The sequence below is a fragment of the Croceifilum oryzae genome, assembly GCF_030814315.1.
Classification (GTDB): Bacteria; Bacillota; Bacilli; order Thermoactinomycetales; family Thermoactinomycetaceae; genus Baia; species Baia oryzae.
The window spans coordinates 288,356-346,026 of sequence record NZ_JAUSUV010000001.1 but is presented as its reverse complement, the minus strand read 5'-3'; the positions used below and the strand labels follow the sequence as shown (position 1 = coordinate 346,026).

Annotated in this window: 58 protein-coding genes and 1 tRNA gene (2 of these 59 running past the window's edge); 19 read left to right on the top strand and 40 right to left on the bottom strand. The window is 42.2% G+C overall.

What is annotated here, in order from left to right:
- The 3 genes from J2Z48_RS01690 to J2Z48_RS01680 all read right to left on the bottom strand — a co-directional run.
- Positions 1-810, bottom strand: the beginning of a protein-coding gene (locus J2Z48_RS01690) for a non-ribosomal peptide synthetase (RefSeq protein ID WP_307250427.1). 3,660 nt of this gene lie to the left of the window's left edge; only the first 810 of its 4,470 coding nucleotides appear in the window; it begins with the start codon at positions 808-810; its stop codon lies off the left edge, out of view.
- 17 nt (positions 811-827) lie between these two features.
- A complete protein-coding gene (locus J2Z48_RS01685; protein WP_307250366.1) occupies positions 828-1,334 on the bottom strand; it encodes a sterol desaturase family protein in 507 nt (168 codons plus the stop codon).
- A gap of 553 nt (positions 1,335-1,887) precedes the next feature.
- Positions 1,888-2,790, bottom strand: a complete 903-nt coding sequence (locus J2Z48_RS01680) for a helix-turn-helix domain-containing protein (protein WP_307250364.1) — start codon at positions 2,788-2,790, stop codon at positions 1,888-1,890.
- Positions 2,791-3,278: 488 nt separating this feature from the next.
- On the opposite strand from J2Z48_RS01680, the gene J2Z48_RS01675 reads away from it, so the two are divergent.
- Complete coding sequence (locus J2Z48_RS01675) at positions 3,279-3,821, top strand: hypothetical protein (protein WP_307250363.1); 543 nt, start codon at positions 3,279-3,281, stop codon at positions 3,819-3,821.
- Here J2Z48_RS01675 and J2Z48_RS01670 read toward each other — a convergent pair whose 3' ends face one another.
- The 5 genes from J2Z48_RS01670 to J2Z48_RS01650 form a co-directional block, all read right to left on the bottom strand.
- Positions 3,822-3,962, bottom strand: a complete 141-nt coding sequence (locus J2Z48_RS01670; protein WP_307250361.1) for a hypothetical protein — start codon at positions 3,960-3,962, stop codon at positions 3,822-3,824.
- A 218-nt stretch (positions 3,963-4,180) separates the two neighbouring features.
- Positions 4,181-4,861: a hypothetical protein gene (locus J2Z48_RS01665; protein WP_307250359.1), complete on the bottom strand. Its 681-nt coding sequence runs from the start codon at positions 4,859-4,861 to the stop codon at positions 4,181-4,183.
- Between the two features lie 158 nt (positions 4,862-5,019).
- Positions 5,020-5,460, bottom strand: a complete 441-nt coding sequence (locus J2Z48_RS01660) for a BrxA/BrxB family bacilliredoxin (RefSeq protein ID WP_307250358.1) — start codon at positions 5,458-5,460, stop codon at positions 5,020-5,022.
- A 60-nt stretch (positions 5,461-5,520) separates the two neighbouring features.
- Positions 5,521-6,933, bottom strand: coding sequence for an RtcB family protein (locus J2Z48_RS01655; RefSeq protein ID WP_307250356.1), 1,413 nt, complete (start codon positions 6,931-6,933; stop codon positions 5,521-5,523).
- Positions 6,934-7,130: 197 nt separating this feature from the next.
- Positions 7,131-7,871: an IclR family transcriptional regulator gene (locus J2Z48_RS01650; protein WP_307250354.1), complete on the bottom strand. Its 741-nt coding sequence runs from the start codon at positions 7,869-7,871 to the stop codon at positions 7,131-7,133.
- Positions 7,872-8,148: 277 nt separating this feature from the next.
- Here J2Z48_RS01650 and acnA point away from each other — a divergent pair, with 277 nt between their 5' ends.
- Positions 8,149-10,863, top strand: coding sequence for an aconitate hydratase AcnA (gene acnA / locus J2Z48_RS01645; protein ID WP_307250352.1), 2,715 nt, complete (start codon positions 8,149-8,151; stop codon positions 10,861-10,863).
- A 345-nt stretch (positions 10,864-11,208) separates the two neighbouring features.
- The gene (locus J2Z48_RS01640; RefSeq protein ID WP_307250350.1) at positions 11,209-11,562 is read left to right on the top strand and encodes a nuclear transport factor 2 family protein; all 354 of its coding nucleotides are present in this window, start codon (positions 11,209-11,211) and stop codon (positions 11,560-11,562) included.
- Positions 11,563-11,611: 49 nt separating this feature from the next.
- Here the strand turns inward: J2Z48_RS01640 and J2Z48_RS01635 are convergent, their stop codons facing one another.
- Together J2Z48_RS01635 and tpx are read right to left on the bottom strand one after the other, a co-directional pair.
- Complete coding sequence (locus J2Z48_RS01635; RefSeq protein WP_307250348.1) at positions 11,612-12,130, bottom strand: hypothetical protein; 519 nt, start codon at positions 12,128-12,130, stop codon at positions 11,612-11,614.
- A 147-nt stretch (positions 12,131-12,277) separates the two neighbouring features.
- Complete coding sequence (gene tpx / locus J2Z48_RS01630; protein WP_307250346.1) at positions 12,278-12,793, bottom strand: thiol peroxidase; 516 nt, start codon at positions 12,791-12,793, stop codon at positions 12,278-12,280.
- A gap of 229 nt (positions 12,794-13,022) precedes the next feature.
- Between tpx and J2Z48_RS01625 the strand changes: the two genes are divergently transcribed.
- The 3 genes from J2Z48_RS01625 (at position 13,023) to J2Z48_RS01615 (ending at position 15,227) form a co-directional block, all read left to right on the top strand.
- Entirely contained in the window at positions 13,023-14,144 is a 1,122-nt protein-coding gene (locus tag J2Z48_RS01625) for an RNA-guided endonuclease InsQ/TnpB family protein (protein WP_307250345.1), read from the top strand.
- Between the two features lie 161 nt (positions 14,145-14,305).
- Positions 14,306-14,617 carry an iron-sulfur cluster biosynthesis family protein gene (locus J2Z48_RS01620; RefSeq protein WP_307250343.1) on the top strand — a complete coding sequence of 104 codons (312 nt, stop codon included), beginning with the start codon at positions 14,306-14,308 and terminating at the stop codon, positions 14,615-14,617.
- A 28-nt stretch (positions 14,618-14,645) separates the two neighbouring features.
- Positions 14,646-15,227 (top strand): YdcF family protein, encoded by a 582-nt coding sequence (locus tag J2Z48_RS01615; protein ID WP_307250341.1) that lies wholly within the window; start codon positions 14,646-14,648, stop codon positions 15,225-15,227.
- On the opposite strand, the gene J2Z48_RS01610 is transcribed toward J2Z48_RS01615, so the two are convergent.
- Complete coding sequence (locus tag J2Z48_RS01610; RefSeq protein ID WP_307250339.1) at positions 15,213-15,614, bottom strand: DUF309 domain-containing protein; 402 nt, start codon at positions 15,612-15,614, stop codon at positions 15,213-15,215. The two genes, J2Z48_RS01615 and J2Z48_RS01610, sit on opposite strands and share 15 nt — an antisense overlap.
- A gap of 68 nt (positions 15,615-15,682) precedes the next feature.
- On the opposite strand from J2Z48_RS01610, the gene J2Z48_RS01605 reads away from it, so the two are divergent.
- Positions 15,683-15,913, top strand: coding sequence for a DUF1128 family protein (locus J2Z48_RS01605; protein ID WP_307250336.1), 231 nt, complete (start codon positions 15,683-15,685; stop codon positions 15,911-15,913).
- A 46-nt stretch (positions 15,914-15,959) separates the two neighbouring features.
- Here the strand turns inward: J2Z48_RS01605 and J2Z48_RS01600 are convergent, their stop codons facing one another.
- On the bottom strand, positions 15,960-16,370 hold the full coding sequence (locus J2Z48_RS01600; RefSeq protein WP_307250335.1) for an acyl-CoA thioesterase: 411 nt from the start codon (positions 16,368-16,370) through the stop codon (positions 15,960-15,962).
- Between the two features lie 204 nt (positions 16,371-16,574).
- Between J2Z48_RS01600 and J2Z48_RS01595 the strand changes: the two genes are divergently transcribed.
- From J2Z48_RS01595 to J2Z48_RS01585, 3 genes are all read left to right on the top strand, one after another.
- Positions 16,575-16,651, top strand: a tRNA-Pro gene (locus tag J2Z48_RS01595).
- A gap of 119 nt (positions 16,652-16,770) precedes the next feature.
- The gene (locus J2Z48_RS01590) at positions 16,771-17,055 is read left to right on the top strand and encodes a YolD-like family protein (protein WP_307250333.1); all 285 of its coding nucleotides are present in this window, start codon (positions 16,771-16,773) and stop codon (positions 17,053-17,055) included.
- A 208-nt stretch (positions 17,056-17,263) separates the two neighbouring features.
- On the top strand, positions 17,264-17,536 hold the full coding sequence (locus J2Z48_RS01585) for a DUF2651 family protein (protein WP_307250331.1): 273 nt from the start codon (positions 17,264-17,266) through the stop codon (positions 17,534-17,536).
- An 81-nt stretch (positions 17,537-17,617) separates the two neighbouring features.
- Here the strand turns inward: J2Z48_RS01585 and J2Z48_RS01580 are convergent, their stop codons facing one another.
- From J2Z48_RS01580 to pdhA, 5 genes are all read right to left on the bottom strand, one after another.
- Positions 17,618-17,818, bottom strand: coding sequence for an N-acetyltransferase (locus tag J2Z48_RS01580; RefSeq protein WP_307250329.1), 201 nt, complete (start codon positions 17,816-17,818; stop codon positions 17,618-17,620).
- A gap of 39 nt (positions 17,819-17,857) precedes the next feature.
- A complete protein-coding gene (lpdA, locus tag J2Z48_RS01575) occupies positions 17,858-19,279 on the bottom strand; it encodes a dihydrolipoyl dehydrogenase (protein ID WP_307250327.1) in 1,422 nt (473 codons plus the stop codon).
- Positions 19,280-19,283: 4 nt separating this feature from the next.
- Positions 19,284-20,624, bottom strand: coding sequence for a dihydrolipoamide acetyltransferase family protein (locus J2Z48_RS01570; protein ID WP_307250324.1), 1,341 nt, complete (start codon positions 20,622-20,624; stop codon positions 19,284-19,286).
- An 84-nt stretch (positions 20,625-20,708) separates the two neighbouring features.
- The gene (locus J2Z48_RS01565) at positions 20,709-21,689 is read right to left on the bottom strand and encodes an alpha-ketoacid dehydrogenase subunit beta (RefSeq protein WP_307250323.1); all 981 of its coding nucleotides are present in this window, start codon (positions 21,687-21,689) and stop codon (positions 20,709-20,711) included.
- Positions 21,690-21,692: 3 nt separating this feature from the next.
- Positions 21,693-22,796, bottom strand: coding sequence for a pyruvate dehydrogenase (acetyl-transferring) E1 component subunit alpha (pdhA, locus tag J2Z48_RS01560; RefSeq protein ID WP_307250321.1), 1,104 nt, complete (start codon positions 22,794-22,796; stop codon positions 21,693-21,695).
- 449 nt (positions 22,797-23,245) lie between these two features.
- On the opposite strand from pdhA, the gene mnmL reads away from it, so the two are divergent.
- From mnmL to J2Z48_RS01545, 3 genes are all read left to right on the top strand, one after another.
- Positions 23,246-24,220: a tRNA modification radical SAM protein MnmL/YtqA gene (gene mnmL / locus J2Z48_RS01555; RefSeq protein ID WP_307250319.1), complete on the top strand. Its 975-nt coding sequence runs from the start codon at positions 23,246-23,248 to the stop codon at positions 24,218-24,220.
- Complete coding sequence (gene mnmM / locus J2Z48_RS01550; protein ID WP_307250317.1) at positions 24,217-24,798, top strand: tRNA 5-(aminomethyl)-2-thiouridylate-methyltransferase MnmM; 582 nt, start codon at positions 24,217-24,219, stop codon at positions 24,796-24,798. Before mnmL ends, mnmM begins: the two co-directional genes overlap by 4 nt.
- A gap of 427 nt (positions 24,799-25,225) precedes the next feature.
- Positions 25,226-25,657, top strand: coding sequence for a VOC family protein (locus J2Z48_RS01545; RefSeq protein ID WP_307250315.1), 432 nt, complete (start codon positions 25,226-25,228; stop codon positions 25,655-25,657).
- Between the two features lie 369 nt (positions 25,658-26,026).
- On the opposite strand, the gene J2Z48_RS01540 is transcribed toward J2Z48_RS01545, so the two are convergent.
- A complete protein-coding gene (locus J2Z48_RS01540; protein ID WP_307250313.1) occupies positions 26,027-26,836 on the bottom strand; it encodes an SDR family NAD(P)-dependent oxidoreductase in 810 nt (269 codons plus the stop codon).
- Positions 26,837-26,956: 120 nt separating this feature from the next.
- On the bottom strand, positions 26,957-27,352 hold the full coding sequence (locus J2Z48_RS01535; protein ID WP_072330995.1) for a S1 RNA-binding domain-containing protein: 396 nt from the start codon (positions 27,350-27,352) through the stop codon (positions 26,957-26,959).
- 255 nt (positions 27,353-27,607) lie between these two features.
- Between J2Z48_RS01535 and pckA the strand changes: the two genes are divergently transcribed.
- From pckA to J2Z48_RS01520, 3 genes are all read left to right on the top strand, one after another.
- The gene (pckA, locus tag J2Z48_RS01530) at positions 27,608-29,182 is read left to right on the top strand and encodes a phosphoenolpyruvate carboxykinase (ATP) (RefSeq protein ID WP_307250425.1); all 1,575 of its coding nucleotides are present in this window, start codon (positions 27,608-27,610) and stop codon (positions 29,180-29,182) included.
- 143 nt (positions 29,183-29,325) lie between these two features.
- Entirely contained in the window at positions 29,326-29,952 is a 627-nt protein-coding gene (gene udk, locus J2Z48_RS01525; protein ID WP_307250311.1) for a uridine kinase, read from the top strand.
- Positions 29,953-29,990: 38 nt separating this feature from the next.
- A complete protein-coding gene (locus J2Z48_RS01520) occupies positions 29,991-30,761 on the top strand; it encodes a DUF3050 domain-containing protein (protein ID WP_307250309.1) in 771 nt (256 codons plus the stop codon).
- 59 nt (positions 30,762-30,820) lie between these two features.
- Here J2Z48_RS01520 and J2Z48_RS01515 read toward each other — a convergent pair whose 3' ends face one another.
- From J2Z48_RS01515 to J2Z48_RS01470, 10 genes are all read right to left on the bottom strand, one after another.
- Positions 30,821-31,240, bottom strand: a complete 420-nt coding sequence (locus J2Z48_RS01515) for a hypothetical protein (protein ID WP_307250307.1) — start codon at positions 31,238-31,240, stop codon at positions 30,821-30,823.
- A 200-nt stretch (positions 31,241-31,440) separates the two neighbouring features.
- Positions 31,441-31,821 (bottom strand): glycine cleavage system protein GcvH, encoded by a 381-nt coding sequence (gene gcvH / locus J2Z48_RS01510; RefSeq protein WP_307250306.1) that lies wholly within the window; start codon positions 31,819-31,821, stop codon positions 31,441-31,443.
- 19 nt (positions 31,822-31,840) lie between these two features.
- The gene (locus J2Z48_RS01505) at positions 31,841-32,293 is read right to left on the bottom strand and encodes a TlpA family protein disulfide reductase (RefSeq protein WP_307250423.1); all 453 of its coding nucleotides are present in this window, start codon (positions 32,291-32,293) and stop codon (positions 31,841-31,843) included.
- Positions 32,294-32,413: 120 nt separating this feature from the next.
- Complete coding sequence (locus tag J2Z48_RS01500) at positions 32,414-32,953, bottom strand: peroxiredoxin (RefSeq protein WP_307250304.1); 540 nt, start codon at positions 32,951-32,953, stop codon at positions 32,414-32,416.
- A gap of 208 nt (positions 32,954-33,161) precedes the next feature.
- Positions 33,162-33,527 carry an arsenate reductase family protein gene (locus J2Z48_RS01495; protein WP_307250302.1) on the bottom strand — a complete coding sequence of 122 codons (366 nt, stop codon included), beginning with the start codon at positions 33,525-33,527 and terminating at the stop codon, positions 33,162-33,164.
- Between the two features lie 66 nt (positions 33,528-33,593).
- Positions 33,594-34,151, bottom strand: a complete 558-nt coding sequence (locus J2Z48_RS01490; RefSeq protein WP_307250300.1) for a cob(I)yrinic acid a,c-diamide adenosyltransferase — start codon at positions 34,149-34,151, stop codon at positions 33,594-33,596.
- Complete coding sequence (locus J2Z48_RS01485; protein WP_370872844.1) at positions 34,148-34,906, bottom strand: ABC transporter ATP-binding protein; 759 nt, start codon at positions 34,904-34,906, stop codon at positions 34,148-34,150. The genes J2Z48_RS01490 and J2Z48_RS01485 overlap by 4 nt, the downstream gene beginning before the upstream one ends.
- Before the next feature lie 69 nt (positions 34,907-34,975).
- Positions 34,976-36,001, bottom strand: a complete 1,026-nt coding sequence (locus J2Z48_RS01480) for a FecCD family ABC transporter permease (protein ID WP_307250296.1) — start codon at positions 35,999-36,001, stop codon at positions 34,976-34,978.
- A 30-nt stretch (positions 36,002-36,031) separates the two neighbouring features.
- A complete protein-coding gene (locus tag J2Z48_RS01475) occupies positions 36,032-36,964 on the bottom strand; it encodes an ABC transporter substrate-binding protein (RefSeq protein WP_307250294.1) in 933 nt (310 codons plus the stop codon).
- Positions 36,965-37,102: 138 nt separating this feature from the next.
- Complete coding sequence (locus J2Z48_RS01470) at positions 37,103-38,233, bottom strand: oxalate decarboxylase family bicupin (protein WP_370872842.1); 1,131 nt, start codon at positions 38,231-38,233, stop codon at positions 37,103-37,105.
- A 194-nt stretch (positions 38,234-38,427) separates the two neighbouring features.
- Here J2Z48_RS01470 and J2Z48_RS01465 point away from each other — a divergent pair, with 194 nt between their 5' ends.
- Positions 38,428-39,681: an endonuclease/exonuclease/phosphatase family protein gene (locus J2Z48_RS01465; RefSeq protein WP_307250292.1), complete on the top strand. Its 1,254-nt coding sequence runs from the start codon at positions 38,428-38,430 to the stop codon at positions 39,679-39,681.
- A 93-nt stretch (positions 39,682-39,774) separates the two neighbouring features.
- On the opposite strand, the gene J2Z48_RS01460 is transcribed toward J2Z48_RS01465, so the two are convergent.
- Positions 39,775-40,125, bottom strand: coding sequence for a hypothetical protein (locus J2Z48_RS01460; RefSeq protein WP_307250290.1), 351 nt, complete (start codon positions 40,123-40,125; stop codon positions 39,775-39,777).
- Between the two features lie 302 nt (positions 40,126-40,427).
- Here J2Z48_RS01460 and J2Z48_RS01455 point away from each other — a divergent pair, with 302 nt between their 5' ends.
- Positions 40,428-41,234 carry a DUF2797 domain-containing protein gene (locus J2Z48_RS01455; protein ID WP_307250288.1) on the top strand — a complete coding sequence of 269 codons (807 nt, stop codon included), beginning with the start codon at positions 40,428-40,430 and terminating at the stop codon, positions 41,232-41,234.
- On the opposite strand, the gene J2Z48_RS01450 is transcribed toward J2Z48_RS01455, so the two are convergent.
- From J2Z48_RS01450 to J2Z48_RS01435, 4 genes are all read right to left on the bottom strand, one after another.
- Entirely contained in the window at positions 41,231-41,764 is a 534-nt protein-coding gene (locus tag J2Z48_RS01450) for a glycerol-3-phosphate acyltransferase (RefSeq protein ID WP_307250286.1), read from the bottom strand. The genes J2Z48_RS01455 and J2Z48_RS01450 overlap by 4 nt on opposite strands.
- 17 nt (positions 41,765-41,781) lie before the next feature.
- Positions 41,782-42,831 (bottom strand): YkvI family membrane protein, encoded by a 1,050-nt coding sequence (locus J2Z48_RS01445; protein ID WP_307250284.1) that lies wholly within the window; start codon positions 42,829-42,831, stop codon positions 41,782-41,784.
- Between the two features lie 124 nt (positions 42,832-42,955).
- Positions 42,956-45,721, bottom strand: coding sequence for a transglycosylase domain-containing protein (locus J2Z48_RS01440; protein WP_307250282.1), 2,766 nt, complete (start codon positions 45,719-45,721; stop codon positions 42,956-42,958).
- A 254-nt stretch (positions 45,722-45,975) separates the two neighbouring features.
- The gene (locus tag J2Z48_RS01435; protein WP_307250280.1) at positions 45,976-48,417 is read right to left on the bottom strand and encodes a transglycosylase domain-containing protein; all 2,442 of its coding nucleotides are present in this window, start codon (positions 48,415-48,417) and stop codon (positions 45,976-45,978) included.
- 132 nt (positions 48,418-48,549) lie between these two features.
- Between J2Z48_RS01435 and J2Z48_RS01430 the strand changes: the two genes are divergently transcribed.
- Positions 48,550-48,714, top strand: a complete 165-nt coding sequence (locus J2Z48_RS01430) for a hypothetical protein (RefSeq protein WP_307250278.1) — start codon at positions 48,550-48,552, stop codon at positions 48,712-48,714.
- A gap of 84 nt (positions 48,715-48,798) precedes the next feature.
- Here the strand turns inward: J2Z48_RS01430 and J2Z48_RS01425 are convergent, their stop codons facing one another.
- From J2Z48_RS01425 to pcrB, 6 genes are all read right to left on the bottom strand, one after another.
- A complete protein-coding gene (locus J2Z48_RS01425) occupies positions 48,799-49,722 on the bottom strand; it encodes an RluA family pseudouridine synthase (protein ID WP_307250276.1) in 924 nt (307 codons plus the stop codon).
- Positions 49,723-49,967: 245 nt separating this feature from the next.
- Entirely contained in the window at positions 49,968-51,224 is a 1,257-nt protein-coding gene (locus tag J2Z48_RS01420; protein ID WP_307250274.1) for a transglutaminase domain-containing protein, read from the bottom strand.
- Positions 51,225-51,323: 99 nt separating this feature from the next.
- On the bottom strand, positions 51,324-52,574 hold the full coding sequence (locus J2Z48_RS01415) for a transglutaminase domain-containing protein (protein ID WP_307250272.1): 1,251 nt from the start codon (positions 52,572-52,574) through the stop codon (positions 51,324-51,326).
- A gap of 210 nt (positions 52,575-52,784) precedes the next feature.
- A complete protein-coding gene (ligA, locus tag J2Z48_RS01410; RefSeq protein ID WP_307250270.1) occupies positions 52,785-54,794 on the bottom strand; it encodes an NAD-dependent DNA ligase LigA in 2,010 nt (669 codons plus the stop codon).
- Positions 54,795-54,811: 17 nt separating this feature from the next.
- On the bottom strand, positions 54,812-57,010 hold the full coding sequence (pcrA, locus tag J2Z48_RS01405) for a DNA helicase PcrA (RefSeq protein ID WP_307250268.1): 2,199 nt from the start codon (positions 57,008-57,010) through the stop codon (positions 54,812-54,814).
- 47 nt (positions 57,011-57,057) lie between these two features.
- A protein-coding gene (pcrB, locus tag J2Z48_RS01400) for a heptaprenylglyceryl phosphate synthase (RefSeq protein ID WP_307250266.1) crosses the window boundary here: on the bottom strand, positions 57,058-57,671 show its 3' portion. It continues 94 nt past the right edge of the window; the window shows 614 of its 708 coding nt (coding positions 95-708); its start codon lies beyond the right edge, outside the window; it ends in the stop codon at positions 57,058-57,060.

Below are 57,671 nucleotides of genomic sequence, written 5' to 3'. Positions count from 1 at the left end.
ATTATACACAGGTGTACCCATCACAATATCTCGTCGCCCTACCATCTTATGTAAGTAGATTTGTACCAACATAATGTACCACTCGTTAAGAGAACACTGGTATTTCTGCGCCAATGCTTTCATTTTCGTTGTAAGAGATGGATCCATGAGAAACGATTTGCGCTTCCCTTCATACCGATCTTGATTCTCAGCAAAAAGAAGCTCTGGCAATGTCTCAAACTTCTTCATCCAAAACTCTTTATTCTTCAGCAGTCTTTCAGACTGTAAATATTGTTGTTCCTTTGCAATATAATCAAGGTAAGATCCTGCTCTATGCCCATCCTCGATGCCTTCATACATTTCGCAAATCTGCTTGGCCAATATATGAATGGACCAACCATCAAAAATCAAATGATGAACCTTCACAAATAGTCCATAGCATGATTCGCTAGTCCGATAGATTGCTAGATAAAACAAATCATTGTTTATCATAGAAAACGGTTTTTCTATTTCTTGTTGAATCCATTGATTACAACGGTATAATGGATCTTCATCCTGGCTAAAATCGAAGAAATCTATTTTCTCCAGAGTAAAATCGCTTACCATTTGATATACTTCTTGGTTTTCCTCAAAAAAATGCAATCGAAAGGAATCATGTTTCTTCAAAAAGCAGAGAATCGTTTCTTCTAACCGTTTTAGATCGATTTCCCCTTTTAATTCAGCTGTACCACAAATATGGTGCAGAGGAGAATCCGAAATGAGCTTTTCGATATACCAGATTCGCTTTTGAGGATGCGTCAGTGGAAAAAAACGATTTCCTTCTTGGGACATCACGTGCTTAATCACCTCTATGCCTTGTTCTTCCTACTATGCTGCTGTGATTTCCTATAAACGGTTCCGAAGACAAAATCCCAGAAGGTAATATAAAAACCATAATTCCCTTTCACATAGTAATGATGGTTCATATGATACTCACCCACAGCAAGGAATTTCGTAATCGGTCCCTTAATACGAGGATTATGATCTAAAACCGTTGCAGCTAAGAAAACTTCATAAAAATAGTGGATTACGAATAATACGAGTCCAGGAACCGGATCCACCCATATCACAATGATGTGCGGCAGTGTGAGTGTAATCCAAACATCTAACGTTGCATGTAGATTGCCAAACCATAAAAAATAATTAGGCCAGTCAGGAAGACTTGGTTTTGCATCATCATACTTATTTTTATGATGTTCCCGATGAATGATAAAAAGCGGATTTTTCTTACTCGGAATATGAGCTAATCGGTGCATCACATATGAATAAAGATTGCACAACAAATAGTATCCAACTAATTTCAAAACAAAAACCATACTCAGAATAGTCTCCTTGGTGTTCAGATAGGTCAATCCTGTTTTATCTTTGTTCACTACATTCGTATCCAGACTGCTAAAGTAGTTACATGTTATCCTGTAAAAAAATAGGGATATCTTTCCCATGTAACTACGAAATAGAGCATATTAAATGCTAGTGAATTTTTTTATTTCATGTATTAATGTTGAAATGGAAGAGTATAAAGAACTGGTGTCCCCATAACCACAGCGACTACTACCATTGATAGAAGGTAATTTACTTTTTTCAAGATTGTCACCTCATTCTCTCTTTTTTCAAGCACTTGTGCCTGTTGAAAGTATTATAGATCGCCCTCGATAATCATGCGTTTGACACAGCAAGAGTTCCCTACACTTCAGGCATCCATTTCGCATCAATTCCTATGCTATGTCATGAAAAAAATAACTCTAATAATATAATTCAGATTGTGTTAAACAAATCATATTTGTAAGAAAATTATCAGCAATAAAAAGGGATAGTCCTTTCGCACTAGACGAAGCAAACTATCCCGATCAGGAAGGTATTATGTTTCCACTAGCCACCCGTTCCCATTTCCTCAGAAGCTGGATGATCCGATATCTTAGCAATTTCCGTCTCAACGTGTTGAATGAATTGCTGATTTTGTTGCAATTCAAATATTCGAATAGATTCTTTCATATACTGAATTGCTTTCATGTGATTCCCCACATTTAGCCAATTAAAGCCCGTATGATACATCAGCTCTCCTAATGAATAGAGAGTTTCATTAGAACGGCAAATTCGGATACCACGATTACAAAAATCGATCGACCTTTCATACTCGCCTGTTATCGTTAGACTCTTTGCATAGTTGTAATAGACGCGAACGATAATCGAGATATCATTTTTATACGGCAAGACTTCATAATGCTTAATTGCTTTTTCAAAGTATGTGTTTGCTTCTACATAGTTTTTCTCTTCACAATAGATAATGGCGATACTATTCAAGATCTCTACTTCTCGTAACGAAACAATCGCGCTTAAAGTCATATCCAAGGCTTGCTTTAAAAGATTCAAACATTCCTCGCTATTACTTTTCAAATAATAAAGACAGATCCCCTCATGCCAAATGAGAAACTGCTTGTTTCGTAGCGTTTGGAATACGGGATTTGTCTTTTCTGCTTTTACAATGCGATATATCTTCTCATAGTCGCGCTTTCTTTTATATTCCTGAATTAACAAAATCACCTCTTGAGCATAGTCAAGACGCGGTGTCTCACAAATATCAAAAAAGTAGTTAACATCCACACCTAACTTACGAGAGATTAAGTACAACGTAGTTGATAAAGGATAAATGGATCCATTTTCAATCTTGCTAATCTGTGCTTGTGTACAAATTCCTTCAGCTAGTTCTTTTTGCGATAAACCAAATGTCTTTCGCAACTGTTTAATATTATCCCCAACACTCGAAAAATCCATTTTCATTTTCACCTTCCAACATTCGTTCAGTCCTGGTAATGTTCCATTTTCAACCATGATTGTAAGTATTAAAGTTTGAAAATAACTTCTATTATATATTAATACAAAATTGATTGTAATTGAATAAAAATTGCTACATGTTTGTATCTATGAATCTCATTCAGAGAATCCCTTTCTTTACAACCAATATTTTTGTAGTGTAAGTTTGATAATTGTAAAGAACTCTTATACTAGGAGGTGATCTTATCGTTTGGAATAAAGGGAATCCTAAAAAAATCATTGCCTATCGCGAAATAGATAGTAGCTATATCGTCCTGCAAAATAATGGGCAAATCCAACTGCTAAACAACACAAATCTCCAATTATTCGATGCACAAAAGGTAGAGTCGAACATCATTCGCACAGACATGAATCATGTGAATCTGTTCCTGTTTTCTCCTACCGTCGCCTTTTTGGAGAATCATTCCATCCTAGATAAAAAGAGACCCATGGATGAAGGAGAGGATGGAGTTCGTCCTTCTTTCGAATCCTATTATTCATTCAATCATTCGATTCAGGAAATCATATGTAGCGGCACTGATTATCTACATGATCCCTATCCAATTGATACCTTAATCCAATCTACTCCTTACCCATTAACCATACAAATTTTGATGGATGACTTACAGATCCATGAGAATAAGTTATTTACACATACATTCACTTCGTTTCCTCTCTACTTTGATCTTATATTTAATCAGAAGAATCATGAGAGCCATAAAATAGACTTTCAAGAAATACGCACAGTGAAAAGGGACTTACAAAAATTGAATATCGATTTACGTTTGTTTATGTCGATTCAATTAATGGATTCGCAACAAATAGAAGAAACGATCCAATTATGTTTAGATCATAAACTACCTCGACCTCAAATACTTGAGACTCATCCGATTGGCAAGGCATTGTCTCAGTCAGATATTATTTTACAAAAGGAATATCTTTCGTTACTTGAGAGCATTACGCATCAGAATAATACGGCGTTAATTATCTGATTATCCTAACTTTTTATTGATGACTGGAGCAGGAGAGCCAGATATAGGATTTGCCTTTGGCTCAAGTCCCGGGGCATGTAACGAGCCACGGCTCAAATAGTGAGCCAACAAGGATGTGGAAAAGCAAGTCTGTTCCTTCATCCCCCATTATGAAAGATATTCAGAAAAAGTAATCAAACCGGCTCATCTTGTCCTTCGTTTCTCGCTACTTCACAAGCTCTACTTTCTCACACTAGGCATGTTCCCTATTCCTATACCCATTTCAATCCTATCCAATGCTTATAAAATATATCTACTTAACATTTTTTCTTAGCCATTAAAAAGGCTTCAGTCACTTAGACTAAAGCCATTTTCTTAGGTTAGTTTTGTACGCCATCCTCATCGTCCACGTCATTGCTAAATCCTGTATTTAGATCAAATTCCATCCTCCAAATACCCTCGTACTCTCGAAATGCGAGGTAATTCCCTTTGTCTTGTCCAGGCGCTTCATATACTATCTGAATAATCGGCGGAATGGAGTCTTTATGATAGACTGCTCTCATTTTTGCCTTACTTAAGGTTTTTGCCTTTTCCATTACTTTTGGATCTGCTTTCTTCTTCACATAGGCTTCACGTGTGGCAGGTGCTGAGATCATTTGATCTTTATCGACTTTAAATAGAACTTCATCTTTGGATGCTGTGGGTAGGTAAAGATCGTACTCCAATCCGTGATCCCCCATTCCCTGAGCGTGAATGAGTAATTTGGTTTGGGTGATGGGATCAACGCCTTTGAGTAAGGGATAATCAAATTTCTTTTTTAATTGATCGTATAAAGTCTGCTCGTCTTTTGATAGCTGAAACAGATCGATCTCTGTTACTTTGTTTAAATACTGCTCCACCTTTGGCTCATGAAGCGCTACTGGATCACTATCCTCTGCCGGTTGAACAGATGCCTGCTCCTCTTTTGGCTTCTCTGGTTTGGTTGCCTCCGTTCCACAACCGATAGCCATGGCACATAAACTTGCTATCAATGCACCTGAAATCAATCGATTCACTCTCATGTTATGCCTCCTATGAGATCATTTCTGTATTTTTCATTAGTTTTGATTATATCAAAAAGATTGTTTTTTTAATATAACACTGTCTATCTACACTCAAATACATAAAAAATCCCCTTGTAAAGTTACTTTCAACTCTACAAGGGGATTTCTCACATTTACTAGCAATATTTGTTGTAAGCATTGGTTAGATTGGCTGCAATCTCTTCCAATGAAACGCCTTCAATCTCGTGACGATGAATCATATGTACTAATTTACCGTCTTTTAAGATGACAAAAGAAGGTGAGGAAGGTGGTTGACCCTCGAAATATTGACGGGCTTCTGCCGTTGCTTCTTTATCTTGACCAGCGAACACCGTATAGAGGTGGTCGGGGGTTTTCTCATGTTTCAAGGATTCTGCGATTGCTGGACGAGCAAGTCCTGCAGCACAACCACAAACCGAGTTTACAACAACTAAAGAAGTTCCATTCGTTGCCTCACCTTGGAATGCTTCCTGCACTTCTTCTGGAGTGCGTAGTTCTTTTACACCAATTCGAGTTAGCTCATCTCGCATGGGTTGAACCATCATCTGCATTTGTTGAAAATAAAAGTTTTGTGACATATCTATCCCTCCTTCTTCATTTATTGTATCCAAATCGGGAAAAAACGTCTATGGATCGTTTTAGGTTCCTTTTACTACAGCCATCGGTTTACACTCTGCAACCACTGAAGCCAAACCTGCACCCGCAATTGAATCAATGATTTGATCCACATCTTTATATGCTTGTGGACATTCATCTAGAACCGTTTTCAAGGTACGATGATTGACTAAGATCTCTTCATCTGTCCCTACTTTAAGCGACTCGGCAAATTCATCCACCGTAACTAATTCCCTCGTCGCACGCCTAGAGCGTATTCGTCCTGCTCCATGACAAATGGAATAAAAGTTTTTTTCTCCCTGCTCCTCACCCACCATAATGTAAGAAGCAGTCCCCATCGATCCTGGGATCAAAGCAGGATGTCCAGTCTCTTTATAAGGCTTCGCATTCATGAAATGCCCTGCTGGCAGTGCTCTTGTCGCACCTTTACGGTGAACTAACATCGGCTTATTACGATGAATTTCCTTTAAAGCATAGTTATGCATAAGATCATATAGAACCGGGAATTCCATATCCTCACCAAATACCTTTTGGAATGCTTGATGAACACCGTATGCAATCATATGACGATTTACGACCGCATAATTAAGGGCTGCGTACATTAGATTAATATATCTTTGCCCTTCCTCCGACTGGATCGGTGCATAGACGAGATTCTTCTCTGGATTTTCAACACCCCATAAATCCATTGCATCACGAAACTCCTTGGTATATTTAGGTCCGAGCATTCCTCCCCAAGCACGCGATCCTGAGTGAATCATGACGACTACTTGTCCATCAAATAAGCCCCATTTTTCCGCAATATCACGTTTATCCTCTGAAATCTGTAGATACTGAATCTCAATAAAATGATTTCCTCCACCAAGCGTCCCGATTTGCCTCCAAGCACGCTTCCACAGTTTCCCCGAAATGTGCTCTAACACACTATGATCATACTCAAACTTCGCATGTTCAACGTAGGTAGTAGAGCGATCTCGATCTGATACATACTCAGGCGGCAACCCATAGATACCTTCTCGTACAATCTCTTCTACCTTAATTTCGTTATAATGGCTACCATCTCGTTCTTTTGTCGGGACAAATTTCTCAATCGCTTTTATTAACTTTCGCCTGATCTCTTTATCTTGTATATCTTCTTTTCGAAGAGATGTCAGATGAACCCTCATCCCACAACCAATATCGCTTCCGACAATAGACGGAGAAACAAAGCCATCTTTCATACTCCAGACTGCGGTAGTTCCAATACATGTCCCAATTCCTATGTGAGCATCTGGTGTATAGCTCATATATATATTTCGTGGAATCCGTAAATTATGATCTGCCATCTCATAGATACGATCTTCAAATGAAGCAAACACTTCCTCATTTGCAAACAAATGAAGTTGCCCATGTGGCAATGTTACTTCATGATGATTTTTACCATGATGTTGAAACATAATATCACCCTTTAATCATTCGTTTTCATTAACATAAAAGAAGCCTATTTTTAAAGAAAAATGTTACTGTACTTGAGTAAATGAAATGTTCCCCAGAATGCATAATGTAAACATGTTTCATGGATACATAACAAACACCCTCGAATCAACAAGACGCGTGTTCGAAGGTGTTTTGTTATGTATCCATGTTATTCATCCTAAACTAGCTTTCCCATCTCCTTCGCCGCTTTCACCAGACGAGGTACATATTGAATCATCTGTTCTTCATTCATACGCGAGATCGGTCCTGATAAGACAAGGGCCGCGATCAGGTTACCGGCTCGACTGTGAATCGCCACGGAAACAGCCGCTGTACCAGCTTCTCGTTCTTCCATACTAATCGCATATTCTTGTGTGCGAATTTCTTGTAATTGCTTTATGTATAAGTCTCGGTCAATCCCGGAAGGCCACATGGGATCAGAGAGAACTCTTCCCAATAAATCACCTTCTGTATAGGCTACGATCACTTTACTGGATGCACCTACCGATAGAGGCAATCGCGCACCAATTGGAGCCACTCGGCGAATCGCTTGCTGACTCTCCACCGCTTGAATCCGTACACGCTCTAGGCCATCTCTCACATATAAACTAACCGTTTCATCAATATCATCTCGGAGACGTTCCATCTCAGGAAGGAACAAAATGGCAGGATCATCAGAACGATTAATATGATTCGCTAACTCCCAGATCCGAAAGCCTAAGCTATACTTTTCTGTGTCAGGATCACGTTTGACAAAGCCTTTTGCTTCCAAGGTAGCGAGTAGACGAAAGACCGTACTCTTGCTTAATTCTGTTTTCTCCACAATCTCTCTCATCGCTAATTCTGGTTTCTCCACAAAACAAAGGAGGATATCTAACGCTCTCTCTGCCGCTCTGGTTGTGGTCTTTTTCTCTTCCATCCCTGTCCCTTCCTTCTCTTTAGTTCCATGGATCCTCTACATTGACTATAATAAGATGTAGCTTCTAAATTTGAAACAATGTTTCATTTTATTATACTGCTTTCTTCAGAGATTAGGAAAGGACTAAAAATATTCTTATTCTCTCTAGATAAAACACTATACAATTTCGTTTCGTTAGTTGTATAATGAGTACTGAAAAAGAAACGACGTTTCATCTGGTGAAACAAAATAACAAAACTTTAATGATTTCATTGCATTTTATAAAGGAGGCTTTTCAATGTCAGATCTCTTTCAATCTCGCTCAAAACTAACCGTAAATGGAAAAGATTTTACTTACTTTCGACTAGGTACTTTAGAAGAGCAAGGAATCGGAAACATCTCCAAACTTCCTTATTCCATCAAGGTTCTTTTAGAAGCCGCTGTACGTCAACATGATGGGAAAGCTGTAACCAAAGAACACGTAGAACAACTGGCAAATTGGGATACTGCTTCTTCAGACAAAGAAATCGCTTTTAAACCAGCACGAATCGTATTACAAGACTTCACAGGGGTTCCGGCTGTAGTCGATCTTGCTGCCCTTCGTTCCGCTATGGAACGTGTAGGTGGAAACCCAGAACGTATTAACCCACTTATCCCAGTTGATCTCGTTATCGACCACTCCGTTATGGTAGACAAAGCAGGTACGCCTGACTCGCTCGAATACAACATGCAACTCGAATTTGAACGAAACGAAGAACGTTATCGTCTCCTTCGTTGGGCAAAAGACTCTTTTACTAACTTCCGTGCTGTACCACCTGCTACCGGAATCGTTCACCAAGTGAACCTGGAGTATTTAGCAACAGTAGTAGCAACTCGTGAAGAAAATGGCGAAACCGTTGCCTTCCCAGATTCTCTAGTAGGTACCGATTCTCATACCACGATGATTAACGGTCTTGGTGTATTGGGTTGGGGTGTTGGAGGAATCGAAGCGGAAGCAGGTATGCTTGGGCAACCTCTCTACTTCCTCATGCCAGACGTGATCGGTTTCAAATTAACTGGAAAGCTAGCCGACGGTGCAACCGCAACCGACTTAGCTTTAACCGTAACCGAAATGCTTCGTAAAAAAGGTGTAGTTGGCAAATTCGTTGAGTTCTATGGTTCAGGTCTCTCCAGCATCAGCTTGGCTGACCGTGCTACAGTAGCTAACATGGCTCCTGAATACGGCGCAACGATGGGCTTCTTCCCAATCGACGAAGAAACACTTAACTACCTACGCAACACCGGACGTGATGAAGAGCTTGTACAACTCGTAAAAGAATACTACACCGCTCAAGGCATGTTCCGCACGGATGAAACACCAGATCCAATCTTCACAGACGTGGTTGAACTAGACCTTAGCACAGTTGTGCCAAGTTTATCAGGTCCAAAGCGTCCACAGGACCGTGTAGAGCTATCGAACATGCAACAAGAGTGGAACGAAACCCTTAAAAAGCCAGTAGAAGATCGTGGATTTGGTCTAACCGACGAGCAAATCGCGAAAAAGGCTAGTGTAACAGCTCCAAATGGTGAATCATTTGAACTAACAACAGGCTCCGTGGTAATCGCAGCGATCACAAGTTGTACCAACACCTCTAACCCTAGCGTTATGCTTGGTGCAGGTTTAGTAGCGAAAAAAGCGGTTGAGCTTGGGCTTCAAGTAAAACCATTTGTCAAAAGCTCACTCACACCTGGTTCAAAAGTCGTAACCGACTACTTAGTGAAGTCCAACTTACTCGAATCACTCGAGACACTTGGCTTCCACATTGCCGGCTATGGATGTGCAACTTGTATTGGTAACTCCGGCCCATTAGAAGATCATATCGGTCATGCGATTGAGTCCAATGATTTGACAGTCGCTTCCGTGCTCTCTGGAAACCGTAACTTCGAAGGTCGTGTACATCCATCTGTAAAAGCAAACTACTTGGCTTCCCCGCCGCTTGTAGTTGCGTATGCATTGGCAGGTACAGTAGACATCGATTTCGCAAAAGAAGCAATCGGTACAGGAAAAGACGGAAAACCTGTCTTCCTTAAAGATATCTGGCCATCTTCTGCAGAAGTAAGCCAAGTATTGTCCGAAGCAATCTCTCGTGAGCAGTTCATCGAACAATACGGCAAAGTATTTGATGCCAATGAGCGTTGGAACCAAATCCCTGCTCCAGAAGGCACTCTTTATGATTGGGATGCAGACTCTACTTATATCCAAGAGCCTCCATTCTTCCAAAACCTATCCGCGGATGTAGACCCAATCCAAAACATCCAAGGCGCTCGTGTACTTGCACTACTTGGAGATTCCGTCACAACCGACCACATCTCACCAGCGGGTAACATTAAACCATCTAGTCCAGCTGGACAGCTGTTGCAAGCTAAGCATGTGGATATAAAAGACTTTAACTCGTATGGTGCTCGTCGTGGTAATGACCAAGTGATGACCCGCGGAACATTCGCTAACATTCGTCTGCGTAACCTAATGGTTCCTGGCTCAGAAGGCGGCATCACGAAGCATATTCCTACCGGACAGGTAACTTCGATCTATGATGCTTCGATGAAGTATCAAGAAGCAGGTATTCCACTCGTGATCTTCGCTGGTAAAGAGTATGGTACAGGTAGCTCCCGTGACTGGGCGGCAAAAGGTACCAACCTACTTGGGGTCAAAGCCGTAGTCGCTGAGAGTTTCGAGCGGATCCATCGTAGTAACTTAGTAGGTATGGGTGTACTTCCTCTTGAGTTCACTAACGGTGTCTCTTGGAAATCTCTCGATCTAACAGGTGAAGAAATCATTGATATTCCGGGTCTAAACGATCAAGTTGAACCAGGTCAAATCTTGCAAGTTCGTGTAACCAAAGCAGATGGTTCTGTTGTAGAATTTGATGCAAAAGCACGTTTGGATAGCGTAGTAGATGTGGAGTACTACCGTAATGGTGGTATCTTACAAACAGTACTTCGTCAAATCCTTAGTACAGAAGTGAACGTGTAAGCTTTCGTTTAACCATATTGTATGATTTCATGCAAACAGCCTCTTTCGATGTGAAGGAGGCTGTTCTTTGTATAATGTGGATCATTTGGAGAAAAGTTTAGAGATTAGGGCTATTGATTAGAGTTGGTCCCGGGGCATGTATCCCATTTCCAATTATCGGATAATATTTCAAAATCGAAAACAACTGTTCGCAGGATTAGATGCTTACATCACATAAAATCAGCCGATTTTGTTCTTTTGAGAGAATCCTACGGAAAGAAAAATGGGTAGATCAACCCTTCTCTAGAGTTGTACACTATATCTTAGCCTTACGGATCCAATCTTACCAAAAGGAGTTATCATAAATTGAATAATACAGACCTAGCAATCTTAGAAAATTACCTATTCGAACTAGAAACAACATTACTCAAACCAACGAAAGAACTTTATGAGAAGTATCTATCTGATACCTATTTTGAATTTGGTAGTTCGGGAAATGTGTGGGTAAGAAAGGATTATGACATGATTGGCTCTCGTGATACCCGGAAGTTAACGCTTACTCAGTTTCAACTCCATCCATTGGCAGATGATGTGGTTATGGTAACGTATCGTATTCACGATGAAATCAGAGAGCTAACCACGTTGCGTAGCTCTATTTGGAAGCAGTTTAATAGAAAATGGAAGATGGTCTTTCATCAAGGAACTCCTACTCAATCCTAATAAACAGATAGGAGTGAGTCTACTTAGCATAATTTAAAGGGTAATATACTCATACAGTCCGTTTTAAACCAAGTGCCAGAATCTCTTCATCATGGCGAATGAGAATGGTTCGAATGTACTTGAGTCGTTCCTGCGTATCAGTTCCTTCCTGCTCGATACGGGTCACTTTTTGGTCAAATAAGCCTGCCACTCGATCTAGCTTCACTTCAACGTTGTTCGTGCCTTGTTTTAAACTGTCTACTGTCTGATCAAAATGATCCATTCGCTGTTCTAGGCTGTCCACTTTACCTTCAAGATTATCCATCCTGTTTTCAAGACCGTCCATTCGTTGTTCTAAGCCATCCATCTTGTTTTCCAGCTTGTCCATTCGTTGCTCTAGACCGTCCATCCTGCTTTCAAGCTTGTCCATTCGTTGCTCCAGACCGTCCATCCTGTTTTCAATCCGGTCCAAGCGATCTTCTATATTCCCAACTCGCTTATCTAATCCATCTATCTTGGCATTCATGATTAATTGTTGATCGTAGATGGCTCTCACCATCATCGTAAGTTCTTTTAATTGCTCTTCCATGAACTCACCTCTTTTTCCATATACAGACAATATATCAGGTAAGTAGACATAAAGAAAGATATTATTCCTATTATTTTGTCATCAAATAAAAAAGCCCAGCATCTACTAATAGACACTGAGCCTTCTCTCTATAAATATTTCCTACACTTATAGAGCTTTTTTAGCCGCTTCGATAGCTGCTTCGTAGTTTGGATGATCCGTAGCTTCGGAAACATACTCCACATAAGTCACTTTATCATTACGATCAACAACAAATACCCCACGTGCTAATAGGCGAAGTTCCTTGATTAGCATGCCATAGGCAGTACCAAAGGAAGCATCACGATGATCAGACACTGTTTGCACTTGATCAATACCAGCCGCCGCACACCAGCGCTTCTGAGCAAATGGAAGATCCATGCTCACGGTTAATACAACAGCGTTATCCAATTTAGCCGCTGCTTCATTGAAACGACGAGTTTGTGCATCGCATACTCCTGTGTCTACAGAAGGAACCACGCTGATCAGACGAACTTGTCCAGCTGAACTAGCGAGAGTTACTGGAGATAAATCATTCGCAAGCACGGTGAAATCAGGTGCTTGCTCGCCCACTTTCACCTCAGGTCCTACTAGGGTCACAGGACCCCCTTTAAATGTAATTGCTCCATGACGTTCTTGTGCCATATGTATTCTCCTCCTTAACAGGGTTACATTACAAAACTAATCTTACCATATTCCCATCATCGTAGAAATCATAGGATTTCCACTTACTTTCATGAAACGTGCCCACATTCCTCTCGTTGGGGATGTTTAGAACCACACTCTTTACTACGTCCTTGCAAACAAATGAAAACCTTCTATCATCTCACTAAATATTTATATACAATATATTTAGTGAAATGAGGTGAACAAAATGAAAATAACGATTACAGCCAAACTGAAAATTCTCGTGCTAGAAGATCAACAACCATTGTTTATACAAACATTTCAGGCATACCAAAACGGTTGTAATTACGTATCAGACATTGTGCATGAAACTCACAATCTCACTCAAGCCAAATTACATAATCTGACTTATGAAGAACTCCGATCCACCTATGGATTACGCTCTCAAATGGCTCAATCGGTTATGAAAACCGTTATTGCTAGTTACAAGTCAGCAAAAGAGAATAGACATGATTGGTCTCTTGTCAGATATAAACGCCCTGTCTATGATCTCGTATGGAATCGAGATTACTCATTAGTAAATGGACGATTCTCCATCAACACCTTGGAAGGTCGTTTAAAAGTTCCGTTTGAAACAAAGGGAATGGAGCATTTTTTTGATGGTAGTTGGTCGTTTGGCACAGCTAAGCTAGTTTACAAAAAAGGAAAATTTTTTCTACATATCCCCATGACCAAAGAGGTTTCCGACTCTGACCTACAGAGCATTCGTAATGTAGTAGGAGTCGACTTCGGCTTAAATTTTTTAGCGACTACTTTCGATTCAAAAGACAAGACCCAATTCTTCAAAGGTCGTTCCATCAAGGATAAGCGTGGTCAATACAAACGGGTTCGTAAATCTCTCCAACAAAGGGGTACCAAATCTGCTCGTAGACGATTAAAAAAGATCGGTGATCGAGAAAACCGTTGGATGACGCATGTGAACCATGCGCTATCAAAGGCACTCGTAGGGCAAGCTGGTGAAAACAGCTTAATCGTCTTAGAGAACCTAGAAGGGGTTCGTGCAACTACAGAGAAAGTACGGAAACAAGATCGCTGGTATACGGTGAGTTGGGCATTCTATCAACTTCGCCAGATGATCGAGTATAAGGCGAAAATGAATCAGTCTACTATAATAGCAGTTGACCCAGCCTATACTTCTCAAACGTGTCCTAAGTGCGGACATACGGAGAAGGCAAATCGTAATAAGAAAAAGCACATATTTGAATGTCAAACCTGTCAATATACCTCTAATGATGATCGCATTGGAGCAATGAATCTGCACCGTAAGGGAATCGAGTACCTTGTGCAGGAACTTAGTCAGCATGCCTGATTGAGTGCGGGTAGTGTCAACATGCCCTGATGTAGGATCAAATTAAGGTCAGAGTCGTAAGACGTTCGCATGACCGGATACCTGCAAGCTCACATTTCAATGGTGAGTAGTTGACTTTCTGCTATTATTTCATCAAGAATGTTCGACAGGAGGTCTACAACATGAAAATACAAATATCCGACTTAGCCGCGGCAAAATTACTTTATATTCTATATCAAGAACATGCAGACCAACCACTAGCATTTCGTGTGATGGCGCACACATCAGGTTGTGGCACTGCGTCCTTCGCTATCGATTTAATAGAAGTATTACCTCACTTTGAGTCGATAAAAATCAAGGATGTCCCCTTTGCTTGGATTCCTTCCGAACGTGCTTGGATGGATGGGCTCATCATCGATTTAAACCGCGACAATGGCAAGTTTATTCTCGCTCATCCTAATCCACCGTCTCAATCCCAATGTCAACTCAGCTAACATTTGGCCATCGCTTAGGAGGAAGATCATGAATACTATCAAATGGATCCTTACACTCTCCCTCTTCTTTGGCCTACTTCTCTTTTGCATCATAGGCTATTTCTATCTAAAAGCGTCCCAATACGATGATACTCCTACTCCATCATCGCACGCAGATGCTGGAGTTGTGCTAGGAGCCGCATTATGGGATGGGAAGCCAAGCCCTGCCCTAGTCGAGCGTCTAGAGGTAGCAGTGAAACTATACCAAGATCAAAAAGTAGATTATGTTATTGTTTCGGGTGGTTTGGAAAAAGAAGGAGTAACGGAAGCCCTTGCCATGAAAGATTATCTAGTACAAAAAAAGATTCCTAAGGAACGGATCTTGTTAGAAGATCAGTCCTCAAACACCCGGCAAAATCTAGAAAACACAAAAAAGTTACTAGCAAGTACCCAGATCGATAACATTGTAATCATCACTCATGACTACCATATGACCCGAGCTTTGCAATACGCTAAACAAACCGGATTAAACGATTCGCTCGTCGCCCCTGTTCACTCCGAAGTTTTATTTTTGCCCTATCATAAAACAAGAGAAAGCTTAGCTTTAATCAAGCAATCACTTGGATTTTAACTGATGAACGAGTTCTCTTAAGACTTCATCCAATATGACGATCTCAATCGGTTCAAACGGAACGGATGAGTCTTGCTCGATTTTGTCTTTTGACACAGACACATCTTGCCGAGCTTGCTGGACATCAATTCCCATCCAATGATTCGGGTAGTAAGCCAATTTTTGCAACGCCAAATCAAACATTTTACGAGCGCCACCTATGTTTTCATTTCGATGATGAAAAAGCCCAACTGCAATTTGAAGTAGTCCCTGATAAAACGGTTCCCGCGCTTCTTCCATCCACAAATCCTCTAGTAATTCATGACACTCGAAGTAGTCTCTCGTCTCATGAAATTCATACAAAAAACGAACATAGAGATCAGGATATAAACAAGGCTCATGGTTCATCTGACAAGCTCCTCTACTCATGTTACAATGGTGGGAAATAGTTAAATTAGAAAGGAAGTATTCTCCCTATGGATCGACATATAGCATCTGAAGAAAACCTCATTTGGGTTGTAGATGAAATCAAATCCAGCTTAAAACTGGTAAATGCAGCCCTTATCTCTCCACAAGACTTTCGACTCTCTCATTTCCAAGACCTCCTTGAAATCTATCAATTGATTCAAAAGAAACAAGGTCAGCTTACGATGATGGAAATCGAAGGGATCTTAGAAGAGCTTCGGGATATGAAGAAAAATAATTAAATCAAAAAACGATGATGCTTCTTAAGAGCCTCATCGTTTTTTAATCTTATGTAGCTTGGCAACACTCAGGGAAGTGCATTTGTAGCGCATCAGGAAGTGGTACGCTTTTTCTTGTACCTAAGTCGATGGTAACAGAAACAACCTGTGCGTCTGCAACGAGTTCCCCTTCTTGGTTGTAAATTTCATGTTTCAGTACAAAGCTGGTCTTTCCCTTCCGAAGCGGTTCTGTGGATATCGAAAGATGTTGTCCTAGCTTTGCCTCTTTGCGATAATTGATGTTAATATTTACAGACACCGTTCCCACGTTCATCTCTATAAATACATCAAAAGGCAATCCCACTTTGTTGTACCAGTCTTCTCGACTCCACTCCATGTACTCCAGATATTTTGCATTATTTACATGGCCCATGACATCAATTTCAGTAGGACGCACTTCGATCTCAATGTGTGTTTTCACAGTCAAAAGCCCCTTCCTTAAAATGTATCCTGATTGGAAAAGAAGCTATACAATTCATAAACAAAAGATTCTATTCTCAAATTTATTCCACTTTATCATAACTGATCTAACCTAAATGAGCAATTTTTTTATATTAAGTGTTGACTAGATGATGTAACGATGGTAAGATTCTATATGTTGTTCCGAAATAGTACATACAAATATCGGGATGTGGCTCAGCTTGGTAGAGCACCTGGTTTGGGACCAGGGGGTCGCACGTTCGAATCGTGTCATCCCGACCAATCGAACCTTCTCTAATTTAGAGAGGGTTTTTTTATTTTTTTCTCCTATCTTCTTGACACGAACAAATATTCGGGTATGATTAATATATATAAGAACACTTGTTCTGGAGCGTGATAAAATGAATATACATAAAGACTCTGATCCTGTACAACATACTTTTCAACATCACCACACACCATCCATGTTTAGCTTAGAACACACCATCGAATTAATTGATCGAATTCAAAAAGCATATGAAAACTACAGTCCTATTCTCCTTGTTTACCGCACACCTTTTGGTCATCGACAGTTTTGCGGCTTTGTCGATCGCATCGAGCCCGACGAGCGTACCATCCATCTATTCAATGGCAGTATAAAGAGAAAGATCGACTTAACGACTATGGTTACGCTGGAGTTAGTGTAAGAGAAATCAAATCGAAACCTCCTCCATAGCGGGGAGGTTTTCACTTGTCTCACCATAGGTTTATGAAGCTGTGGTCAGATATGCCCGGATCCATAATGAATTAACCATCCTAACCCTCTATGCAAATACAATTTGGAGAATAATATATCAGAAAATACATAAATTTGTTATAATTATATTGTGGTTCTCTATTGAAAGGGGATCGATTATGGAAGAGCTTTGGCAAATGTATACAGACCAAACGATTCTCATCACAGTCATCTTCCCCACGCTTGCTGTCATATGGGGAATGTTAAGCCGCGTGTTATTTCATAAATGGTGGCTTGGTCCTGCATTCACAGGTATCTTTTTTGCTCTCCTGTATTTATTCAACTTCAGTGATGGCTTTGGGTTTTGGATATTCATCTATATGTTGATTACAACCGTGATCAATTTGTCCTTACACGGACTCTTAGTATTTGTAAACCGATATAGAGATTAATAAAAAGAGGTTGAATCTACAAAATAGATTCAACCTCTAACGCGTTGATAAAGCCCTACATCCGGAGCTCAAGATAATTCATTAGACTAAGGAACTTTCATTTTTAGAGCTCTCAAGTTGCTTTTCAAAGTAATCATTGCTACCTGTTACTACGAATCCACAATCCTGATACAACTCAAGTGCACGCTTATTTTCACAGGCTACATCCAGAAATTGAGTTATCCCCCAATTCCCATGCTCTAATTTCTTGCCTACAGAAAAAGAGGATGAACCTATTTTCATAGATCCACCCTCTTTGTCCTAGCCAAATATATAACCTTATTATTTTTTATTCACCATATGGATTGCATGCCCAAGGATCCCCTCAGCCGCCTCCATGAAGGTTTCTGGAAGCGTTGGATGTGCATGGATGGTAAGTGCGATATCCTCTGCATTAGCTCCCATTTCAATCGCAAATACAGCCTCGGAAATCAAGGAAGATGCTTCTGGTCCGACGATTTGAACACCAAGCAGTTGCTTTGTTTCTTTCTCAGCCACCACTTGGACAAATCCATCCGCATTTTCCATCGAAAGCGCACGACCGTTAGCTGCAAAGGCAAAACGACTTGTTACGACTTCGTATCCTTCTGCTTTTGCTTGTTCTTCAGTGAGACCTGTGTAAGCAATCTCTGGATCACTAAAGATAACAAATGGCATTGCTTGATAATCGATTACACTGTTCATCCCTGCTAGAACTTCAGCGGCAATCTTACCTTCATAGCTTGCTTTATGAGCGAGAAGTGCTCCACCTGCGCAGTCTCCGATTGCATATACGCCAGACACGTTTGTCTTACATTGTTTATCGATTTTAATAAAGCCACGCTCATCTAATTCAACGCCGACATTATCCAAACCGATTTCTTCGGTGTTTGGCTTTCTACCCACTGATACCAAGGCGTAATCTGCCACAAACGATTTCTCTTCGCCTTTAACAGTAGCACGAACGGTTACTTCCTCTCCGTTCACTTCGCCACCTTGTACCATAGCTTCCGTAACGATCGTTACACCTAGCTTTTTCAGCTTACGGGTAACCATTTTCGTAAGAGTTGCCTCTGTACCAGGAAGCAGGGATTTCGTACCTTCGAGAATCGTTACCTCTGCACCTAGTTTTGCATAGGCAGTTCCTAGTTCTAGTCCAATATAGCCTCCACCGACTACAATGAACCGCTTCGGTACTTCTTGCAGATTTAACGCCTCTGTACTAGACAAGATACGTTTGCCATCAAAAGGAAGAATTTTCAACTCAGCTGGACGTGAGCCTGTTGCGATGATGACATCGTTGTATTTAAAGGATTGACTTGAATCATCTGTCATGACACGTAGTGAGTTAGGACCTGTAAAATAGACTTCACCTTTGGCTACTTCGATTTTATTTCCTTTGAGAAGCTGACTCACGCCGCCAGTCAGCTTTTTCACTACTCCGTTTTTCCATTCAATCAGCTTCGGCATGTTTACTGTTATATCGCCTGAAACTTCAATCCCAACATGGCTTGCTTCACGAATGTGCATCAAACGCTCGGATGCGCTAATGATCGCTTTAGAAGGAATACATCCGCGATTGAGGCATACGCCCCCTACTTCGTCTTTGTCCACGATAACAACACTTTTGCCGAGTTGTGCGGCACGAATGGCAGCTACATAACCACCAGGGCCAGCACCAACTACGACAACATCAACTTCTTGTGCTAGATCTCCTACTACCATGTGATCACATCTCCATCATTAAAAGTTTTGGACTGCTAAGCAACTTCTTCAGTTTGCTGATGAAACGAGCTGCTAGATCTCCGTCGATGAGGCGATGGTCAAAGCTAACAGAGACATGCATCATCGAACGAATCACAATCTCTCCATCTACAACTACTGGCTTCTGCTCAATAGAACCTACACCCAAGATGGCTACTTCAGGATGATTGATGATTGGCGTAAAGTTTTGTCCCCCTAGATTACCTAAGCTAGAAATGCTAAATGTGGAACCTTTTAGCTCATCCGCCGCCAATTTCATCTCACGAGCACGACCTGCTTTATCCGTTACTTCTTGTGCGAGTTGGAAGATCGACTTACGATCGGCATCGCGAAGAACCGGAACCATCAAGCCATTATCTGTAGCTGCCGCCATTCCAATGTGATAGTACTTTTTCACAACGATTTCTTCTGCCGCATCGTCGATCGAAGCGTTCAACATTGGGAATTCTTTCAATGCAGATACAACAGCTTTCATAATAAATGGTAAATAGGTAAGTTTTACATTTGCCTTCGCTGCTTCATCTTTTGCCCATTTACGAAGCTCGATCAATTCCGTTACATCGATTTCGTCCATAATGGTAACGTGTGGTGCTGTATGCTTTGATTCTACCATTCTCTTAGCAATCGTACGACGAATACCACGTAATGGCATACGTTCTTCCATACCATGGCTCTCCAATGGTGCTTTAGGTGCTGTGGTAGCCGGAGTAGATGGTGTTACTGGTGTAGTAGCTTCTACGGATTCTATAGCTGGCGCTGCTGGTGTTGCTTCTGTTGGCAATACAATTTCTTCGGTTGTCGTGCCAGTAGTAAATGCTTTTACATCCTCAGCTAATACGCGACCATTTTTACCCGTACCTTTAACACGGGTTAAATCTACACCCATATCTCTAGCCATCTTACGTACAGAAGGCATTGCTTTTACATTTATATGAGAAACAGCTTCCTCTTGAGCTTCTACAGGAGTAGATGGTTGTACTACCGGTGCATCTTCTGCCACTTCTTCTGCTGGCTTCTCTTCTGCTTGAGGTGCTTCTTCTGCTCCCTCTGATGCTGGAACTTCGCCTTCCGCATCGATTACTGCAATAACAGAATGAACGATCGCAATTTGACCTTCTTCTACTTTTAACTCTTTCACAACACCTGTTACAGGAGAAGGGATTTCAACAACCGCTTTATCCGTTTGGATCTCTGCAAACGGCTCGAACTCCTCGATTTTATCACCAGGTTTTACAAATAATTTAACGATTTCCCCCTCGTGAATTCCTTCCCCTACGTCTGGCAACTGAAATTGATATAATGCCATGGACTTGTTTCCTCCTTAACGATTCCTACGAAAATGAACCATCCAGCAAGTGTTTCACTCACAGGATGGGTTCCATCAGTCTAATTAGAAATTGCAAACTTCTTCGATTGCATTCACAATGCGTTTAGTATTCGGGATCCACTCATCTTCAATCAGTGGATGACCTAGTGGAGTATCAAAGCCAGTCACTCGCTTCACTGGTGCATCAAGTGAAAGGAGCGCATTTTCATTAATCACCGAAATTAATTCAGGAGCCACACCAGCTGTACGTTGTGCTTCTTGCACCACAATCGCACGATGTGTTTTCTCAACAGAAGAAACGATCGTTTCCACATCAAGAGGGCTAAGTGTACGTAGATCAACTACTTCTACTTTTTTATTTAGGTCTTTTTCAGCTATTTCAGCCGCTTTCATAGACGTATGAACCATCGCACCGTATGTGAAAATCGTTACGTCAGTACCTTCACGTACGACATTTGCCTTGCCAATTGGCACCGTGTATTCATCTTCTGGCACTTCGCCTTTTAGAGAGAAATATAGTTTCAAGTGCTCAAGGAAAAATACAGGATCATTATCTTTGATCGAGGATAGTAGTAATCCTTTTGCATCGTATGGGTTTGAAGGGCATACCACTTTGATACCAGGTGTCTGGATCAAGAGACCTTCTAAGCTATCACTATGAAGCTCAGGAGATTTCACACCACCGCCAAATGGGGCGCGGAAGGTGATCGGACTGCTATACTGTCCACCAGAACGGAAACGCATACGAGGTGCTTGAACCATAATGGAATCAAGTGCTTCAAAGATAAAGCCGATAAATTGCATTTCTGCAATCGGACGAAAGCCTTGCAAGCCCAATCCTACTGCCAAACCGCCAATTCCAGACTCAGCAAGAGGAGTATCCATTACACGATCTACTCCAAATTTCGCTTGGAGTCCGTCTGTCGCACGGAATACACCACCGTTTTTCCCTACGTCTTCCCCAAAGATCATCACGTTTGGATCATTTTGTAGCGCGATTCGCATTGCATCGTTGATCGCTTTTACCATCGTCATTGTTGCCATGGATTATTTCCCCTCCTTCGCCAAGTACTCTTGTTTCTGTTGTTCTAGGTGAGCTGGCGTTGTTTCGTATACCGTATCAATCAAGTTTGGAATCGACATCTTCTCGTATTGATCTGCTTTCTTAATTGCCTCTGCTACTGCTGCTTTCGTTTCTTCGATTACTTTATTTTCGTCTTCTTCAGTCCAAAGGTTTTTGCTTTCTAGATACTTACGGAAGCGAATGAGTGGTTCATTTTCTTCATAAGCAGGCGATTCATCTTTGATCCGATAACGAGTTGGATCATCCCCTGACATGGAGTGAGGTCCAAGACGGTAACAAAGAGTCTCGATCAAAGTAGGCTCGCCATTTAGAGCACGTTCTCTCGCATCTTTCACTGCTGCATAGACTGCAAGAACGTCCATTCCATCCACTTGAACGCTACGAATACCAGCTGCTAAGCCTTTTTGGGCAATCGTTTTTGCAACGGTTTGTTTGGATACAGGAGTGGAGATCGCATAACGGTTATTTTGAACAATAAATACCGCTGGAAGCTTGAATACACCAGCAAAGTTCATTGCTTCATAGAAGTCCCCTTGCGAACTTCCGCCATCACCGGTATACGTGATTGCAATACGCTTCTCGCCGCGACGCTTAAATGCCATTGCAACACCCGAAGTTTGGACATACTGTGCACCAATGATAATTTGTGGCATTAAAACGTTTACATCTTCCGGAATCTGTCCACCATGTTGGTGACCGCGTGACCAAAGGAACCCTTGATACATCGGATAACCATGGAAATGAAGCTGTGGAATATCACGGTATCCAGGAAGGATAAAGTCTTCTTTTTCCAATGCAAACTGACTTCCGATCATGGAAGCTTCTTGACCAGATACTGGAGCATAGAAACCTAAACGCCCTTGACGTGCCAAGCCAACTGCACGTTGGTCCCACACACGTGTATATACCATACGGCGCATTAGTTCGCGTAGTTGATCATCGCTTAATTCAGGAAGATTCGCTTCGTTTACCTTTCCATCTGGAGAGAGCACTTGAAACGCTTGCATTTCTTGAATTTGCAATTCAGCTCCTGCAAGACCGCCTCCACTTTTCGTGGTTTTTGCCATTTGTATCACCTCATAGTTTCTTTGTAGCACTGTTATAGTAAAATGGTTATTCTGTAGTATAACAGCTGTTAAATTACCTATAATGAGTCGGTATTCAGTACACTTTTTTATGTACTACAATTATTTATAAACCAATAATACACCAAGTAATGGGATTGTCAATGAATCCACTTGTGGTTATCTTTTGCAGGAAGTAGGTTTCTCATAAGCTGTGTAGGATAGAAATAGGATTTATATGTTGGGGAGAGACGTGTAGAAACCATATATTGGATCCTATATAGACCAGGACATGTATCTGACCACAGCTCAATAAGCCTTATCAGTGGATAATCTTTCCTTGCAAACAGTTTTTATACGATTTTTGTATAGCAATCCTGCTTCACTAGAGCTATTCAACATCACTACAGAGATCATGTATAATAAACTCGAAGAAAAGAGGTAGAGAAATCATGACTCAATCAATAAAACATAATCAGCTTACTCCTATGATGTGGGGAGAAAAGCGTTATCATACTTGGAACTCTCATTTAAGACAAGTACATGGACAGAAGATTTTTAAGGTCGCTTTGGATGGTGGATTCACCTGTCCGAATCGGGATGGAGAGATCACTACAGGGGGCTGTACTTTTTGTAGCGCACGTGGATCAGGGGATTTTGCTGGAAACCGCAGGGATGATCTCGTAAAACAATTTCAAGATGTAAAGAAAAAGATGCATGATAAATGGCCTGATGCGAAGTATATCGGTTACTTTCAGGCATTTAGCAATACGTATGCACCAGTGGAAGAACTGCGTGAGATGTATGAGACTGTGCTCGAACAAGAGGGAGTAGTTGGACTCTCTATCGCTACCCGTCCGGACTGTCTGCCAGATGACGTTGTCGAATATCTTGCAGAGTTAAATCAACGCACCTACTTTTGGGTGGAGCTAGGACTGCAAACGATGCACGAAGAAACGGCGGACCTAATCAATCGCGCTCATGACTTCCAATGCTTCCTCGATGGTGTAGAAAAACTGCGTAAACACGGTATTCGGACCTGTGTGCACATCATTCATGGACTGCCCGGCGAAACACGTGAAATGATGCTACAGACGGTTGAAGCTTGTGCAAAGATGGATGTCCAAGGGATCAAGATTCATTTATTACACCTTCTACGGAATACTCCTATGATGAAGCAATACGAACAAGGGTTAATCGAGTTTATGTCTAAGGAAGATTACGTACAACTCGTCGTGGATTCGCTCGAACTCCTTCCGCCTGATGTCTCTATACATCGTATTACAGGTGATGGACCGCCGGATCAATTGATCGGACCTATGTGGAGCATGAAGAAATGGGAGGTACTAAACGAGATCGATGCTGAACTAGCACGTAGGAATACGTGGCAAGGAAAGTACGCTAAGCCTCGTTTAGCCGAATCATGATCAAAACCTTATCTACCTTACAAAGTGCCAAGTACTATGTCAAACAAGCCATTCAAGAACAGAATCACCCTATCGTCGTAGATGCTACTTTAGGAAATGGTTATGACACACTCTTCCTTGCTCAAGAAGTTGGCACGCAAGGCAAGGTCTTTGGTTTTGATATCCAGTCCCTCGCCATCGAAACCACATCGCAACGTCTCCAGCAAGAAGGGCTTCTCGAACGAGTAGTCCTCTTTCATGCGGGTCACGAACACTGGGAAGCCTTTATTCCACATGAATACAAAAGCAAAATAAACGCGGTCATGTTTAACCTAGGCTACCTGCCTCACAGCGACGAAACCATCATCACCCGTCCGGAAACAACGATTCAAGCCATGGGGCATGCTTGTCAGTGGCTCGCTCCTAGAGGCATTATCACTATCGCCCTCTATGTCGGTCATGAGGAAGGACAAGCCGAAGTGGACCACGTAACCAGCTTTGCTTCCCAATTACCAGCTAAGCAGTTTCAAGTTACATGGACACAGATGTTAAATCGAACCAGTGCCCCGTCTTTGATTGTGATTGAAAAGATTAAATGAATAATAGTAAACATACGAAACTTTTTCAAAGACGCACTCCTTTTAACAGCATTGAACCTATTTAGGATGATTTCCAAATAATTAGAGTAGAACAGGGGTAGGTATCTGCCATAGTGATGTTAGTGAACCTACCTAGCGTAGTGATTCGAAGCTAAGGTGTTTTGTAGCAATGTCTGAGCGTTCTTTGTGAGTTTTGCCACTTGCCCGAAGTGAAGAAGGACGAATCGGACTTGCGTTTCACATCTTCGCAGGTTCACTATTTGAGCTGTGGACAGATACATGCCCTATCTATACTCCAATATCTAACTTGTACCCGGTTCGGAGAATAAATAAAGAATATAAATATCTTTCTTAATTTTCTATATAAATATATAATAGTGTTAGTAAGTGAATGAAAACAAAACAGTGAAGGATAGGTGGCCACCATATGGGAACCAAGTTAATCTCTTATATTATGTTAGATGGAAATGCGAGAGAAGCGATTGATTTCTATCAAAAAGCCCTAGATGCCGAGCTATACGGAATCCAAACCTTTGGTGAAATGCCGGAAAGCCCAGAGTTTACTATGCCCGAAGCGGCAAAAGAGCTTGTCTCTCATGCCATGATTAAGGTCGGCGATTCAGAGTTAATGTTCTCTGACGCATTTCCAGGTCACTCCCCTGAACGCGGAAACCAAGTTCAGATCTGTATCTCTTCTGCAGACGTTGCCCAATCGCAGAAATTTTTTGATGCCTTACAGGAAGGCGGAACTGTCATCATGCCGCTAGCAGAAACTTTTTTCAGCCCTGCCTACGGAATGGTTACAGATAAATTCGGAGTCACCTTCCAACTATATACAGAAGGAAAAGAAGAGTGCTAGAGCCATCCAATCGTGCTTACTAGATCTCTCTTAAAACACTCAAGTCATCACTTGAGCAAACATACATGTCTACTTACTTCTCATACCACTAAGCAAGTTGATGAATGATAGAATTGGAATAGAGGAAAATGAGAGTCTATTCGATACTTGCGATGTTAACGATCTTACTTAGCATAGCAATCCGTAGTGTGGGGCGCTTTTGGTGAAACATGTCCCCGCGCTCTTTGCGAGTTTGGCACCTGCCCTAGCAAAGGATTGCGGAGCGGACAGTTCTACATCTCTGCAGGATCGATATTTGAGCAAGTATCAAATAGATTCTCCAGTCCTCGATTACCAATTAAATAGCTTGTCAACAGCCTTCACCAACCTTCAATCCCCACTCTCTCCCTTCCCCTCATCCATCTTCTTCACTACTTTTGTTACCATCTTCCTCGGCATAAACTGCACCGAACGAGCTAACAAACGATTCTTCATCCCTGGAATAATCAACGGCTTATCCTGCTCATCCAGAAAGCGACGGAAAGCAAATTCAGCAATATTTTGCGCACTCATTGGCACTTCGCTCAGCCAAGTCGGAACTTCTTCTCGTGCGCTCCACTTGACTTGAGATAGCTCAGGACCCGCACATAATGTATTTACTCTCACTCCGTAATCTTTCATCTCATTATCAAGCGCTTGGCCAAAAGCAAGGATAAATGCATTAGTGGCATGAAACACAGCTAATTTCGGGCGTGGTTGGAAAGCAGCTGTCGATGCAACTTGTAAAATACGCCCTTTTCGTCTCTCTGCCATTTGTTTGATGAATAACTTCGTTATGGCGGTAAAGGTAGCGATATGTACTTGAATCATTTCCAGCTCTTGGGCGAGCTCTGTCTCTAAAAAAGACCCTGACAACTGAAAATCAGCATAATTAATCATGAAGTGAATGGGAATTTGCCGCTCCATCGTCCATTCATAAATGTGCTCTGCCGCATCCGGATTGGATAAGTTTTGTGAAAAGGTTTCAATATGCACTTTATATTTCTTCATCCATTCCGATGAAGTCTTCTTTAAGTCAGATGAGTCTGCATCCACTAAAATAAGGTCGTAGCCGTTCATAGCAAATAGTCGTCCAAGCTCGTATCCAATTCCTGATGTCGCATAGGTAATTAACACGGTTTCTCCCTTTTTTTCCCTCAACTTCTTACACCTCATCCATCTCTCATTCTTCTCTTACATATATTATACGCATTCCAAACAAAAACATCTCCCAGGAAACTAGGAGATGTTTTTGGCGTTATCCCAACAATCGCGAGATAACTATCTGTTTTTCTTTTGCTTTGCAGTAAGTGCTGAAAGACGCTCTTCACTGCTCTTCATCCACTTTTTCATCATGTCTTCAAAGTTCTCAGGGCTTTTCGCGCGACCACCACCACGGCGATCTCCTCCCCCACGACGTTCGCGAGGAGGGCGTTGCTCTTCTTGAAGGGCTTTGATGGAAAGAGAGATCTTACCTGCGGGATCAATGGAAAGGACTTTCACTTTCACAGTTGCTCCCACTTGAAGTTCATCTTCAACTTTCTCAACATATTTGCTGGAAACTTGAGAGATATGAACAAGTCCGGTTTCCCCAGATTCTAGTTTAATGAAGGCTCCAAAGGGTTTTGTCGAAATAACTTCTCCAGATACGATGGCCCCTTCTTTTAATTCACTCATTGTAACACTCCCGCAATGAAATTCATTCTGTACGAACATATCATTATTTTAAACCTTTGTCAACGTTACAGCCGCATGGAATAGGTTGATTACGAATTTTCTACGAATATAAAATTGTATCAATAAATGCGAAATGGAAATTAATGTTCCATCCTACCCCTATATATGTTATACTTTTTACCAAAGTGTTATAACATATATATAAATTCATTTATATAATATAGACAAAAAATAAAAAAGGTGGATGGAATGAGCATGACGATTCGTTCGATTACATCAAATCATTATGAGCTTCGTGGAAAACTTCATCTAAATTTATCAGTAGCAGAATTAGTAGAACAAGCACTAAGCCGAAAGGAAGCCGTTTTATCTTCCAATGGAGCCTTAGTTGCGACAACTGGAGAATTTACAGGGCGCTCTCCTAAAGACAAGTATATAGTTGACGAAGAGTGTGTAAGCGGTTCCATTGATTGGGGATCTGTTAATCAAGCACTAGAACCAGAAGCATTCCATAAGATTTACAAGCGTGTTCAAGATTACTTGAAAGAGAAAGAGCTCTTTATTTTTGATGGTTTTGCTGGTGCGGATACCACTTATCAACTCCCAATCCGTATTATTAATGAATATGCTTGGCATAACTTATTTGTGCATCAATTATTCATTCGTCCAACAGATGAAGAGCTACATACTCACAAACCAGAATTTACCGTGATCTGCGCCCCTAACTTTGTCGTTAATCCTGAAGTAGATGGAGTACGCTCTAAAACATTGATCACAGTTAGTTTTGAACAAAAAGTAGTCATCATTGCTGGCACACAATATGCTGGCGAAATGAAGAAATCCATCTTTAGTGTTATGAATTATCTCCTTCCCGAACAAGGCGTGATGCCGATGCACTGTTCAGCCAACGTAGGAAGTGATCAGGATGTTGCCTTATTTTTCGGACTATCTGGCACAGGAAAAACAACCTTGTCTGCTGATCCAGAGCGCCGGTTGATTGGAGATGATGAACATGGTTGGACAAATCAGGGAGTTTTCAACTTTGAAGGTGGCTGTTATGCAAAGTGTATAGGGCTTAGTCAGGAAAAAGAACCACAAATTTGGCAAGCGATCCGTTTTGGTTCCGTCTTGGAAAATGTTTCGTTAGATTCAAGCAGAACTCCTGATTATCATGATTCGACTCTTACTGAAAACACACGTGCCGCTTATCCAATCGACTCGATTCCTGGGGCTGTTATTCCAAGTGTATCAGGTCATCCCAATGTCATTTTATTTTTAACTGCTGATGCTTTTGGTGTACTACCTCCTATTTCGAAGTTAAGCAAAGAGCAAGCCATGTACCACTTTTTATCAGGTTACACAAGCAAACTAGCTGGTACCGAGCGAGGTGTAACAGAGCCTGAAGCTACTTTCTCCACCTGCTTTGGCGCACCATTTTTACCACGTCCTGCACATGTATACGCAGAATTATTGGGCGAGAAGATCGAGAAACATAATGCACAAGTTTTTCTTGTTAACACAGGCTGGTCTGGCGGCTCTTACGGCGTTGGGAAGCGAATGAATCTAACGTATACACGCGCAATGGTAACCGCAGCGATAAACGGTGCCCTAACCGATGTTGAATATATAACCGAAGAAGTATTCGGGCTCTCCATCCCAACAACATGTCCAGACGTTCCAAGTGATATCTTGAATCCACTGACAACATGGGCAAATCCAGAAGAATATGTTGAAAAAGCAAAAGATCTAGCAAGTCGTTTCCATCAAAACTTTACTAAGTTTACAGGTGTTTCAGATAGCATTCGATCTGCTGGACCACGCAATAAATAGAGATGGCTCTTATTCCATAAACTAAAACCTGACAGTACCTTTGTCAGGTTTTTTATGTTACCATCGTACGGATGAGATAATTCAATAAAGAGTTATTTATAAATGGTAAATGGATCGTTACTATGGAAAGGATCGACACAGCTATGAATCGACCGGTATTAATTGGTGTCGCAGGAGGCACTGGTTCAGGTAAGACCACAGTTGCGCGAAAACTCGTAGAGGAATTCTCTGATTCGGTCTTGTTAATGGAGCAAGACTCCTATTATGCAGACCAAGCTCACCTGACCATGGAAGAGCGAACCAAGATTAATTACGATCATCCGTTAGCTTTTGATAATAATCTACTGGTCGAACACTTACAGCAATTGATGAATTATCAATCTGTCCAGATGCCAATCTATGATTATACTGCATCCACCCGTTCCAACGCGTACAAACAAGTCGAGCCCAAACACGTTATAATTGTGGAGGGAATCCTGATTCTTGAGGATAAAGGTCTACGGGACCTTCTTGATATTAAAGTATTCGTCGATACCGATGCTGATGTACGTATTTTACGTCGCATCGAGCGTGATACAAAAGAACGAGGCCGTACGTTAGAGTCCGTTATTCAGCAATATCTACAGGTGGTTCGCCCGATGCATATGCAATTTGTTGAACCAAGTAAACGATATGCTGACATTATCTTGCCTGAAGGCGGGAGAAATGTAGTAGCCCTTAACCTTTTAATGAATCAAATTCGTATGTATCTACAAGAATTGGATTCATGAACTAATTCCCATACCTAACTTCGAAGGAGCATATCCATATGTCCACCGCAATCGAGTCAACATCTATCCAAACGGTACGCGATCAACTATTGAAACACCCCATCTATGAAGCGATGACGTCTCCAGACAGAGTCCGCATCTTTATGAAACATCATGTATTTGCGGTCTGGGATTTTATGAGTCTAGCCAAACGATTGCAGAACTCGCTCACAACCACTACATTGCCGTGGGTTCCCAGTCCAAATGCACATTATGCTCGCTTTATTAATGAAATCGTTTTGGGAGAAGAGACAGATGAGGATGGACAAGGAGGATATGCTAGTCATTTCGAACTATACGTAGAGGCAATGAAAGAAGTTCACGCCGATACGACATGGATGGACTCATATCTTCAAGATCTTGGAGCTGGGAAAGATCCGATAGATACATTGCAAAATAGTTCCCTTCCGTCTACGATTGTTCAATTTGTAACATACAGCTTACACTTGGCATTTTCAGCAGAGTCCCATGAAGTAACCTCGGCCTTTTTCTTTGGACGCGAAGATTTAATTCCTGAGATGTTTACACAGCTCCTTTCCGAACTGGATAATCATGAACAGTCTACGGAGCGTATTCGTTACTATCTCAATCGTCATATCGAACTAGATGGAGATACACATGGACCTCTAGCAGAAAAACTTTTAAACTCTCTATGTGAATCGGATCCAGAGAAATGGAAGCAAGCCGAGCAGGTTGCTCTCCGCTCCCTACAGTTACGGAGCCAACTTTGGGATGGTGTATTAGCAGAGATTCAAGAAAAAGGATTATAATACGTGAAAACACCTTTGATTCTGCAGAATCAAAGGTGTTTTATCTAAACGGTCCCCCATTAACAACTATTCTCTTTTGATATTTCCATGTTTCGTAGCTTTTCACTTAGCACTTTGAGACGAATTTTTAGGAGGTCAGCCCAATCGTAGTCTGGTTTACAGATACGTAGCAGATCCAAAGCAAGATCGATTTGTTCTCGTAAGATCGATTCTTGGTTATCCTCTTCCTCAAAGCTAAAGCTAGATTCTTTCCATTTTTTTAACATTTTAGGATCAATACGATCGTAGAGGGTGGTTTCTTTGACGCGATCTTCGATAGCATACTCTACTACCAACTCAAATTGTTCTTTCACAGCAGGATGAACGTGTCTCTTCTGGCAGACAGGACAATAGAGAACCGGTACTTGATGAACCGAAACCTGTTTTCGCACAATCGTTCCGATTTTGCCAATCATACTTGCACCGCAGCAGTAGATCATGCAATTCCCTCCTCTACCCTTCTGATAAATAGATTCATCTAAACATTTTGAAATAAGAGAGTAATGCATATATTCCCTTGTCACAGAAGCGTTAAACCTATTTTTCAAACTTTTTTCCGTATATTTATGCAGGGGAAAATATGAAAATAACCCCAGTAGATACAGTAGATCGCTGGGGTCTATCAATCTATCATCGTCCATTATTGGATGGATTCTTTGTACTGCTCGTCTGAAAGAAGCTCTTTTAATTGAGCTGCGTCGTCAAGCTCTACTACAATCATCCATCCATCTTCGTAAGGTGCATCGTTTACGTTTTCTGGGGATTCTTCAAGGGAGCCATTTACTTCTACGATGGTTCCATTTACAGGTGCATAAAGTTCCGAAACGGTTTTCACAGACTCTACACTACCAAACGGTTGACCTGATTCGATTTTGTCGCCCACTTCTGGGAGTTCAACAAATACGATATCTCCTAATTCAGATTGAGCAAAGTCAGTGATACCTACGCGTACTTTGTTATCAGATTCGGTTTTTACCCATTCATGTTCTTCTGTATAGCGCAACTCTTTTGGTAAATTCATGCAGGAACCCTCCCAAGGATTAAGATTGTTTTTCCTTTTCTTCGTTCAAGACACGTTCGAGTGGTTTTTTGAGCAAGGAGAGAGCTTTTTCACCAGCAGAGCGATGACGTAACACCCCTGTAGAATCAAATAAGTAGAATGCAGGTACAAACTCATTTTCAAACGCATCTACTACCTTGTGTTCATTATCAATCGCTTGTGGATGTTGCAAACCATACTGCTCAATAGTTGCTTTTACCTCATCGATGTTAGTATCTTTTTCAGAGCGAGGCATGTGAATCCCGACGAATTCAAGCTCTGGGGTCTCTTCCCGCATTTTCTTCAATTCTGGGAAGCTCTCCTTACATAAGTAACAACTAATGGACCAGAAATGAACCAAAACTGGCTTACCATTTAATGCCTCTTTGCCAGTTTCACTGTTCACCCACTCTGTTACTCCTGCTAACTCCGGCATTTCGGTACGTAGACGCATAGCCATGAGGAAACCCTCCTTCATAATATCGTAATTCCTGTTAACTGAATAGATGAATCTATTGTAAGAAAGGACCTAACAGATGTTTGTTAGGCCCTTTTATGGATGTGATGAACGTGATTACAGTGTTTTTTGACCTGGTTTCCAGTTAGCTGGGCAAAGTCCACCTGTTTGAAGAGCGTCGAGTACACGAAGGGTTTCGTCTACACTACGACCTACGTTATCATCCGTTACGACTTGATAACGAACGATTCCTTCTGGATCGATGATGAAGAGACCACGTAATGCAATTCCTTCGTCTTCTTTTAATACACCGTAGGCACGGCTTACTTTGTGATTGGTATCAGCAGCGAGTGGATATTGAATGTCGCCTAGTCCATTATCTTCACGGGAAGTATGGATCCATGCACGGTGTGAATACACGCTGTCTGTGCTTACACCCAAGATTTCGCAATCGCGATCGGTAAATTCATCTGCACGATCGGAAAGTGCTGTGATTTCAGTTGGGCATACAAAGGTGAAATCAAGTGGGTAAAAGAACATTACGAGCCATTTGCCTTCATAGTCAACTAGCTTTGCTTGCTCTTTCAATGTTTCTAGGTTTTTTGTGCTCTCCATTACGAAATCTGGAGCTGGAAGTCCTACAAGACGTGCTGTCATGAGTATTTCCTCCTCTATCGGTGAGTATATTTTCGAATCATGCCATTTGTTAATCTATCCAATAGATGGATCAGATAAACACAGTAGCATGACCCTGAACAAATTTAGGATAACATGACCATTATTTATAGTCAATATCAATTTGTATTAAGTATAATGTAAAAATAATTATTACAATTAGACAACTCACTCCGAGCCACTAAAGCTACTATTTTTGTGCAACCCAATTGGTTTCAAATTCGCTCTCTTTAAAGCCAATTGTAACCTTTTTTCCGTCTGTTACCAAAGGACGTTTAATCAACATCCCATCAGAAGCTAATAGGGCTAACTTCTCATCATCCGTCATCTCTTTTAACTTCTGCGATAAGCCTAACTCTCGGTATTTCTTTCCGGATGTGTTAAAGAATTTTTGGATTGGAAGTCCACTTACATCCACCATTTTACGTAACTGTTCCACAGAAGGAGGGGCTTCAACAATATGATGATCTTCAAAAGAAACATTATGTTGCTGAAGATATTTCACTGCGTTTCGGCAGGTTCCACACTTTGGGTATTCATACATGATAATGGACATCTGGTTGATCACACTCTTTCCATAAAGAATCGTTATGTTGTCTAGGTTTCACTAGAATCTGGAGGTTTATGAAAAAGCTTGTCCGCCTCGTATATATTCTACATCACTTACACCCGATCGGGTATTCGCCACACGTGCCACGGTAAAAAAATAATCGGATAAACGATTCAGGTAACGACGAACTTCTTCATTGGTTTCTTCTGACTTACAGAGGCTAACTACGCAACGCTCTGCACGGCGGGAAACGGTTCGACAGATATGGATACTAGAAGACAATGAAGTTCCTCCAGGTAAGATGAAACGGCGCAACGGGGCTAATTCCGATTCATATTGATCAATCCATTCCTCTAGTCGTGTTACCATGGCGCCTGTCACTTTGTATTGTCTTTCTTTTCCTACTTGAGCTAGGTCGCCGCCTGCGTCAAATAGCTCATGCTGGATCTCTGTGAAGTGACTAATTAGGTCAGCATGCTTTTCGGGAGACATTCGGGTGATGGATTCACCTACAAATGAATTTAATTCATCAATGGTTCCGTAAGCTTCAACACGGATATCGTCTTTGTCAACGCGTCCACCGACGACAGCTGTCTTGCCGGCATCTCCTGTGCGGGTGTAGATTTTCATAAGGCATGCTCCTTTCGGGAATTGTTCGTAAACGGCTGATGTAATATTTGGGGAACGCCTGTCTCGGGATGAGGAATGACCACAGTAGTGACTCCATATACTTGTTCGACTAAGGAGGCGGAAATTACCTCTTTTGGGGTACCTTCTGCGATGCATTTTCCATCTTGTAAGAAGAGAACACGATCGCAAAAGAGACTTGCCACATTGAGGTCGTGAATGACCATGACAAGTGTTAAACCCTTTTCCTTTTGCCAATGCTTGCATATATCGAGCAGAGACCATTGTGCTTCTAGATCTAGATAGGTAGTTGGCTCATCTAGCAGGAGAATGTCAGGCTCCTGTACCAATGCACGGGCAATCGCTACTCGCTGGCGCTCTCCTCCGCTTAACTCTGTAATACGAGTATGCCTGCGATCTAATAGGTTGGTTTGTTGTAAAATTTGATCTACTACATCGTGGTCGTGATCTGATAACGTTTCAAAGCGTGATAAATACGGATAGCGCCCCATTTCGATCATCTCTCGTACGGTGAAAGGAGCATCTCCGAGCAATTCTTGAGCGAGAACCGCAATCTTTCTCGCTCTCGCTTTCGGCTTTAGCTTCAATAGATTCTGTTCTTCTAACCAAATTTCTCCCTGATCTGGCATTAACTCTCCCGATATCATTCGTAAGAGCGTTGTTTTGCCGCTCCCGTTGGACCCTAGTATGCCAATGGATTCTCCACGTTTTAGCTGTAAAGAGATTCCATCTACCACACAGCGTGTATCATAGTGTTTGGAAACAGATTGTATGGTTAGCACGATGATAACTCCTTCTCTTGCAATCTATAAATTGCGTCGCCATTTGTAAAGAAAATAGGAAAAAAACGGAGCACCTAAGAAGGCTGTAATCACACCAACTGGTAGTTCTCTCGGATCGAAAATCGTCCTCGCGAGTAGATCACTCGCCATCATAAAAGTAGCACCGGCTAGAATCGAATATGGGATTAAAAAACGATGATTCGCGCCGATTATCATGCGGATCAAATGGGGGATGACAATCCCTACAAAGCCAATTACTCCTGATATTGAAACAACCATGGCTGTTAAAAGAGACGCTAGGATTAGTAATAGAAATCTCGTCTTCTTCACCGATACTCCAACATGCGCAGCGGTACGTGCATTTACAGCGAATAGATTTAATTCTCGTTGAGTAAACCACGCCACTGCCATCACGACTAGGATAACCGGGATGAGAATCCAGATATGGGTCCACTCTCTTAACGAAAAGCTCCCCATCAGCCAGTATTGAATTCGGGACATTTGTTCGACAGACATAGAAAGTAGAAACGTAATAATCGCTCCGAACAAGGCATGTATGACGACACCTGCTAGGATTAATGTGTTGGTTCTTAATTCTCTCCCTGCTAAAAGGAACACACTGACCGTGGCTATGAAAGCTCCTATAAAGGCGGATAAGGAAATGAACCACATTCCCCAGATGCCTGCTCCAATCCCTGATAGGATCGCGATAATCGCTCCTGTAGCCGATCCTGAGGAGACTCCTAGTATATACGGGTCTGCTAACGGATTTCGTAGCACCCCTTGATATAACACTCCAGCAAGCGCTAAACTAGCTCCTACTACCATCGCTAACACAACCCGTGGGAAACGAAGAGACCAGAGAACCGCATCTAGCGTCGGATCTACTTGGTTAGGGAATCCGATGGTATGGTGTCCAATCACGTTCCAAATCTCTGAGATAGGGATTTTTAAACTTCCTACGGTTACAGCCAGTATAAAGGTAAAAAGAAAGCAGAGGAACATTCCTCCGCCGATATATACATGTTTCTTGTTATATTTTCGTCTCATGATAAGCCTCGATATTAACCCAATATATTTTTACTTCATTGCCTCGGGGTACAACTTGGTTGCCATCTCTTTGATGCCTTCGATGATTCGAGGACCTGGGCGGCTGGTTGTATTCCCGTCGAGGGTGAAGACTTGTTTTTGTTTGACTGCTCCAACACTTGCCCATGCGGGACGAGCTTCGATCTGGCTTGTACTTCCGTAGGTTGAGAATATCACATCGGGGTTCCAAGCTGCCACTTTCTCTGCACCTACTTGTGGCCACCCTTTTAACTCTTTCGCTACATTTATACCGCCGGCAACTTCGAGCATCTCATTTAAGATCGTATCGCCACCAGCTGTCATAGGAGTCGGATCAATCTCGAGCCATACTTTTTTCGGATTCTTCTTAGCAATCGGAGTCACTTTTTGGTAGATTGCTAGTTTTTCTTTGGTCATCGTTCCAACTAAGTTATCCGCTTCGTGCGCTTTATTCGTGGCCATTCCTACAATTGTAATCGACTCAAATACTTCTTTGATCGATTTTCCATCTAGAACAAGGGTAGGAATGCCTAGCGATTTAAGCTTCTCGACTTCTTTATTCATCGTAGAAGCAAGTACCAAGTCTGGCTTGAGAGAAACTACCTTTTCAACGTTAATGGTGAAGTCGCCTACTTTTTCAAGCTTCTTCGCTTCTACTGGGAAGTCATCGTTGGTAGTACCTCCCACCATCTTATCTCCTAAACCGATCGCATATGCAATCTCCGTGTTGCTAGGGATAAGTGAAATGATTCTCTCGGCTGGCTTCTTGAATTCCACCGTATTCCCAGCCATATCTTTAACTGTTATCGGGTATTTCACTTTACTAGGCGTAACCGGTGTCGAAACAGGTGGCTTGTCCCCTGGTTGACATCCTACTACTACACTAAAAACAAGAAAAAGAGACAAACAGACTAGCATCCATTTGCGAATTGAAAGCCTTTTCATATGTACCTCCTAAATATAGATCATTCTCTACTACTTCAAGTGGTTGATAGACCACTAGCCCACCAACAGTCGACAAACATTCCTACTATTCGCTAGGTTCGGATTCATTATATAGGAAATAACCTTCTTCGTGAATCCCTAATAAAACCCTGGATATTTGACTACAGGCCACTTTTTCTTTCGTAATGAATGCATAAATGCAGGACCTACATGTAGATTATCTTCTACTAGTTGACGAGGTGTAAGCGCCATCCATTGATTCAGAGACACATCTTCAAAGCGACTGCTCTTAAATATTTCTAAGAACCATAAACTTTGGTCACCTGTGTTTTGGACATAGTGACCGAAAGCGCGAGGAACATAACCTACATCACCGGCACTGTAATCGAATGTACGTGCTGTCCCTTCACCCGCAAAAACAGTCATCCGACCCTTTCCGGAGATATAATACTGCCACTCATCTGCATTTGGATGCCAATGCATCTCCCTCATGCCACCCGGTTTCACTTCTACCAATGCCGCCGCAACCTTTTCTGCAATAGGAAAGTTAGTCGTATCCGCTATACGTACTTGCCCACCTGGAGTTGTAATCGGCTCTTGGGCTAGCAAACGATGGGTGAAGCTTTCTGATACGGTTCCATATGGAGAGATCACCCTTTGGCTATCTAGAGGTCCTGGCACTTCGGCTTGAAAGATGTATCTCTGGTGATTGGGGATGTTGTTGAAATTGTCTGGTTGGACACCAAAGTTGGCCGATAGCACGTCCTTCGGCGTATGTGCGAACCAATCTGAAATAGATAACGTATTCAGATCCGAGAAGGTTCCATCGTCGAAAACAAGAAGAAACTCGCATCCCTCTTCCAATCCTTGAATCGAATGTGGAATTCCCGGTGGAAAGTACCACAGATCCCCTACACCCACATCAGCAATAAAATTTCGCCCATTCTGATTCACTGCCGTAATCCGTGCACGTCCTATCAGCATGATCGCCCACTCTGCCTGTTCATGCCAATGTAACTCACGCACCCCTCCCGGAGTTAACGCCATATTGACTCCAGCCAGCGTGGTTGCAATCGGAAGCTGTCTAACCGTCACCTCTCGTGACCAACCCCCATGATTTAATTGCATGTACGTATCAGAAAACGAAAACTTCAAGTTCGGAAGCGTGCCTGCATCCGTTACCGGCGGAACGAGCATATCCGGGTTTTCTCGATCACGCATCACATTCCGCGGGCCAAAATCCCACCATCCACTGCCATCCGCCCTCATCGGCTGTGGAATACGACGATTCTCATCCAATGTCATCACCTCTGTTAACTGTATGCAGGAAATAAGGATTTTTGACAACACACATTTCATTCAAACAATTAACACAATTAAACATTCCATTTATAAATCATTAAACATAGCAAGTTATAATTTGGAAGAATCAGGTCAAAATGAAAGGGAAAGGGTGTTTCTTTATGTTGATAAGAAAGAGAATCTTAATCCCTGTATTATTGTTATGTCTCTGTATCATGTCGTTCTCTATGGTGGGTCACAGCTTCGCCGCAAGCCCTTACCTCTCCACTAAAAAACAATCGTATAGTACGGGTGAAGCCATTCAAATCAATTTTAATCAAGGTCCCGGTAATGCAAAAGACTGGATTGGCATTTATCGTAAGGGCGCCGCAAACTCACCCTCCTTGGATTGGGTGTACGTCAACGGATCGAAAACAGCTAGTTCAGGGGCTACTAACGGGTCGGTGACTCTGAATGGAGTCCTAGAAGCTGGAACCTACGAAATCCGTTTTTTTGCTGATGATGGATATACCAAGATCAGTCCTGATATTTCCATCAACGTGACCAATCAGAAATCTCCCGCTCAATCCTCTGAAACCGTGAAAATCATGTCTATGAATACGTGGAACGGTGGGGCCAATGTTGCCAATGGGCTCGAAAAGATCGTTAATGCTGTACGGTTGTCAGGCGCTGATATCGTCGGATTTCAAGAAAAAGCAGAACCCGTTACCGCCATAGCTAAGCGTTTAGGCTGGTACTACTATCAAGCTTCTCACGATGGCGGTGTGATCAGCAAATATCCGATCGTTGAAACATTTGAGTTCGAAGGCGTCGGTGCATCAGCGGCTCGTGTTCGCTTACCGAGCGGACAGGAAGTCATGGTCGCGTCCGCACACCTAGATTATAGAGTATACAGTCCCTATTTGGCCCATTTTGATAAGAAATCACCAAAGGACATTATTGCAAACGAAGAACGTAGCCGTGGCGTTCAAACGACCAACATCCTAAATCGATTAAACCCATATCTCTCTGCCAATATCCCGGTATTCTTACTCGGTGACTTTAATGCTCCCTCACACTTAGACTGGGTGGAAGCAACAAAGAACACTCATCAAGGTTACGTGTTGGATTGGCCCGTTTCCAAGAAGATTGAACAAGCAGGCATGATTGACTCCTATCGTGCCATTCATCCCGACCCAGCCGCAGACCCAGGGAATACTTGGTCTCCCGTTTACACATACGATCATCCTTGGGATACCAGCTATCCAAAGGAGCCTCAAGATCGGATTGACTTCATCTATTCAAAAGGTAGAGCACAAGCAACTGATTCGAAGGTGTTTATGGTGGGTAGTCCAAGACCCTACGGACAGCATCAAAACAATGATTGGCCGACCGATCATGCCGCTGTCGTGTCGAGTTATACGATTAACCCGTAGTTTAGTGGATTGGTATATTGAAGAGGAGCTCGCTTAATGTGGGCTCCTCTTCTGGTTGTAAAACAGCTGTTTTATATATTGTTCACAAATACATTAACGAAACTCAGCTATAACCTCAATAACTCCTTCGATATGTTGATTAAACTCTTCAAGCTCTTCGGCAGGAATCCAATATTCCTGATGCCCCGTTCCACCAACTGTTTGAACGGTGTAACGATTGATCAAGTCTTTACGAACCTGAAAGCGAGTCACATACCCTACATAACCCGATGTCTCATCTTTTGTATTCCAGTCACGAGCGATTTGAATCGCATACTCTTCATTTAAAACTGGATAGAAAATAGGTTGAAAGGAAAGACGTGGTGGGAAGGCACGATAGTTGCTAGCTTGAATTAAATCTAGTTCTTTTTGTCCTACCGGGCGATACAAAGTAACAGTTTCCATGTTGAGACTCCTTTTTAAGAGTGGTAAATTATTATGCTTACTTATAAAAAACTCTATAGAAACCTTATTATGACATAAAATTATTACTTTTTGGTATTTATTTGTATCATTATTCCACAAGGCATCATATAAGAAGAGGGGTTCAACTATCCTAGTGAACTCCTCTTCTTTAGTTTCCAGAAATAATTATTAGTAGAAGGTATTTTATCCCCTATATCAAACGAATTCGTTATATAGTAAAGGTAGCATTCTAACTCATAAAATTACATAGATAGAGTAACTAGAAAGGAAACCATATACCTATGAAACAAACTGGTACGCTTGCACCGCTTGTACATACGTGGAATCAGGATCAACCTATCGACTATCTACTCCAGCTTTCGGGTGAAGAAATCACGCTTAACGATTATCTAGGGACCGAAATCACGATCTCATTCACTGGAGAGATTCGCTGTATACACTGTGATAAACGAATTAAAAAAACATACGGCAGTGGCTACTGCTACCCGTGCTTTGCTTCTCTTCCGCAAACGGATCTTTGCTTCGTGCGGCCAGATCGTTGTCATTTTCATGAAGGAACTTGTCGTGATCCGGAATTCGGGATGGCTTATTGTATGACACCACATTTTGTATACTTAGCGATCAGCAGTGGAGTGAAGGTAGGAATCACGAGGGCAGGGAACGAAACGCGACGCTGGATTGACCAAGGGGCTGTTGCGGCGGTACCGATTGCTTGCGCTCCAACCCGTAAGGACGCAGGAGAAATCGAGGCTCTCTTAAGTAATCATCTACCGGATAAAACGAATTGGCGGCGTATGCTCACAAGTCAAGGCAGTGATGTCGATTTAACGATTGTGCGTGAGGAAGCGCTCGGATACATACCAGAACCTTATCATCCTTATCTATTATCGGACGAGGAAATTCGTCATTTTCAATATCCACAAGTAGAAATCCCTGAAAAAGTAAAATCGATCAATCTCTTAAAGCAGTCGGACGTAACAGGAAATCTACTAGGTGTGAAAGGACAATATATCATTCTCGATCAAGGCGTTCTTCAAGTGCGTAATCACTCTGGATACCATATATCTTGGGAGGCATCTGGAACCTAAAACAGCTTATAAGGTGGCTTGATTTTCGGTTCCATTCCTTTTTGGAATCGGATCCAATGATCTTTTTGCTGATAGATACAACCTGCTCCTAGTCCAAACAAGATCACCCACACTGAAATTTGCGAGACGAAAAATAAGGATAGCAGGCAAATCCCTGCAATGGCTAGCCATGTAGAGAGAAAGGTAAAGCGAGTGAGAAAAAGGCTTACAATAAAGATCAAGCCCCCTACTATAAGGAGAAACGGGCTTAACACAATCAAGCCTCCTACACAAATCCAGATTCCCTCTCCCGGCCGAATGGATGGGTAAAAGGGGTACCATGTTCCTAAAACAGCGAAAATGAGTGCTGCCCACGCCCCCATCCATCCAGCAAATATCAGACCAATGCCTACTGCTACTAACCCCCTCACTACATCCAACAAGATCCATGCCACTCGAGTGGGATAACGAACAGAGCAAATTTGAATACACCACTTCGGAGATAAACTTCCAATTAAATATGCAATGATGACACCAAAAAGGAAACCCAATATCGTTCATCCTTCCCTTATCCGACTTTTTGCTTGGGAGTAAATCGATACAGCAATTGAAACATGATAATGAATCCACAATAACCAAACAGCGGATATAAAATATGTACCAATGTAGAGAAACCTGCTAGAGAACCAGCATACGCAATCCCAAAAATGGCTAGCATTACATGTGTCTGACGTACAGGGAACACTCGCTGTAAATTTGCTGTTAAACCGTACACATTACTTACGAGTGTCGTAAAAATCTCCGCCCAGATCACGATCAAGAAGAAGCCCTGCATCCACTCCCCTAGCTGTGAAACCATCCATGCCATCGGTAAATCGTATAACTTCACTTCATCCATATGAAGCTGCAACGCATAATTACTAGCTAGTAGCATAAACCCGAGTCCAAGTCCCCCAATCCAACTACCTAACCGCAGTACACCTTCATCTCTGATTTCCGCACCAAGTGGCACCAACACGGCTTGTGCCATCACAATATTAAAAGCAACATAGGTAATCGCTGAGATGAGCCAATGTCCATGTTCTCCATTTGATTCTTGTACCGCAATCACTTGCCAATCTCCGTAATACCAAGAGTACAAACCAATCACGATCAAGAATGAAAACATCAAAGGGACCACGAATGAGTTTACTGACATGATCCCGTTGATGCCCTTCTTACAGACGAAATACGTGATGGCAATCGTGAGCATCACACCTAGATGAAACGAAAGCCCCAATTGCTCCTGAAACAGGGAACCTACTCCTGATAGCATCGAAGCGGTCACACCGAACAAGACGATGCTAATCATCGCGCTCATCACAGGTCCAAAACGAGGTCCAAATACATATAGATTAAACTCCTCAAAAGAGTGAGCCCGAAGCCTCGATCCAAAGATCATCATGCGAGTTCCAAACCATGAAAATAGAAAGGTACTAATCAATATCGCTCCTATCGCGTATCGACCGTACATGGAGAAAAATTGCAAAATCTCTTGTCCGGAAGCAAATCCTGCTCCCACAATCGTCCCACAATACGTAAATCCCACTCGAACCGCTAAGGAAAGACGACCTCGCACAAGTCTCCACAACCTTCCTGACAAACATGGCTAGGACTACTATATGGGACAGGTCGTTGGATTAGAACACAAAGAGAAAAACCCCAGCTCACGAGTGAGTCTGAGGTTTTTCTCTTTGATTGGCTTAGGGCCGGTTGCCACCACCAGGACCTGGTGGTGGTTTTGGTCCTCCACCATTATTATCTTGGCCACCACCACTATCTGGTGGCTTATTTGGATCTGGTTTATTTGGATCGTTACAACTCGGATCATTTGGCGCACATGGCGGCTTATTTGGATCCGTTGGTTTATTCGGATCCGTTGGCTTATTCGGATCATCTTTACACTTCGTCGGATCCACAGCTGGATCACATTTCGTTGGATCCTCCGGTTTTGGTTTCGTACCTGAGAGCGACAGCGTCTTTTCTACCGTCTTGGTACCGCCCTCTTCATCTCCGTCACCTTTTACCGTTGCAGTCACTTTGTAAGTAAACTTCTGGTTCGGATCGTTTACATCAACCGTCGCACTTGAATCTACTAGAGAACCCGCATGTCCTTCTTCAATTACTGTCGTATAGCCCGTACCGTCTTTTCTCTCAACTTTGTAGACGGCATTTGGTGAGCCACCCGTGATGTTGATCTTAACTCCTTGACCATTGGACGAGATCGAGAAGTTAAATCCTTTTATTTCTTCACGAGGTTGAGGTTCTTCTACACCTTCTGGCTTTTTAAATTTACTTGCCGGAAGATCTTTCAAGACCTTACTCATAATAGCATTCCATAGTTGTGTCGGCTGAATAGCACCTGAGATGGGAACAAATTCAGGATCGCCTTCTTTGTATTTGTAATCATTCACTACAAAGGCAGCACCTACCAAGTTATTGGTAAACCCGACGTATGCCCCGGATTTATTATCATTGTTGGTTCCCGTCTTTCCTGCAACTTCATGGTTTGCGATTTTAACATTATGATCCTTCGCTACTTCTTTCAACATCAGCAGTGTATTATAAGCTGCTTTTTTGGAGACTACTTCGTCTCCTGGCTTAAAACCTTCTGGATTCTTTGGCTCAATCTTTTTTCCTGCCATATCCTTGACTTCTAAAACGGTATGGGCTTGTACAGATGCTCCATTATTTACGAAAATCGAGTACGCTTGTGTCATCTCAGGAGCTGTAACACCGTTATTTTTAAATCCACTTCCCAAGGCTAAAGCAGAAGGAACCTCTCCGTTTACCTTTAAGCCCATTTTCCGAAGATAATCTTCTGATTTTTCTAGGGTCACCTTATCAACCACTATTCTAGCGGCAGCTTGGTTATTAGAATCAACCAACGCTTTAACCAACTGCACTGACTCTTTAGCAGGAGGAGTTCCCGATGCATTTTTAGGTCTCCAACCTCCAGGACCAACAAATTGTTCGGTACTAATGGTTGAATACATATCAAGCTTTTTATTCAGATCAAGGTAAGGCGCGTATGCTGCGATTGGCTTAATGGATGAGCCTGGTGAGAAACGACTCGTTGCATAGTTTAACGCTCCTACCTTATAACCTCTACCACCAGACAATGCTTTAATCTCTCCTGTTTGAGGTTCTGTGATGGCAAAAGATGCCTTTAAAGCTTTTCCTGATTTGCCCCGAGAGTTTTTATTCTTATAGTTCTCATCGTTGTTTACTTCTTGATCCACAATATCATCCATCTTGGGATCGATCGCAACTTTAATCTTATAGCCCTCATTATTGAGACTTTGAGGATTAATTCCGTAGCGATCTCGTAATTCATCTTGAACATAGTCTATATAAGCCGCGTGTTGTGTTTTCTTTTGGAATTCGCCCGCTAACTTATTATCTTCTCCCGTACGTAATGTCGACTCAACCGAATTCCCAACCGCCTGCTCCGCTTTGTCCTTCGTCAGTAAGGCAGGTGAATACTCGGAATCAGTCATCTTGTTCTTCAAGATCCAGTCACGACGTTCTTTTAACTTTGCATGACGGCTCTCTGAGAGTGGGTTAAACGTATTCGGGTTGTTTGGAATCGCGATTAAGGTAGCCACTTCTTCAGGTTTAAGTGTATCCTTGGTTAAATCTTTTCCAAAGTAAATTTTAGAAGCCGCCTGTACCCCTTGGATGGTCGTTCCAAAGTCAATATAGTTTAGATAGCCTTCTAAGACCCCATCTTTACCCACTGTCGGATCACCAACTAAATCCCAAGCAACCTTCATCTCTGCCACCTTACGGTTAGCCGTTTTCTCTTTGTTCTTTAGGATGATGTTCCGCGCAAGCTGCATCGCAAGTGTACCACCACCGCCACCTTTACCCGGATTTAAAATATTTTGGTATACAGCCCTTCCTAAGCCTTGATAGTCAACACCACCATGCTTATAAAACCGAGCATCCTCTGTTTTCACAAGGGTTTCGACCAACATCGGATTATGTTCCTTCAAGTCTTTAAGCGAGACAAATTGTTGTTTTCGATCTCCAATATTGCCAATAACCTTATTATCTTTGTCCATTACAACACTCGAACTCTTGTTAGCTTCTTTTAATTTATCTATCGACATCGGTGGTACTGATACGAAAAAATATGTAAGAACTCCAGCCCCGATGAGAAATAGAATCCCCAAGGTAGCCCCGATCGTCTTCAAATTAATATACTTTCTCCAGCCACTGCGTCCCTTCTTGCCACCTGTCTGTTGGGAACGTCTTCCACCTGCTCCCTTACCTGCTCGACTGGCGCGACTCCGAGCCCCTCGCTCCGAGCTAGATGATACCGAATCCCCATCTTGACTCGAACCATTTATCGCTTGAAGTCGGCTCATTCGTCCTCCCGAACGACTCGTACCTGCTCGAGATGACTCTTGGAAGTTGGAGCCTTGATGGTTATGGCTACGCGAATTGCGTGGATAATCACTCATTTCTTCAACCTCCTATGTAAAAAAATTCAATTTTATTCCGATTTTTAACATTTACAAAAAGCATGTTATCTGATAGGAAATCCTTCATCATTACACCCCTTATTTTCTTCATTAGAGTACATTAGACCGCTCAGAGATGCAACCGAAGAATTCCCCATTCTGTAGGCAAATTCTAAATATGCGGTGACATTTCCTTGAACATTGATAAAAAAGCTAGGACCTCAAAGGTATCCTAGCTTTTTCTTCGTTTTTCTCTACCAATCAGTTAGCCAGTCAAAGAAACCCTTGTCTTTCTTGCTTTCTTTCTGTTCTCCTGATCCAGATGGGGTCACAGTAACTGTATTAGAATCTACTGACTGCCCTGTCTCTCCATCAATCACCTTTACTTTAAACTGGAAGCTGTTACCTGACTCCCCGTCTAATGGGACTCGAATCGAGGTATCACTAAAGGCAGCATCTTGGACTTTCTTCTCTCCACCGTCTATACGATAGATCTCATAGCGAACACGAGGCGTTTGCATATCTTGCGGTACAGACCAATTCAGAATGGCTTCATTCTTAACAGAATCAAAGTTACCAGTCAAATTCACCTTGCTCAGCTCAAATGGTGGGTCTGGATCTTTTACTCCATCTGGGCGGGTAAATTCAAGAGCCTTTTGACCTTTTTCTGCCGCTTGAATAATGTCGTTAAATACGCTAACCGGAACTCTACCACCTGATAAAGCAGTTACTTTCTTCTCAGGCTTCGTGTTATATACCATAACCGCCGTTACATAGCGCGGTGTATAGCCGACAAACCAAGCTACTTTGTTTTCGTTGGTTGTACCTGTCTTACCGGCAACAGGCTGATTCCCTGATTTCACACCCGTTGCTGTTCCAGATTTCACTACTTCTTGTAGCATCTTATGAGTATAGTAAGCCGCTTGAGGTTCATAAATCTTTTTATCTTCCAACCTCTTTTTCGCCTTATCTTCTAATGGTTTCTTTTTTAGCTTCCCATCCGCAGGCTCTTGGACTTCCACAATCGTCCGCGCATGCTTCATAACTCCATTGTTAGGGAATGCGGTGTAAGCTTGAGCCATTTGTAAAGGAGTTACCCCTTTACCAACGCCGCCTAAGCCGAGAGCACCCATATTTTTATCCGTTTTGGGGTCGAGTCCTAGCTCCAATTTTTCCGTATATTGGAACGCTTTACTAACTCCCACGTATTTTTGTAAGGTGTCTAGTGTCCCTAAGTTATAAGACTTCTTAGCCACTTCTTGTAGGGGAACCGTACCATGCTCTCGTCCATCTGCATTATCTGGAGAGTATCCACCGCCGAAATCCTGTTTACGGTCTTCTACGGTCGTATACGGATTCACTTTATCCTTGTTTAAATCCATCGCAGGAGCAAATACCGTTAACGGCTTAATCGATGAACCCGGTTGTTTCGGATCGCTAAATGCTTTATTTAAATCACCCGGTTTATAATTCTTCCCACCACCGATGGCAACGATATAACCATCTTTATCTAACGTAACCGTTCCTCCCTGGAGCTGGGAACTGGTTTTGTCGAGATTATTGAGTGCTTCTTGCGTTTCTTTCTGCACATTTTGGTTTAGACGGGTTTTAATCTGAAGCCCGAGTGTACTTAAATTCTCAACTTCTTCGTCTGAATATCCGTAGTCCTCTTTTAGTTCTGCTTTTACTTGCGTGATAAAAGCAGAATTTAATTGTGAGCTTTTACCAGCTAAGTATTTATCCCGATAATCGGTCGTCCATTTGAATTTATGCTTCTTTGCTTTTTCGTATTGATCCGTGGTAATAATCGGCTTTGCGCCATCATCATCATGCGACATTACATATAAAGTCGTTTGTGCACGTTTTTCGCCTCGCTCAGCATTTTCCTTCCCACAAAAGCCACAATATCGGGTTGGGGCCTTAGGTAATCCTGCTAAATAGGCAATCTCCGCGACTTCTAATTTATCTTTACTAATATCTTTATTAAAATAGAAGAGGGAAGCTGCTTTGATTCCACGGGCTTTTCCACCGAAGCTAATATAGTTGAGGTACGCTTCGAGGATTTTATCTTTCCCCGCTTCTAACTCCAAGTTCCATGCGGTTCCAATCTCCATCAATTTCCGTGAAAATGTCTTCTTCCGGTCATTTAAGATTACATTCCCCGCAACCTGCATCGTGAGCGTACTACCACCTTGCCTTTTTTCCATCGCAATGAGGTTCGTCACCATCGCACGACCCATACTCCAATAATCGACACCTTTATGCTCATAGAACCGGTTATCTTCCACCTTCACAAATGCTTGTGGCAAAAGTGGGTTTACCTTTTTTATATCATCTAATGAAATATAGTCGCGATACTCGTCATCACTAACCGGAATCTTTTTCCCGTCTGCATCTTCGAGTACGGATGAGGCCAAGATCTGATCTAATTTATTAATCGGATATACTACACCCATCGCCGAAATCGTGACATACATCCCCACTACTAGTAACATAGCGGTAGCAAATACGATACCGATCCATTTCAGTGTAAACAATTTTTGAAAACCAGTTTTGCCATTCGAGCTTCCACCACTTGATTTTCTTCTCGCGATACGAGAGCCCGAGGCACGTTTCGTTTGAGATTGAACCAATGGTGCCGATCCCGATGATCTGGAGCTCTGACTAGTGTCTTTACTCCTCCTAAATAGATTCATAGATTCAAACCTCCTTGAAAAATTCCCAACTTCGACTCCCATAACTTACTTGCAAAACAACGTCTAGCCTCCCCCTACTGGCTTGTTATCCATCTAAAAAGCACTTATGATAGGGAATGAGGTGAAGAATATATGAATACGAATGCTGCTGTTTTTGCATGTCGTTTTACAGGAATCGCAGGGATCTTACTGTCTATCTTTTTAGGGTTTACGAGCGGATGGGACCTATTTTTCTATGGTATTCTCTTTTCTGCTTTCTGGTTTTGCCTGTCTTGGTATTTTAAGAGACAAGAATAAGGAAAATAAGAACTAATTTTTATTATATCGCAATCTACTCTTACCCGACTATATATCCCCTAAAACTTGCCTGTAGGGTACCGTTTATGAGTCCTTACGAAGTGTATGAAGTAATTGCTTCATATCTTCAGGGATCGGTGCTTCCCATGCTACCCAGTCCCTTTTTCGCAGATGGTAAATTTTAAGCGACTTCGCATGTAGTGCTTGCCTACCGATCAGATGCTTCTCTTCCTCTCCGTGCCCATAAAGCTCATCTCCGATAATGGGATGTCCAATGGAAGAGAGGTGAACCCGAATTTGATGGGTTCTACCTGTTTCGAGCCATAGACGCAAGACAGAAGCATGGGGAAATCGTTCGATTACTTCATAGTGGGTAACCGCCCTATTTCCTTCCTCGCTAAAGTCAATAAATCGGAGCAGAGGTACATCCGGAACTTTTCCAATGGGAAGGTCGATCGTTCCTCTGTCATGAATGAGATTCCCGTGAACGATCGCGAAATAACTTCGTTCGTATCGTTTTTTTGCCATTTGATCTGCTAGAAAGGCATGACCGTAAGCATGTTTTGCTAGTACCATCAAGCCAGATGTATCTTTATCTAATCGCGTAACCGGACGGATCTTATGATTTTCTCCCCGCTGTTGCCAATAATAAATTAACCCATTTGCAAGTGTTCCGTGTTGATGAGAGCCAGTAGGATGAACGACTGTATTTGGTGGCTTATTTACCACGATCAGATCCTCATCTTCATCGACCACTGTAAAAGGAACCTCTTCAGGAGAAATATACTCCACGTCTTCCGCAATATTCAATTCAATTCGAATCAGGTCCATCTCTTTCACCCGACTTCGAAAGAAAGTCCATTCTCCATTTACCCAAACTCGCTTCTCATGCTTAAGAACACGCATCATCCGCCTCGAAAACCGAAATTGCTTTCGTAAAACGGTTTCGAGCAACTCCCCATCTTCTTCAGGAGTGACAACATGTTGAAATAGGGTCGTCTTAGACATCCTAGTACACCTCCGAATATGACGATATCCGTCAACTCGTGTAGTATACCAAAGGAATGGGTAGAACGCACGAAATCCTCGTTATATAAAGAATCTCTACTCTATCCTAAAAGAAACCAACTATCTGTTCTATCGTTTTATCTTACAACATCCTTACTTCTTTGTTATATTCCAAAGTCTGTTAATACAAAAAAACCATATTCACACCAATCCTTGATGAATGGTATGAATACAGTTGATCATTTTTAGTAAATAACTTCAGATTTCTTATGAGTCTTATTAAAAGAAGCGGGGTTTGGATTAAAATAGGATGGGTCATACGCTTTTACAAATTTCTTTCCAACCGAATAGCCTGAACCCCACGTCGGATCCATCGTAATCCACTTATCACCAATTTTCGCCTCAACCCAAGCATGAGGCTCCCCTGCATTGCCTCCAATATATCGGGCAGGAATTTCACTGGCACGGAGCAGAGCAATCGTCGTAAGGGCATAATCATGGCATATGCCTTTACCCTCTCGTAACGTCTTGATGGCACCATCATCCCAATAGTTATCTTTCTTTTTCAAATCATAGGATACATTCGTAGCAACATGCTTATAGATCGCTCGCGCTTTCTCCATTGGCGAACTCGCGTTGGCTGTGATTTGTTTACTCAGAGAGATGATCTCAGGATTATCAGACTCCATACCGCTTCCTGGTAACAAGTCACGTAAATCAGCCGTTACTGAATTCTTTACTTCAAAACTTACAACAGGGGAATAATGCAAGTCTCCTACAGTAAGTTGCACTTTATAATCTCCAGCTCCAAATCGCAACGGGATCCATTGAGAAAACTTTTGATCTTTGACTGGAATGTAATAATTTGATTTGTCTTCTCCTTTATCCGCACGAACAACGAGATACTTTACTGGTTTCGTATCTTTGGAAGGAGGCTCTACAGATCCTTGCAAGAGCACTTTGCCATCATAGATTTTCCCACCTGCAATGGGTTGCTCTAATGTAACCCCATACTCTTTATAAAAGCTAGGATTGTATCTCATCGGGACTTGTTGTATAGAAGAGGTATTTTCTACAGTAAATCGAGCTGCGGAGAAATAATAGTTTTTCTTAGAAGGATCAGGAATTAAGATTTCAACCTCGTGCTTCCCCTTCCCATAGAATAGGGGCACTGGTTGACGAAATTTTTTATCCTTAATGGAAATAACCTTCTCCCCAACCTGACCCTCTTTGGAAATCCGGACTAATAATTGATCCCCTGCTTTTGTTTCTGCAATAGATCCTTGAATGAGAAACTCATCTTTCCCTATACCTGCTCCCGTTGTCGGTTGTTCTAATAGAAACCCACTCTTTTTCGCCTCATCTGTGTATTCAATCTTCTTACTTCCGCCTGTTTCATGTTCAATTGAATCCACAAAATTGGATATTGCATTTGGTAGCGCACACGAAGTTAAGGTGCTACCTAGTAAACAAAAACCTAACATGATTGCAAGTTTTCTCAACTATACCTCACCCTTTATCTTCTCAGCTCTAGTAAAAAAGAGGAATTACCATTACGGTGTCCCTCTCCTCTTACCCCTTTATTCTTTGATTAATCGATTTTAGTAAATAACTTCAGGTTTCTTATGAGTCTTCTTAAAAGAAGCGGGGTTTGGATTAAAATAGGATGGGTCATATGCCTTTACAAATTTCTTTCCAACCGAATAGCCTGAACCCCATGTTGGATCCATCGTAATCCACTTATCCCCAATCTTTGCTTCTACCCAAGCATGAGGTTCCCCTGCATCGCCCCCGATATATCGCGCAGGAATTTCACTCGCACGCAGAAGGGCAATCGTGGTAAGGGTATAATCATGGCATATTCCTTTACCCTCTCGTAACGTCTTTAATGCACCATCATCCCAATAGTTATCTTTCTTTTTCAGATCGTAAGATACATTTGTCGCAACGTGCTTATAGATCGCTCGTGCTTTTTCCATCGGTGAGTTCGTGTTGGTCGTAATTTTTTTACTCAGAGAAATGATTTCAGGATTATCAGACTCAATACCGCTTCCAGGTAATAAGTCACGTAAATCAGCCGTTACTGAGTTTTTCACGTCTATGTCTACAAGAGGAGTAAAATACTCGCCGCCCTCATCTAACGAGAGACCTACTACATACTCCCCAGCTCCAAATCGCAATGGAATCCATTGGGAGAATTTTTGATTCTCGACTGGAAGATAGTACATCGATGTGTCTTTGTCTTTTTCTGCATGAACAACCAGATATTTTACCGGTTTTGCATCCTTGGAAGGAGGTGCAACCGTTCCCTGTAATAGTACTTTGCCATCATAGGTTTTCCCACCTGCAATGGGTTGATCGAGTGTAATCCCATTTGCTTTATAAGGCTTACTATATTTTATAGGTGTTTGTTGCACATCGGAAGTATTATCTACTGTAAATTTGGCAACAGTTACGTTGTAACCATTGGTTTCCATCATGATTTCCACCTGATGACTCCCCTTACCATAGTAAAGAGGAATGGCTTCATGAAACTTTTTATCCTTTATCGCAACTTTTTTTTCCCCAGATAGACCATCTTTTGAAACCCAAACAGATATTTTATCTCCTGCTTTTGATTCCGCAAGAGATCCTTGAACTAAGAACTCCTCTTTCCCTATGACTTTCCCCGTTGTCGGTTTTTCCAATGTAAATCCATTCTTTTTCGCCTCATCCGTATATTCAATCTTCTTACTACCATCTGATTCATGTTCAGTTGAATTTATATAGTTGGATATTGCGATTGGTAACGCACACGAAGTTAAGGTGCTACCTAGTAAACAAAAACCTAACATGATTGCAAATTTCCTCAACCATACCTCACCCTTTATCTTTTCATCTAACATTAACGATACTTCTATTCAAGAAAAAAAGAGAATTACCGTTTGGCAATTCCCTTAAAATAATAAATTGACAACCAATGATCCAACCAATTTTCGATTTCAAATTCCATTTTAAAGCATTACTATCATACACCATAATAGATATATATAGTTAATAAATATTTTTGATATTTTTCTACTTTATTTCATGGACATAGATAGAAAAGTAGCTTCATCTAAAATATTTATTCCTAGTTTTTCTGCCTTATCTAGTTTAGAGCCTGCCTTTTCACCCGCGATTACATAGTCTGTCTTTTTGCTAACGCTTCCTGTGACAGTCGCTCCTAGTGTTTCTAACAAGTCTCCTGCTTCACTGCGAGAGAGGGTTTCCAGTGTGCCCGTAATCACCACTGTTTTCCCGCTGAACGGACTCTCGGCGACTCCTGCTGCACGGACTGCTCCTCCAGTGAAAGTTAGGTTCACTCCTGCTTGGCGCAATTGCTCAATCATGTGACGCACTTCTGGATTGGCAAAATAGGCAACAATGCTTCCCGCCATCTTAATTCCAATCTCTTCGAGTTCGATGAGCTCTTCTTCTGTAGCAACCATGATGGCATCGATATCCAGATAATGCTGGGCTAGGATTTTCGCTCCTTTTGCCCCAACAAAGCGGATCCCTAAGCCAAAGAGTAGTTTCTCTAGAGAGTTCTTTTTACTCTCTTCGATCGCTGAAAGCAAGTTTTGCACCGATTTCTCACCCATCCGCTCTAAGGAGATAAGTTGTTCTCGGGTCAAAGTATATAAGTCGGCTACTCCTTGAATCAGACCCGCTTCAAATAACTGGGTGACAACTCTGTCTCCTAAACCATCAATATTCATTGCGCCACGGGAGACAAAGTGAATGATTCCTTCTCGAGTTTGAGCAGGACATTGCGGATTAACACAGCGAAGAGCCACTTCCCCTTCTAAACGTACAAGGTCACTTTGACACTCTGGGCAATGAGTAGGCATCTCGTAGGGATATTCATTTCCAGTCCGTTTATCGGTTAAAACCATTACTACTTCTGGAATAATATCCCCCGCTTTTTTGACGATGACATGGTCACCGATCATCACCCCTTTTTCCCGAATGAAGTCCTCATTATGAAGGGACGCTCGTTTGACCACAGTTCCCGCCAAGCTTACAGGGGCTAGCAATGCAGTCGGGGTTACAACACCCGTACGACCTACATTGATCTCAATTCCCTCTAAGATCGTGACAGACTCTTCTGCTGGAAACTTGTAAGCAATCGCCCAACGGGGGCTTTTTGCGGTAAATCCTAACTCTTCCCGTAACGCAAGATCGTCCACTTTAATCACGATTCCATCAATTTCATAACCGAGATCAGGACGTTTTGCCTGCCAACTCTCTATGTATTCGATCACGCCATCGATATCATCCACTGTACGGAATTCTGGATTTACTTTGCACCCCAGATGGGTCAAGAAGTTAAGGGACTCTGTATGAGTGTGTATATCAAGCCCTGACAGGTCACCCATTCCGTACAAAAAGATATCTAACGCACGTTCCGCAGCCAGCTTGGGATCTAATTGCCGAAGCGAACCAGCCGCCGCATTACGAGGGTTAGCAAATAGTGGTTCCCCGCGCTCCTCTTTTTGCTGGTTAATCCGTGCAAATTCTTTTTTAGGCAGATACGCCTCGCCACGAACCTCGATCGAAAGCGGCTCGGTCAAACGCAGCGGAATCGAATGAATCGTTTTTAGATTCCCGGTAATATTCTCCCCGGTTTCACCGTCTCCACGAGTGGCTCCCAGTTCAAAGCGCCCATCCTCATAGCGTAATGAAACAGCTAATCCATCGATTTTTAATTCGCATACATAACGAATAGTAGCCTCACCCGTCATCCGCCGAATCCGCTCATCGAAATCACGGAGACCTTGTTCATCGAATGCATTTCCTAGACTCAGCATCGGACTTAGATGTTCTACTTTTTCGAAATGAGCGAGCGGAGTCCCCCCTACTCGCTGGGAAGGGGAGTCTGAAGTTAATAGCTCTGGGAAACGATTTTCGATCTCGACTAGTTCACGCAATAACTGGTCATACTCGCTATCCTCAATCGTTGGTTGATCTAACACATGGTATTCATAGTTATAACGATGGAGCAAACGATGAAGCTCCTCCACACGCTGGCCCGCTTCTTGAATCGTCAACGGTTCAGACCTCCTGATTATTCAGCTTTGGTAATCGGGGCAAACTTAGCAAGTAGCTTCTTCACACCCACTGGCGTAGGGAAGGCAATATTTAACTCGGTATTTTCTCCCTCACCCGACACTTGAACCACAGTCCCCGTTCCCCATTTACTATGTTCCGCTTTATCACCCACAACCCAGCTACCAACTGGCTGAGCCTTCGTACTCATAGGGCGGCGTTGTACCGTAGTCGTCGTACTTGTGCGTTGATTGCCGATTCGCTCTACGATTTCAGTTGGAAGTTCCTTTAGAAAACGAGAAGGCAGATTCATACTGGTACGTCCGTAAATAGAGCGAGCACGAGCATATGTTAGGTGTAGCTCTTTTTCTGCACGCGTAATTCCGACATAAGCAAGGCGCCTCTCTTCCTGCATCTCAGACTCATCATCCAATGAGCGAGAATGCGGAAAAATGCCTTCCTCCATCCCAACTAAGAACACATGTGGGAACTCTAATCCCTTTGCACTATGCAAAGTCATCATTCCAACTTGGTCACCTTTGTTACTCTCATCTACCATGCCGTTTTCATCTAATTGATCCACATCTGAGACAAGTGCTAAATCACTTAAGAATGTAATGAGCGTTTTATCCTCACTCCGCTTCTCAAATTCCTGCGCAACAGACACAAACTCATCAATGTTCTCTAGACGGCTAGCTGCTTCAATCGTTTTCTCTCGTTTCAGCTCTTCACGGTAGCCCGATCGTTGGAGAATCTCTTCCGTCAACTCCACGGCTGATAAATACTCAATCATCGCGTGCATTTGTTGAATCAAGGAAGTAAACTCATACAACGTGGTCATGACTCGCTTCGTAAGTCCGATCTGCTCTGCTTCTAGAATCGAGCGGAATAGGGACAAGCCTTGTGCCGTAGCATACTGAGCAATCTTCTCCAATGTTGCCGCGCCGATTCCTCTTTTAGGCACGTTAATCACACGTGTAAGGCTTAAATCGTCATCAGGGTTTACGATTAGACGCAGATAGGCTAAAAGGTCCTTAATTTCCTTTCGTTCGTAGAACTTAATTCCGCCTACTACTTGATACGGAATATTTGCTTTTAGCATCACTTCCTCTAACACACGAGACTGCGCATTGGTCCGATACAAGATCGCAAAATCTCGGTACGGAACTCCCTCACGATGTCCCTGTAAAATTTGTTCCGCTACATAATACGCTTCTTCATGTTCATTTCCGGATTCCATCACCATGATTGGCTTCCCAGCATCATTATCCGTCCACAGACTTTTAGGCTTCCGCTCTGTATTATTTGCAATCAGGACGTTAGCCGCCTCTAGGATTTTTTGGGTTGACCGATAATTCTGCTCCAGCTTGATCATCGTCGCTTGAGGATAATCGCGTTCGAAGTTCAAAATATTGGTGATATCTGCACCTCGGAAGCGATAAATGGACTGATCGCTATCCCCTACTACACACACATTTTGATGATGTTCAGCCAATAGTTTTACCAGGGTATACTGTACATGGTTGGTATCTTGATACTCATCCACATGGATATATTGAAATTTCCGTTGATAAAACTCTTTCACTTCTGGAACGGTAGAAAGCAATTCCACCGCTTTCATCAGTAAATCATCAAAGTCGAGAGACTCATTGGTTTTAAGCTTATGTTGATACTTCTCATAGATTTGTCCCGCCACTTCGTCTAAAAAAGTAGACGCATGAAGTTGCATTTGCGCAGGTGTTCGTAGAGCGTTTTTAGCGGAACTAATTTTATTTAAAATGGTTCTGGGTTCAAATTTCTTCGGGTCTAAGTTTTCCTCTTTTAATACCTGCTTAATAACCGTCAACTGATCCGATGTATCTAAAATCGTAAAATTCCTCGAATATCCAATTCGATCAATATCTCTACGCAAAATCCGCACGCACATCGAGTGAAAAGTAGAAACCCAAATATCTTCCGCCGCAGAGCCTACAAGCTTACCAATTCGCTCCTTCATCTCCCGTGCCGCTTTGTTGGTAAAGGTGATCGCTAGGATATTCCATGGATGAATACTTTTCTCTGCCAACAGATAAGCCACACGATGAGTAAGAACTCTCGTCTTCCCACTGCCTGCTCCTGCGATTAACTGAACAGGCCCCTCAGTCGTTTCCACTGCCTGCTTTTGTGTCGGATTTAATCCGTTTAAAAGTGTATGTATAGATGAAGTATATGATTGCATATCATGATCGCGCCTACCACGAATCAGTAAACGCTGCCCCCTTCCCCTTATCGAATCCGTTTCGTCTCTTTAACCCACGATACCGTTTGAAGTGCTACTTCTATATCATCATAAATGAGATTCCCCACCACTACGATATCGGCAAACTGCGCCATTTCTCTCGCTTGATTTTCTAAGCGAATCCCGCCCCCATAGATGAGCTTCGTATTCTTAAGCTTCTGAGCGGTAGCTTGTACCACCCGGGCATCTCCGTACACCCCACTATATTCTAGATAAAAAAAAGGAAGGCGAAATAGGTGCTCCGCGATCTGCGCATATGCCAAAATATCGTCATGCGTTAACGACGTCTGTGCTCCAGTTAGTTGTGCTACTTTTGCTTCGGGATTTAGTACGACATATCCTTCTACTGCTACTTGATTCCACGGTATCCACTCACCAAATTCCTTCATGGTTTTTTGATGAGCCCCGATCAACCATTCGGTATCGTTTGTATTCAATACAACCGGGATACAAAATCCATCGAATCCAGGAACCACGGCTTTCGCATTTGAAATTTCTTGTACGCACGGAAGTGAGGTTTGTTTGACCCGTCTCATTAAATCATGTGTGTTTTGATAGGTAATGCCATCCGTTCCACCAACGATAATCGCATCCGTACCCG

Bases quoted from the DNA above. Each gene is read 5' to 3' on its own strand.
- J2Z48_RS01685 (WP_307250366.1), bottom strand. From the start codon at position 1,334: ATGGTTTTTGTTTTGAAATTAGTTGGATACTATTTGTTGTGCAATCTT.
- J2Z48_RS01680 (WP_307250364.1), bottom strand. From the start codon at position 2,790: ATGGATTTTTCGAGTGTTGGGGATAATATTAAACAGTTGCGAAAGACA.
- J2Z48_RS01675 (WP_307250363.1), top strand. From the start codon at position 3,279: ATGGATGAAGGAGAGGATGGAGTTCGTCCTTCTTTCGAATCCTATTAT.
- J2Z48_RS01670 (WP_307250361.1), bottom strand. From the start codon at position 3,962: ATGAAGGAACAGACTTGCTTTTCCACATCCTTGTTGGCTCACTATTTG.
- J2Z48_RS01665 (WP_307250359.1), bottom strand. From the start codon at position 4,861: ATGAGAGTGAATCGATTGATTTCAGGTGCATTGATAGCAAGTTTATGT.
- J2Z48_RS01660 (WP_307250358.1), bottom strand. From the start codon at position 5,460: ATGTCACAAAACTTTTATTTTCAACAAATGCAGATGATGGTTCAACCC.
- J2Z48_RS01655 (WP_307250356.1), bottom strand. From the start codon at position 6,933: ATGTTTCAACATCATGGTAAAAATCATCATGAAGTAACATTGCCACAT.
- J2Z48_RS01650 (WP_307250354.1), bottom strand. From the start codon at position 7,871: ATGGAAGAGAAAAAGACCACAACCAGAGCGGCAGAGAGAGCGTTAGAT.
- acnA (WP_307250352.1), top strand. From the start codon at position 8,149: ATGTCAGATCTCTTTCAATCTCGCTCAAAACTAACCGTAAATGGAAAA.
- J2Z48_RS01635 (WP_307250348.1), bottom strand. From the start codon at position 12,130: ATGGAAGAGCAATTAAAAGAACTTACGATGATGGTGAGAGCCATCTAC.
- tpx (WP_307250346.1), bottom strand. From the start codon at position 12,793: ATGGCACAAGAACGTCATGGAGCAATTACATTTAAAGGGGGTCCTGTG.
- J2Z48_RS01625 (WP_307250345.1), top strand. From the start codon at position 13,023: ATGAAAATAACGATTACAGCCAAACTGAAAATTCTCGTGCTAGAAGAT.
- J2Z48_RS01620 (WP_307250343.1), top strand. From the start codon at position 14,306: ATGAAAATACAAATATCCGACTTAGCCGCGGCAAAATTACTTTATATT.
- J2Z48_RS01615 (WP_307250341.1), top strand. From the start codon at position 14,646: ATGAATACTATCAAATGGATCCTTACACTCTCCCTCTTCTTTGGCCTA.
- J2Z48_RS01610 (WP_307250339.1), bottom strand. From the start codon at position 15,614: ATGAACCATGAGCCTTGTTTATATCCTGATCTCTATGTTCGTTTTTTG.
- J2Z48_RS01605 (WP_307250336.1), top strand. From the start codon at position 15,683: ATGGATCGACATATAGCATCTGAAGAAAACCTCATTTGGGTTGTAGAT.
- J2Z48_RS01590 (WP_307250333.1), top strand. From the start codon at position 16,771: ATGAATATACATAAAGACTCTGATCCTGTACAACATACTTTTCAACAT.
- J2Z48_RS01585 (WP_307250331.1), top strand. From the start codon at position 17,264: ATGGAAGAGCTTTGGCAAATGTATACAGACCAAACGATTCTCATCACA.
- J2Z48_RS01580 (WP_307250329.1), bottom strand. From the start codon at position 17,818: ATGAAAATAGGTTCATCCTCTTTTTCTGTAGGCAAGAAATTAGAGCAT.
- lpdA (WP_307250327.1), bottom strand. From the start codon at position 19,279: ATGGTAGTAGGAGATCTAGCACAAGAAGTTGATGTTGTCGTAGTTGGT.
- J2Z48_RS01570 (WP_307250324.1), bottom strand. From the start codon at position 20,624: ATGGCATTATATCAATTTCAGTTGCCAGACGTAGGGGAAGGAATTCAC.
- J2Z48_RS01565 (WP_307250323.1), bottom strand. From the start codon at position 21,689: ATGGCAACAATGACGATGGTAAAAGCGATCAACGATGCAATGCGAATC.
- pdhA (WP_307250321.1), bottom strand. From the start codon at position 22,796: ATGGCAAAAACCACGAAAAGTGGAGGCGGTCTTGCAGGAGCTGAATTG.
- mnmL (WP_307250319.1), top strand. From the start codon at position 23,246: ATGACTCAATCAATAAAACATAATCAGCTTACTCCTATGATGTGGGGA.
- mnmM (WP_307250317.1), top strand. From the start codon at position 24,217: ATGATCAAAACCTTATCTACCTTACAAAGTGCCAAGTACTATGTCAAA.
- J2Z48_RS01545 (WP_307250315.1), top strand. From the start codon at position 25,226: ATGGGAACCAAGTTAATCTCTTATATTATGTTAGATGGAAATGCGAGA.
- J2Z48_RS01535 (WP_072330995.1), bottom strand. From the start codon at position 27,352: ATGAGTGAATTAAAAGAAGGGGCCATCGTATCTGGAGAAGTTATTTCG.
- pckA (WP_307250425.1), top strand. From the start codon at position 27,608: ATGACGATTCGTTCGATTACATCAAATCATTATGAGCTTCGTGGAAAA.
- udk (WP_307250311.1), top strand. From the start codon at position 29,326: ATGAATCGACCGGTATTAATTGGTGTCGCAGGAGGCACTGGTTCAGGT.
- J2Z48_RS01520 (WP_307250309.1), top strand. From the start codon at position 29,991: ATGTCCACCGCAATCGAGTCAACATCTATCCAAACGGTACGCGATCAA.
- J2Z48_RS01515 (WP_307250307.1), bottom strand. From the start codon at position 31,240: ATGATCTACTGCTGCGGTGCAAGTATGATTGGCAAAATCGGAACGATT.
- gcvH (WP_307250306.1), bottom strand. From the start codon at position 31,821: ATGAATTTACCAAAAGAGTTGCGCTATACAGAAGAACATGAATGGGTA.
- J2Z48_RS01505 (WP_307250423.1), bottom strand. From the start codon at position 32,293: ATGCGTCTACGTACCGAAATGCCGGAGTTAGCAGGAGTAACAGAGTGG.
- J2Z48_RS01500 (WP_307250304.1), bottom strand. From the start codon at position 32,953: ATGACAGCACGTCTTGTAGGACTTCCAGCTCCAGATTTCGTAATGGAG.
- J2Z48_RS01495 (WP_307250302.1), bottom strand. From the start codon at position 33,527: ATGTCCATTATCATGTATGAATACCCAAAGTGTGGAACCTGCCGAAAC.
- J2Z48_RS01490 (WP_307250300.1), bottom strand. From the start codon at position 34,151: ATGAAAATCTACACCCGCACAGGAGATGCCGGCAAGACAGCTGTCGTC.
- J2Z48_RS01480 (WP_307250296.1), bottom strand. From the start codon at position 36,001: ATGAGACGAAAATATAACAAGAAACATGTATATATCGGCGGAGGAATG.
- J2Z48_RS01475 (WP_307250294.1), bottom strand. From the start codon at position 36,964: ATGAAAAGGCTTTCAATTCGCAAATGGATGCTAGTCTGTTTGTCTCTT.
- J2Z48_RS01470 (WP_370872842.1), bottom strand. From the start codon at position 38,233: ATGAGGGCGGATGGCAGTGGATGGTGGGATTTTGGCCCGCGGAATGTG.
- J2Z48_RS01465 (WP_307250292.1), top strand. From the start codon at position 38,428: ATGTTGATAAGAAAGAGAATCTTAATCCCTGTATTATTGTTATGTCTC.
- J2Z48_RS01460 (WP_307250290.1), bottom strand. From the start codon at position 40,125: ATGGAAACTGTTACTTTGTATCGCCCGGTAGGACAAAAAGAACTAGAT.
- J2Z48_RS01455 (WP_307250288.1), top strand. From the start codon at position 40,428: ATGAAACAAACTGGTACGCTTGCACCGCTTGTACATACGTGGAATCAG.
- J2Z48_RS01440 (WP_307250282.1), bottom strand. From the start codon at position 45,721: ATGAGTGATTATCCACGCAATTCGCGTAGCCATAACCATCAAGGCTCC.
- J2Z48_RS01435 (WP_307250280.1), bottom strand. From the start codon at position 48,417: ATGAATCTATTTAGGAGGAGTAAAGACACTAGTCAGAGCTCCAGATCA.
- J2Z48_RS01430 (WP_307250278.1), top strand. From the start codon at position 48,550: ATGAATACGAATGCTGCTGTTTTTGCATGTCGTTTTACAGGAATCGCA.
- J2Z48_RS01425 (WP_307250276.1), bottom strand. From the start codon at position 49,722: ATGTCTAAGACGACCCTATTTCAACATGTTGTCACTCCTGAAGAAGAT.
- pcrA (WP_307250268.1), bottom strand. From the start codon at position 57,010: ATGCAATCATATACTTCATCTATACATACACTTTTAAACGGATTAAAT.